General features: G+C 41.5%; 51 protein-coding genes (2 of these 51 cut by a window edge). 35 read left to right on the top strand and 16 right to left on the bottom strand.

Features of this window, described 5'->3' with window-relative positions; all coding sequences use genetic code 11:
* The 11 genes in view from G6W43_RS03185 to murJ are tightly spaced (at most 52 nt apart) and all read right to left on the bottom strand, a layout consistent with a single transcriptional unit that may run on beyond the window.
* A protein-coding gene (locus G6W43_RS03185) for a YggS family pyridoxal phosphate-dependent enzyme (RefSeq protein WP_194169127.1) crosses the window boundary here: on the bottom strand, positions 1-582 show its 5' portion. The gene continues 54 nt to the left of window position 1, outside the view; the window shows 582 of its 636 coding nt (coding positions 1-582); the start codon lies at positions 580-582; its stop codon lies off the left edge, out of view.
* Entirely contained in the window at positions 582-1,691 is a 1,110-nt protein-coding gene (gene rseP / locus G6W43_RS03180) for an RIP metalloprotease RseP (protein WP_194169126.1), read from the bottom strand. Before rseP ends, G6W43_RS03185 begins: the two co-directional genes overlap by 1 nt.
* Before the next feature lie 21 nt (positions 1,692-1,712).
* Positions 1,713-2,708 (bottom strand): AI-2E family transporter, encoded by a 996-nt coding sequence (locus G6W43_RS03175; protein WP_410369131.1) that lies wholly within the window; start codon positions 2,706-2,708, stop codon positions 1,713-1,715.
* A gap of 23 nt (positions 2,709-2,731) precedes the next feature.
* Entirely contained in the window at positions 2,732-3,277 is a 546-nt protein-coding gene (gene pgsA / locus G6W43_RS03170; RefSeq protein ID WP_035143555.1) for a CDP-diacylglycerol--glycerol-3-phosphate 3-phosphatidyltransferase, read from the bottom strand.
* Positions 3,278-3,308: 31 nt separating this feature from the next.
* Entirely contained in the window at positions 3,309-4,097 is a 789-nt protein-coding gene (locus G6W43_RS03165; RefSeq protein ID WP_194169125.1) for an enoyl-ACP reductase, read from the bottom strand.
* On the bottom strand, positions 4,097-4,966 hold the full coding sequence (gene dapA, locus G6W43_RS03160) for a 4-hydroxy-tetrahydrodipicolinate synthase (RefSeq protein ID WP_196779711.1): 870 nt from the start codon (positions 4,964-4,966) through the stop codon (positions 4,097-4,099). Before dapA ends, G6W43_RS03165 begins: the two co-directional genes overlap by 1 nt.
* Before the next feature lie 26 nt (positions 4,967-4,992).
* A complete protein-coding gene (locus tag G6W43_RS03155) occupies positions 4,993-6,234 on the bottom strand; it encodes a M16 family metallopeptidase (protein ID WP_103644871.1) in 1,242 nt (413 codons plus the stop codon).
* Between the two features lie 11 nt (positions 6,235-6,245).
* Positions 6,246-7,319 carry a quinone-dependent dihydroorotate dehydrogenase gene (locus G6W43_RS03150; protein ID WP_194169124.1) on the bottom strand — a complete coding sequence of 358 codons (1,074 nt, stop codon included), beginning with the start codon at positions 7,317-7,319 and terminating at the stop codon, positions 6,246-6,248.
* Positions 7,320-7,371: 52 nt separating this feature from the next.
* Entirely contained in the window at positions 7,372-9,096 is a 1,725-nt protein-coding gene (locus tag G6W43_RS03145; RefSeq protein ID WP_103617735.1) for an ABC transporter ATP-binding protein, read from the bottom strand.
* Positions 9,089-10,483: a cysteine--tRNA ligase gene (gene cysS / locus G6W43_RS03140; protein WP_103617734.1), complete on the bottom strand. Its 1,395-nt coding sequence runs from the start codon at positions 10,481-10,483 to the stop codon at positions 9,089-9,091. Before cysS ends, G6W43_RS03145 begins: the two co-directional genes overlap by 8 nt.
* Complete coding sequence (gene murJ, locus G6W43_RS03135) at positions 10,470-11,870, bottom strand: murein biosynthesis integral membrane protein MurJ (RefSeq protein ID WP_103617733.1); 1,401 nt, start codon at positions 11,868-11,870, stop codon at positions 10,470-10,472. Before murJ ends, cysS begins: the two co-directional genes overlap by 14 nt.
* Before the next feature lie 122 nt (positions 11,871-11,992).
* Here murJ and G6W43_RS03130 point away from each other — a divergent pair, with 122 nt between their 5' ends.
* The 7 genes from G6W43_RS03130 to G6W43_RS03100 all read left to right on the top strand — a co-directional run bounded on the left by G6W43_RS03130 (position 11,993) and on the right by G6W43_RS03100 (position 18,465).
* Positions 11,993-13,924 carry a flagellar assembly protein A gene (locus G6W43_RS03130; protein WP_194169123.1) on the top strand — a complete coding sequence of 644 codons (1,932 nt, stop codon included), beginning with the start codon at positions 11,993-11,995 and terminating at the stop codon, positions 13,922-13,924.
* Positions 13,924-14,478: a Holliday junction branch migration protein RuvA gene (gene ruvA / locus G6W43_RS03125; protein WP_194169122.1), complete on the top strand. Its 555-nt coding sequence runs from the start codon at positions 13,924-13,926 to the stop codon at positions 14,476-14,478. Before G6W43_RS03130 ends, ruvA begins: the two co-directional genes overlap by 1 nt.
* Before the next feature lie 11 nt (positions 14,479-14,489).
* Positions 14,490-15,530 (top strand): D-alanine--D-alanine ligase, encoded by a 1,041-nt coding sequence (locus G6W43_RS03120; protein ID WP_193798050.1) that lies wholly within the window; start codon positions 14,490-14,492, stop codon positions 15,528-15,530.
* 62 nt (positions 15,531-15,592) lie between these two features.
* The gene (locus G6W43_RS03115) at positions 15,593-15,823 is read left to right on the top strand and encodes a type II toxin-antitoxin system Phd/YefM family antitoxin (RefSeq protein WP_002942153.1); all 231 of its coding nucleotides are present in this window, start codon (positions 15,593-15,595) and stop codon (positions 15,821-15,823) included.
* Positions 15,813-16,598, top strand: coding sequence for an alpha/beta fold hydrolase (locus tag G6W43_RS03110; RefSeq protein WP_194169121.1), 786 nt, complete (start codon positions 15,813-15,815; stop codon positions 16,596-16,598). Before G6W43_RS03115 ends, G6W43_RS03110 begins: the two co-directional genes overlap by 11 nt.
* Positions 16,595-18,019, top strand: coding sequence for a UDP-N-acetylmuramoyl-tripeptide--D-alanyl-D-alanine ligase (locus G6W43_RS03105; RefSeq protein ID WP_194169120.1), 1,425 nt, complete (start codon positions 16,595-16,597; stop codon positions 18,017-18,019). The genes G6W43_RS03110 and G6W43_RS03105 overlap by 4 nt, the downstream gene beginning before the upstream one ends.
* Positions 18,016-18,465, top strand: coding sequence for a hypothetical protein (locus tag G6W43_RS03100; protein ID WP_194169119.1), 450 nt, complete (start codon positions 18,016-18,018; stop codon positions 18,463-18,465). The genes G6W43_RS03105 and G6W43_RS03100 overlap by 4 nt, the downstream gene beginning before the upstream one ends.
* 211 nt (positions 18,466-18,676) lie before the next feature.
* Here the strand turns inward: G6W43_RS03100 and G6W43_RS03095 are convergent, their stop codons facing one another.
* On the bottom strand, positions 18,677-18,904 hold the full coding sequence (locus G6W43_RS03095; RefSeq protein ID WP_103617727.1) for a hypothetical protein: 228 nt from the start codon (positions 18,902-18,904) through the stop codon (positions 18,677-18,679).
* A gap of 77 nt (positions 18,905-18,981) precedes the next feature.
* Between G6W43_RS03095 and G6W43_RS03090 the strand changes: the two genes are divergently transcribed.
* On the top strand, positions 18,982-19,176 hold the full coding sequence (locus tag G6W43_RS03090; protein WP_103617726.1) for a hypothetical protein: 195 nt from the start codon (positions 18,982-18,984) through the stop codon (positions 19,174-19,176).
* A 14-nt stretch (positions 19,177-19,190) separates the two neighbouring features.
* Here the strand turns inward: G6W43_RS03090 and G6W43_RS03085 are convergent, their stop codons facing one another.
* From G6W43_RS03085 to pta, 3 genes are read right to left on the bottom strand one after another with little or no spacing between them, the layout of a single operon-like run.
* On the bottom strand, positions 19,191-20,255 hold the full coding sequence (locus G6W43_RS03085; protein ID WP_194169118.1) for a tyrosine-type recombinase/integrase: 1,065 nt from the start codon (positions 20,253-20,255) through the stop codon (positions 19,191-19,193).
* Between the two features lie 2 nt (positions 20,256-20,257).
* Positions 20,258-21,451: an acetate kinase gene (locus G6W43_RS03080; protein WP_194169117.1), complete on the bottom strand. Its 1,194-nt coding sequence runs from the start codon at positions 21,449-21,451 to the stop codon at positions 20,258-20,260.
* Position 21,452: 1 nt separating this feature from the next.
* Positions 21,453-22,820, bottom strand: a complete 1,368-nt coding sequence (pta, locus tag G6W43_RS03075) for a phosphate acetyltransferase (RefSeq protein ID WP_103598965.1) — start codon at positions 22,818-22,820, stop codon at positions 21,453-21,455.
* 66 nt (positions 22,821-22,886) lie between these two features.
* Here pta and flgH point away from each other — a divergent pair, with 66 nt between their 5' ends.
* The 15 genes from flgH (at position 22,887) to hypA (ending at position 38,035) form a co-directional block, all read left to right on the top strand.
* Positions 22,887-23,594 carry a flagellar basal body L-ring protein FlgH gene (flgH, locus tag G6W43_RS03070; RefSeq protein ID WP_002940928.1) on the top strand — a complete coding sequence of 236 codons (708 nt, stop codon included), beginning with the start codon at positions 22,887-22,889 and terminating at the stop codon, positions 23,592-23,594.
* 339 nt (positions 23,595-23,933) lie between these two features.
* Complete coding sequence (locus G6W43_RS03065; protein WP_021085837.1) at positions 23,934-25,079, top strand: hydrogenase small subunit; 1,146 nt, start codon at positions 23,934-23,936, stop codon at positions 25,077-25,079.
* Positions 25,080-25,088: 9 nt separating this feature from the next.
* On the top strand, positions 25,089-26,807 hold the full coding sequence (locus G6W43_RS03060; RefSeq protein ID WP_103617219.1) for a nickel-dependent hydrogenase large subunit: 1,719 nt from the start codon (positions 25,089-25,091) through the stop codon (positions 26,805-26,807).
* A gap of 9 nt (positions 26,808-26,816) precedes the next feature.
* Positions 26,817-27,497: a Ni/Fe-hydrogenase, b-type cytochrome subunit gene (gene cybH / locus G6W43_RS03055; RefSeq protein ID WP_194169116.1), complete on the top strand. Its 681-nt coding sequence runs from the start codon at positions 26,817-26,819 to the stop codon at positions 27,495-27,497.
* Positions 27,497-28,039, top strand: a complete 543-nt coding sequence (locus G6W43_RS03050; RefSeq protein ID WP_194169115.1) for a HyaD/HybD family hydrogenase maturation endopeptidase — start codon at positions 27,497-27,499, stop codon at positions 28,037-28,039. The genes cybH and G6W43_RS03050 overlap by 1 nt, the downstream gene beginning before the upstream one ends.
* Entirely contained in the window at positions 28,036-29,508 is a 1,473-nt protein-coding gene (locus G6W43_RS03045; protein WP_194169114.1) for a hypothetical protein, read from the top strand. Before G6W43_RS03050 ends, G6W43_RS03045 begins: the two co-directional genes overlap by 4 nt.
* Positions 29,492-31,717: a carbamoyltransferase HypF gene (gene hypF, locus G6W43_RS03040; protein ID WP_194169113.1), complete on the top strand. Its 2,226-nt coding sequence runs from the start codon at positions 29,492-29,494 to the stop codon at positions 31,715-31,717. Before G6W43_RS03045 ends, hypF begins: the two co-directional genes overlap by 17 nt.
* Positions 31,718-31,762: 45 nt before the next feature.
* Complete coding sequence (nikR, locus tag G6W43_RS03035) at positions 31,763-32,176, top strand: nickel-responsive transcriptional regulator NikR (RefSeq protein ID WP_009293882.1); 414 nt, start codon at positions 31,763-31,765, stop codon at positions 32,174-32,176.
* Positions 32,177-32,537: 361 nt separating this feature from the next.
* On the top strand, positions 32,538-33,800 hold the full coding sequence (locus tag G6W43_RS03030; protein ID WP_194169112.1) for a DUF2157 domain-containing protein: 1,263 nt from the start codon (positions 32,538-32,540) through the stop codon (positions 33,798-33,800).
* On the top strand, positions 33,797-34,429 hold the full coding sequence (locus G6W43_RS03025) for a GDYXXLXY domain-containing protein (RefSeq protein ID WP_194169111.1): 633 nt from the start codon (positions 33,797-33,799) through the stop codon (positions 34,427-34,429). The genes G6W43_RS03030 and G6W43_RS03025 overlap by 4 nt, the downstream gene beginning before the upstream one ends.
* Positions 34,430-34,553: 124 nt before the next feature.
* Positions 34,554-35,366: a hydrogenase nickel incorporation protein HypB gene (gene hypB, locus G6W43_RS03020; protein WP_194169110.1), complete on the top strand. Its 813-nt coding sequence runs from the start codon at positions 34,554-34,556 to the stop codon at positions 35,364-35,366.
* Entirely contained in the window at positions 35,366-35,605 is a 240-nt protein-coding gene (locus G6W43_RS03015; RefSeq protein ID WP_009293878.1) for a HypC/HybG/HupF family hydrogenase formation chaperone, read from the top strand. Before hypB ends, G6W43_RS03015 begins: the two co-directional genes overlap by 1 nt.
* Positions 35,605-36,693: a hydrogenase formation protein HypD gene (gene hypD / locus G6W43_RS03010; protein WP_194169109.1), complete on the top strand. Its 1,089-nt coding sequence runs from the start codon at positions 35,605-35,607 to the stop codon at positions 36,691-36,693. Before G6W43_RS03015 ends, hypD begins: the two co-directional genes overlap by 1 nt.
* A gap of 8 nt (positions 36,694-36,701) precedes the next feature.
* The gene (gene hypE, locus G6W43_RS03005) at positions 36,702-37,694 is read left to right on the top strand and encodes a hydrogenase expression/formation protein HypE (RefSeq protein WP_103646904.1); all 993 of its coding nucleotides are present in this window, start codon (positions 36,702-36,704) and stop codon (positions 37,692-37,694) included.
* A complete protein-coding gene (gene hypA, locus G6W43_RS03000; protein ID WP_021085088.1) occupies positions 37,694-38,035 on the top strand; it encodes a hydrogenase maturation nickel metallochaperone HypA in 342 nt (113 codons plus the stop codon). The genes hypE and hypA overlap by 1 nt, the downstream gene beginning before the upstream one ends.
* Positions 38,036-38,709: 674 nt before the next feature.
* Here the strand turns inward: hypA and G6W43_RS02995 are convergent.
* Entirely contained in the window at positions 38,710-41,181 is a 2,472-nt protein-coding gene (locus tag G6W43_RS02995) for an AsmA-like C-terminal domain-containing protein (protein ID WP_194169108.1), read from the bottom strand.
* A 73-nt stretch (positions 41,182-41,254) separates the two neighbouring features.
* On the opposite strand from G6W43_RS02995, the gene mltG reads away from it, so the two are divergent.
* From mltG to G6W43_RS02935, 12 genes are all read left to right on the top strand, one after another.
* Positions 41,255-42,199 (top strand): endolytic transglycosylase MltG, encoded by a 945-nt coding sequence (mltG, locus tag G6W43_RS02990; protein ID WP_194169107.1) that lies wholly within the window; start codon positions 41,255-41,257, stop codon positions 42,197-42,199.
* A 63-nt stretch (positions 42,200-42,262) separates the two neighbouring features.
* Complete coding sequence (locus G6W43_RS02985; protein WP_194169106.1) at positions 42,263-44,437, top strand: NADP-dependent isocitrate dehydrogenase; 2,175 nt, start codon at positions 42,263-42,265, stop codon at positions 44,435-44,437.
* A gap of 3 nt (positions 44,438-44,440) precedes the next feature.
* Positions 44,441-45,334, top strand: coding sequence for a lactate/malate family dehydrogenase (locus tag G6W43_RS02980; protein WP_149712285.1), 894 nt, complete (start codon positions 44,441-44,443; stop codon positions 45,332-45,334).
* 8 nt (positions 45,335-45,342) lie between these two features.
* Positions 45,343-45,654: a 4Fe-4S dicluster domain-containing protein gene (locus G6W43_RS02975; protein WP_009293870.1), complete on the top strand. Its 312-nt coding sequence runs from the start codon at positions 45,343-45,345 to the stop codon at positions 45,652-45,654.
* Entirely contained in the window at positions 45,651-46,781 is a 1,131-nt protein-coding gene (locus G6W43_RS02970; protein WP_194169105.1) for a 2-oxoglutarate synthase subunit alpha, read from the top strand. The genes G6W43_RS02975 and G6W43_RS02970 overlap by 4 nt, the downstream gene beginning before the upstream one ends.
* The gene (locus tag G6W43_RS02965; protein ID WP_103617205.1) at positions 46,771-47,616 is read left to right on the top strand and encodes a 2-oxoglutarate ferredoxin oxidoreductase subunit beta; all 846 of its coding nucleotides are present in this window, start codon (positions 46,771-46,773) and stop codon (positions 47,614-47,616) included. The genes G6W43_RS02970 and G6W43_RS02965 overlap by 11 nt, the downstream gene beginning before the upstream one ends.
* Positions 47,613-48,164 (top strand): 2-oxoacid:acceptor oxidoreductase family protein, encoded by a 552-nt coding sequence (locus G6W43_RS02960; protein WP_021087611.1) that lies wholly within the window; start codon positions 47,613-47,615, stop codon positions 48,162-48,164. Before G6W43_RS02965 ends, G6W43_RS02960 begins: the two co-directional genes overlap by 4 nt.
* Positions 48,165-48,203: 39 nt before the next feature.
* Positions 48,204-48,626, top strand: a complete 423-nt coding sequence (locus G6W43_RS02955) for a heat-shock protein (protein ID WP_194169104.1) — start codon at positions 48,204-48,206, stop codon at positions 48,624-48,626.
* A 431-nt stretch (positions 48,627-49,057) separates the two neighbouring features.
* A complete protein-coding gene (gene sdhA / locus G6W43_RS02950) occupies positions 49,058-50,896 on the top strand; it encodes an 8-methylmenaquinol:fumarate reductase flavoprotein subunit (RefSeq protein ID WP_194169103.1) in 1,839 nt (612 codons plus the stop codon).
* 9 nt (positions 50,897-50,905) lie between these two features.
* Entirely contained in the window at positions 50,906-51,871 is a 966-nt protein-coding gene (gene sdhB, locus G6W43_RS02945; protein WP_194169102.1) for an 8-methylmenaquinol:fumarate reductase iron-sulfur subunit, read from the top strand.
* 2 nt (positions 51,872-51,873) lie between these two features.
* Entirely contained in the window at positions 51,874-52,731 is an 858-nt protein-coding gene (sdhE, locus tag G6W43_RS02940; protein ID WP_194169101.1) for an 8-methylmenaquinol:fumarate reductase membrane anchor subunit, read from the top strand.
* Between the two features lie 321 nt (positions 52,732-53,052).
* Positions 53,053-57,671: the 5' portion of a hypothetical protein gene (locus G6W43_RS02935; protein WP_194169100.1), read on the top strand. It continues 55 nt past the right edge of the window; 4,619 of the gene's 4,674 nt are visible here — the first part of the coding sequence; it begins with the start codon at positions 53,053-53,055; the stop codon falls past the right edge of the window.

The following is a 57,671-nucleotide window of genomic DNA, read 5'->3' as shown; positions in this document are numbered from 1 at the left end:
CAGCTCGTAATCACTACTCATGCCCATCGAGCAGATAGTTGCGCCTTTTGGCTTTAGGCTCTCATAAATTTTATATGTTAGCTCAAAGCTCTTTTGAACCTCTTTTGGCTCATCCACATGCGCTCCGATGCTCATCACACCTTTTAAATTTATATTTTTGCACTCGCTTTGGATGCGTTCATAAATTTCAGCTGCATTTGCGACGCTCACACCTTGCTTTGTATCTTCATCGGCCGAGTTTATCTGAAGAAGGGTGTCTAGCTTGTAGCTAAGCCTTTTATCGACCTCTAGGGCTCTTTCGAAGCTATCACAGCTTTGCCAAAGCACTGGTTTTAGGCTTATCATTTGATTGATTTTATTGTTTTGCAGGCGCCCTATCATATGCCATTTGATGTCAGTGAAATCTTGCAGCTCTAGCTCTTTTTTGGCTAGCTCTTGGACTCTATTTTCGCCAAAATTTCTCTGCCCTTGTTCGTAAAGCTCCCTTACTTCATTGCATGTCACATTTTTGCTAACGGCTATTAGTGTCACGTCTTTGCTTAAATTTTCGATCTTTTCAAGCAGCTCTTTTAAAACTATCATTATAAACCTCCGCTTAATCTCATAATGTCGTTAAAGGTTGCGAGCACCATTATGCCAAGCAGTAGCGCCCAGCCGCAGTAGGTGAGTAGGGCAAGCACCCGCTCATTTACCTCGCGTCTAAAAATTAGTTCATAAATGTGAAATAAAATATGCCCACCATCAAGCGCTGGGATCGGAAAGAGGTTTAGCACGCCTAAATTCACAGAGATGAGCGCTACGATGGTTAAGAGCACACTAAGGCTGATCTTAGCGGCCTTTGATGTGACATCGGCGATCTGCACGATGCCTCCCACCTCTTTTAGTGGCACAGCTCCAACGACTAGCTTTTCAAAGCTTTTAAAGATGAGCTTTGAAGCCTCGATCGTCTCGCCAAAGGCAAATTTTAGGCTCTCTAAACCTGTGTGATAAATTTTCACCACTTCGCCATTTGGATAAATTCCGATCAATGGTCGCTGGATCTTTTCATTAAAAGGATTTATCGTCTCACCTATCTTTGGTGTTAAATTTATAGTTAGTGACGAGCCGTTGCGGTCTATCAAAATGACGCTAGGTTCAAGCTTTACGTTTTTGCTGATCTCGTCCCACTCGTTTATTTTTACGCCATTTATCTCTAAAATTTTATCGTTTATTGCTATGCCAGCGCTCTCAGCTGCCGAGCCCTCAGCTATGTGACCGACACTTGGAGCAAGCCTCTCAACGCCGATAAATCCAAGCAAAATGTATATGAAAAATGCCAAGATAAAGTTAAAAAATGGCCCTGCAAAGAGGATGTAGATCCGCTTTATCGGGCTTAGCACGTTGTAGCTGTCCGCGTCGTAGTTTTTGGCTTTTGGGTCGGTGTCGTCTTGCCCTTTTAGCTGCACGTATCCGCCAAGCGGGATCGCGCTTAGGCAGTAGTCGGTGCCGCCAACATTTTTGGTGTAAATTTTCTCGCCAAAGCCGATGCTAAAGGTATTTACTTTGACGCCGAGCATTCTTGCTGCTAAAAAGTGGCCAAGCTCGTGGAAAAATATGAGAAAACTAATGGCTAAAACGGTCACTAAAAAATAAAACGAATACGCATAAAGCCCAAGGCAAAGCAGGGCTAGCGTGAAGAGAATGCCTTTCAAAACTTACCTTTAAATTTGATTTTACCGCTCTAGTTTATCGCTGAGCAAAACAGCGATAAATTTCGTGCTCGGGTTTGCGTCAAGCGCGATCTTTAGGCTCATGGTAAGCGGTACTGCTAAAAACATACCGCCGATGCCGAACAAAAATCCCCAAAAAAGTAGGCTCAAAAGCACCACAAGCGTGCTTATACCAAGGCCTTTGCCTAGAAATTTCGGCTCGATAAAGTTGCCGATGACGGTATTTACGGCTAGATATAGTGCCGCAGTCCAAGCACAAGAGGCTGCGTCGTTTAGCAAAAGCGCCACCAAAAGCGCCGGGACGGCCGCGATAATAGAGCCGATCGTCGGGATAAAATTTAGCACGAAAGCTAAAATACCCCAAAGCGGCGCGTAGGGCACGCCGATGAAATTTAGCCCGATAAATATAAAAACGCCCGTCGCAAACGACGCTGCGGACTTGATCGCGAGATAGCGCTTGAGATTTGATATAAACGTATCTACGATCTGGTTCGTTTGCGGATTTTTGCTCGCAAAATACTCGACTTTTTGAGAAAATACCTGCACTTCAAAAAGCATAAAAGTAACGAGCAAAAAGACGAAAAAGCTCTTTGAAACGAGCTCGGTGCCGCTCCTTAAAAATCCGCCCAGCACGGCAAAAATTTTATTTATATCAAAGTCTGCGGGCGCGGCGATGCTCTCGGGATCGATTAGGCCGCGGCTCGCTAGCATCTGGTGGTAATGATCGGCGAGGGCTTTAAATTTGCTCTGAAGCTCTGGCATGTAGCTAACTAGCCCGTTTATCGTCTTTATCACGGTGTTTGCGATAAATCCCAGCGACAAAAACACCACCGCCGTAATTAGCGCGAAGGCTAAAACGCGCGGAAATTTGAGCTTTTCGAGCGCATTTATCGCAGGCGTCGCCACGATAGCGATAAAAACCGCCATCAAAAACGGTAGCACGACGACGCTAGCAGTCTTTAGTCCCGCCGCGACCACGACGAAGCTAGCTAGATAGATTATAGCGTTTCCGGTTCTCAAATTTAACTCTTTTTCATCGCTTTTACGTAGGCAAAGATGTATTCAAACCCAGAATAAAGCGTAAGCGCAACAGCTATCCATAACAAAAGCTCGCCACCAGGCCAGCTCATTAGTAAAAATCCAACCGCAAACATCTGCGAAACGGTTTTAACCTTGCCAGCCATCGAAGCAGCAACCTCTACGCCGTCACTTGCCATCACGACACGAAAGCCAGTTATGAAAAACTCTCTTACCAAGATAAGATAAACAGCCCAGGCACTCGCTCTGCCAAGCATCATAAGGCCTAAAAATGCAGCAAGAATTAGCATCTTATCAGCTAGTGGGTCAAGTATAGCGCCAAGCTTGGTCTTTTGATCCCAGCTTCTAGCGATGTAGCCGTCAAAAAAGTCAGTCACTGAGGCGATCACAAAGATAAGAGCTGCGAAGTAGTTTATCCAGCTTATATGAATTTGCGTAAAAATTTCTGGCGCATTTACGAGCATAAAAAACATAAGCGGAGCTAGCAATATCCTAAAAAATGCCAGTGAATTTGGTAAATTTAAGCTCACAAATATGCCTTTATGCTTAGAAATTTTACTCTCATTTAAAAGTCGTGCCACCATCTATTATAAATGTATGTCCAGTCACCCAGCTAGCCTTAGATGAGCATAAAAATAGACATGCTCCAGCTAGGTCGGTCGGCTGTCCCATGCGATTTAGCGGGCTAAGCTTTGCCGTCATATCGCGCACCTCTTCGTAGTTGGTAAAGGCTCTTAACGCGTCTGTCTCGATAGGGCCACCGCTTACGACGTTTACGCGGATATTTTTATCACCAAGCTCGGTTGCAGCGTATCTTGCCATCGCCTCAACGGCTGCTTTTGCTGTGCCGTGACCTGCATAGTTTTCGATATAGACTAAATTTCCAGTTGAGCTTAGGCTAATGATACTGCCGCCACCCACTTTTTCCATGCGTTTTGCAGCCTCTTGTGCGCCCACGACAAAGGCATTTACAGTTGCTGTGAAGATATTATTTATACCTCTTGGTTTTAGCTTCATAAATTTAGTGTATCCGCCAGCCACTGCACGACCCGAGATGATAGCATTTGAGATGAAAAAATCAACCCTGTCAAACTCCTCATCTATCTTTAAAAATAGCTCCTTATAAGTCTCTGGCTCAAGGATATTTAGCGCGTAGGCTCTGGCTTTTATCTTGTAGGTAGTCTCAAGCTCTTTTGCCTGCTCCTTTGCAAGCTCCTCGTTTGAGTTATAAGTAAAAGCGATATTTACGCCAGCTTTTGCAAATTCTTCGACTATGGCTCTGCCGATGCCTCTAGTGCCGCCACTGATGACTAGCGTTTTACCTTTAAATTCGTTTAGTGTGTCCTTCATTAAAATCCCTTTATTTCGTAATTTTTAATAACTTCTTCGATCTTTTTGAAATTTTCTTTGCTCGGTTTGCAAAGTGGCAAGCGGTACTCCAAAGTGTCGATCAGTCCAGCTAGATACATCGCCGCTTTGATCGGTATCGGGTTGCTTTCGCAAAAGAGCGTTTTGTTTATCGTATAGAGGTTGTCATTTATCAGTTTTGCTTTTTTGTACTCTTCATTCATCGCAAGGTGCGTGAGCTGTGAAATTTGATCTGGTAAGAGGTTTGCAGTGACAGAGATGACGCCCTTGCCACCGTATGATAGGATAGGGTAGTTTATCGCATCTTCACCGCTAATAACCACTAAATCAGGCTCGTGAGCTAGCAGATCGACACATCTATCGATGCTGCCTGTTGCTTCTTTGATGCCAAAAATATTTTTACAATCTTTAAAAAGTCTAAAAACGGTCGCTGGCAAGATATCTACGCCAACCCTGCCTGGGACGTTGTAAAGAAGCACTGGAATTTCTATGCTGTTTGCTATAGCCTTGTAGTGCTCGTAGAGCCCTTCTTGCGTTGGTTTGTTGTAGTAAGGAGCGACTGATAGGATGCCGTGAGCGCCGTGAGCTTGGGCAAATTTAGCGATATCGATGGCCTCGTGAGTGGCGTTGCTGCCAGCTCCAGCTAGCACCTTGACATTTGTGCCTTTACATGCATCTACTGCTATCTCGATACAAATTCTATGCTCATCATGCGTTAAAGTCGCACTCTCGCCTGTTGTTCCAACTGGCACAACGACGTCTATACCGTTTTTTATCTGCCTTTTTATCAGTTTTTCAAAACTGACTTCGTCTATTTTTTGGTTTTTAAATGGCGTAACTAGTGCTGTCATCGCACCTTGAAGCGAATTTTTCACGTCTATTCCTTTTTTAAGATTATTGTCGTGCTAGTTTTTTCGTTGAAATATCTATTTGCTATCTCTTTTAAAAGCTTGGCATCTATCTTATCTATATTTTTTTCAAGCTCGTAAAGTGGCTTTATATCGCCTCTAGCAAGGTATGAGCCATATAAATTTGCCACCTTGCTCGCGCTCTCAAATGAGTAGATAAAATCAGTTTTTATCAAATTTTTAACTCTTAAAACACCATCTTTATCGATTGGCTTTCTTTTTAGATCATCTATGATCTTTAAAATTTCAGCCTCAACCGCGCTAGCCTCGACATCTGGGTTGCAAACTGCTAAAAATATAAATAAATTTTCATCAACGCAGCTCATATTGTAAGCATAAATTTGATTTACAAGCATTAGCTCATCGACTAAGCGTTGCTGCAAGATAGAACTTTTGCCAGTGGCTAAATACTCGCTTATCGCGTTTAGCCCCACTTGATCAGCATGTCTGAAGTCTGGGATCTTATAAGCGATAGCTAGCATTTGCGTTTGGCTATCTTTGTAGATGATAGCTCTTTTTGCGCCGTCTTGCTCAGGCTCTTTGCAGTGTAGTTTTGGTATGGCTCTTTTATTTTTTATGCTGCTAAAGTTTTTCTTAGCCAGCTTAAATGCCTCGTCCTTGCTGATGTCGCCACTTATCATCAAAATGGCGTTTTTTGGCTGATAATACGTAGCGTGAAATTCTTTTATATCAGCGATCTTCCAGTTTTCGATATCTTTTATGAAGCCTATTGGCGTCCAGTGGTATGAGTGGTAGATAAATGCGTGGTTGTAGAGCCTAAAGTAGAGGTATCCCATGGGGTTGTTGTCTGTTCGCCACCTGCGCTCTTCGTGCACCACCTCGCGCTCTGGCTGAAATTCTTTATCTTTTAGGCTTAAATTTTTCATAAGCTCAGCAAAAAGACCAAGCGTTTTGTCTAAATTTTCATTTGAGGCTTTTATGAAGTAGTGAGTGTAGTCAAAGCCCGTACTTGCGTTATTTACGCCGCCAAAACCCTTTACGATCTCATCAAACTCCCCAGCGCGTAAATTTTTGGTTGATTTGAAATTTAGATGCTCTAGCATGTGAGCGATGCCGCTTTTGCCCATCACTTCGTTTCTGGAGCCAACTTTATAAAAGACATCGACACTTATCACTTTTGAGCCAGGATTTACTGGCACGTGATAAATTTCAAGTCCGTTTTCTAGCTTAAATTTATTAAATTTTATCAATCTCTTGCCCTCTATTTTTTAACATTTGCGCCGACTGCTTCGCTGATAGAGGCAAAGCCATCTCTTTTTAAAAGCTCTAAAATTTCTAAATTTATATCTCTTGCGATCATCGGCCCTTTAAAGATAAAGCTTGTAAAAATTTGAACTAAATTTGCTCCCATTTTTATGCGCTCATAGGCCTCAGCACCGCTATCTATGCCGCCACACGCGATAAGCGTTGTCTTGCCATAAAGCTCATCAGCTACGGCTTTAAAAATATCTTTTGACTTTTTGGCGATCACCTTACCGCTTAGTCCGCCAAAATCCTTTAAATTTGACGAGTGAGAGAGCGAATAATCAACGCTTGTATTTGAAACAAGCACGCCACTAGCGCCGTTTTCTACCGCGCAGCTACAAAGTTTGATCGCATCTTCGTGGCTCATGTCAGGAGCTATCTTAAAGATGATCGGCTTTTTAGTAAGTGGCAAAATGACGCTAAAAAGCTCTTTTATGAAGCTCTCATCTTGAAGCGCTCTTAAATTTGGCGTGTTTGGCGATGAGACGTTTATGACAAATGTATCGCAAATTTCACTAAATTCTTTTACTAAAATTTCATAGTCTTTTATCGCATCTTCGTTTGGCGTAACCTTGTTTTTACCGATGTTTGCCCAGATCGGTATGGTGAAAGGATAGATCTTTTTTACTCTATTTTTGATAGCCTCACAGCCTTCGTTGTTAAAGCCCATCGCATTTTGGATGCTCTCTTCGTCTATGAGCCTAAAAAGCCTTGGTTTTGCGTTGCCAGGTTGTGGTTTTGGTGTAAATGTGCCAAATTCTAAGTGTCCAAATCCAAGAGCCGTTAGCGCTTCAAACATCGTGGCGTTTTTATCAAAGCCACCAGCTATGCCAACTGGGTTGTGGTAGGTGCTTGAGAATAAATTTTGTTTTAGCGCATTGTCATCGACCACGCATTTGTGCGCTAAAAAGCTTAGCGAGCCAGGGAATATTTTGTTTGCCCCAACCATCGCGACTTCAGCGATCTTGTGGGCGGTTTCAGGATCAAATTTAAAAAATATAGATTTTAAAGTATCGTAGTTTAAGCTCATTTTAACCTCTTTAAAATGCCTAAAATTTCTGCAAATCTTAGCAAAAATCGCCTTAAACTAAGGCTTTGCCCTTAAGCCTTGCATAAATTTCATTTCTCTTGCTAAGCTCCTCGTCGCTTCCACTATCAATGATCTTGCCATCACTCAAAACTGCGATCTTATCGGCATTTTCAACCGTGCTTAAGCGGTGAGCGATGACAAAGATGATCTTTTTGCTTCTTAGATTATTTATCGCTTTTGTGATCTCTTTCTCGCTCTCGTTATCAAGTGCTGAAGTAGCCTCGTCAAAGATGAGGATTTGTGGGTTTTGATAAAGCGCTCTAGCTATGGCGATGCGCTGTCTTTGACCGCCTGAGAGGTTGGTGCCAAATTCATTTAAGATAGTGTTTATGCCGTTATCTAGCTTGCTTACAAACTCATAGGCATTGGCTAGTTTTAGTGCGTTTATCACGGCATCTTCGTTAAATTCTCTGCCGTAAGCTACGTTTTTAGCAACTGTGTCGTTAAATATATAGACGCGCTGGGTTACAAGTCCGATATTTTGGCGAAGTGAGTGAATTTTGATATCTTTTAAATTTATGCCGTTTATCAAAATTTCTCCGCCATTTACATCGTAAAATCTCATAAGCAAATTCATAAGCGAGCTTTTTCCGCCACCACTTGAGCCAACAAGGGCTATAAATTCTGACTTATTTGCCTCTAAATTTATCCCTTTTAAGACCTCTTTGTCGCCGTAGCTTAGGCGGACACCCTTAAATTTGATCAAATTTATCTCTTCGTTTAGCTCTTTTTGGCCATCTTTTATCTGGCTTACTTTATCCATCAAGAAAAAGGTCCTCTCGCTTGCTGCGATGGCGTCTTGCATCTTATTATAGATATTTACGATGCGTTTTAGCGGGGTGTAGAGCATGAAAAGCGCTGTTAAAAATGAAAAGAATGCGCCCATATTTATATGCCCGTCGATGACGTCTTTGCCGCCTATGATGATGACCGCTGCCACGCCTATCGAGCCTATGGTCTCCATTAGCGGGCTTACTAGTTGCTCTATCTTGACGCTTTTTAAATTTAGCCTAAAAAATTTATTATTTTCATCAACAAAGCGTGAATGCTCGTATTCTTGTGCGTTATTTGCTTTGATGATCTCGATATTTGTAAAAATTTCACTAAGCGCAGAGGTGATGTCAGATGTTTTTTCTTGCGACTGCTTTGAAATTTTTTTCATCCTTTTTGCAAGGCGTGAGATCGGATAGATCGCTACTGGCATGACTACAAGGGCGAAAAATGCCAGCTTTGGACTTTGATAGACAACGACACAAAGAAGTCCTATAATGGTGACTGACTCTCTTGTTAGCTCAGGTATGATGCTTGAGACTATCGATCTTATGCGGTCGATGTCGTTTGTTGTTCTGCTGATTAGCTCGCCGGTTCTAAATTCATTGAAAAAATCCATATCTAAATTTAAAAGGTTTGCAACCATCTTTTCGCGAAATCTCCTAATCGTATCTTGTCCGATATATGCCGTAAAATAGGCCTGCATGAAGGTTCCGATGTTTTTTATCACATAAATCGCGATGATGGCGCAAGGCAAGATGTAGAGCAGCTTTTCGTTTTTCTCAACGAAAATTTTATTTAGCACAGGCTCTACCAGATAGGCACTTACCGCCGTTCCACCACTGGCAAGCCCCATGCCGATGATGGCAAAGATGAAGTGTGGGATATAGTCTTTAAAATATGGACCAAAGCGTTTTAGCACATCTTTTAAGCCAAAATTATTCATTATTTCTCTCCCAAACTGCGCCATTTGGCGTATCCATGATAGAGATATTCATCTTTGCTAGCTCATCTCTTATCTCATCAGCCCTTGCGAAATTTCTCTCTTTTTTAGCTACCGCGCGCTCATCAAGAAGCCTTTTTATCTGCTCTTTTTGCTCATCGCTTACACCAAACTGAAAATACTCCACATAGTTTGTGATAGCAATGCCTAAAATTTCGCCTATGAGCTCTAAATTTGCCACCACTTCAGCCTTGTATGCTTTATCTTTTGGATTATTATCAAGTCTTTCATTTGCCGTTTTTACAAACTCATCGACGCTTGCAAGCGCCTTTGAGGCGTTTAGATCATCGCTTAGTGCGTCAAGTAGCTCGCTTTTAAGGCTCTCATTTGCCATGCCAGCTTGCACGCCATCAACCCTTTTTTTGAGGCGATAAATTTTGTCAAGTCTCTTTTTTGAAGCTACTAGATCTTCATCTGAATAGTTAAAATGAGCTCTGTAATGGCTCGTAAGCAAATAATATCTAAGCACTTCTCCATGAACGTTTTTTAGGGCGTCTTTTACAAAAAAGCTGTTATTTAGGCTCTTGCTCATCTTTTCGTTATTTACCTTTATAAAGCCATTGTGCATCCAGTATTTGCTCAAATTTTTATGATAGGCACATCTGCACTGGCTTGCCTCGTTTTCGTGGTGTGGAAAGAGCAGATCGATGCCGCCAGCGTGGATGTCGATCTCAAATTTATCATTTTCTTTGTCGCTTAAAAACTCCCTTATCATCGCTACGCACTCGGTGTGCCAGCCAGGGCGACCCTTGCCAAATGGGCTCTCATACCATTTCTCGTCAAATTTCCAAAGCACAAAGTCTTTTTCATCTCTTTTCTCGCAAAAACATACTACGCGTGCGATTAGATCGGTGTTGTTATCCTTGCCGCTAATGCTAAAATAGCCACTATCCTTGCTCGTATCAAAGTAAATTCCTTCACTCGTCTTATACGCCACACCTCTATCCATAAGCACCTTGATGTAGCTAATGATCGCCTCCAAGCACTGCGTAGCCTTTGGCTTAAAGTCTGGATCAAGCACGTTTAAAGCGCCCATGTCGCTCTCGTAGTGCGCTATATATTTGTTTGTGATCTCCTCTAGGCTTTGACCAGTTTGCGCCATTTTATTTAAAATTTTATCGTCGATGTCGGTATAGTTTCTTGCAAATTTGACCTTGTAGCCAAGCGCTTTTAAGACCCTTCTTAAAAGATCAAAGCTAACGGCTGACTTTGCATGCCCCAAATGCGCGTCGTCATAGACCGTTGGACCGCATAGATAGATGCTTACCTCGCCATCTTTAATAGGGCTAAACTCAACCTTTTCTCTTTTAGAAGTATTAAAAATTCGCATTAAATATATCCTTTAAAAATATTAAACCAAAATAGAGCAAAACCGCCAAAATAGCGATGGCAGCTATAAATTTAGGCTCGATTATAGCTAAAAATCGCTTAGCTCCAAAGGCTCTAATGTATAAAATAAGCTGCAAAAATCCCCCGAGCGAGCTTGCAAATGCAAGGCCAGCAGCTCCAAATTTCTGCATCAAAATGACTGCCAGGATCAAATTTATCACAAGGCAGATGATAGAAATTTTAGCTGCCTCTTTTTGCTTCATATTTGCGTAGAGCCAAAGTGAGAAAATTTTAGCTAGTCCAAATGGCGTAAGCCCCACCAAATAGGCACTTAGCACCTTGGCGCACTCAAGCGTGTTTGCCCTTACGAAATTCCCTCTCTCAAACAAGAGCCAGATGATAAACTCACTTAGCACTACGCCTGTGATCGTGGCTGCAAGTAGGGCGCAAAGAAGCAAGTAAAAGCTCTTTTTTGTCCAAACTAGGGCGTTTGCCTCATCTTTTTGTTTTAAAAGTCTAGTGATCTTTGGAAAGAGTGCCTGAGATAGCGCAATCGCAAAGATGGCAAGTGGGAGCTGAAAAATTCTATTTGCATAAAAGAGATAGCTTATCGAGCCGCTTACTAAAAAGCTAGCTAGCCAAGTATCCATAAATGCGCTTATCTGCATAGCACTTGAGCCAAGTAAGCCGTGATAAAAATTTATAAAAAAGCCTTTGCTCTGCGCTCTTTTGCCCTTAAAATATCCGCTTAGACCGCCCCAAAAAATTTTATTTAAGGCGTTAAATTTCATAGCGATTAGATGCACCAAAACCTGCAAAATGCCGCCTGCAACGACACCAAAGCTAAGATAAAGTGCGACCACGCTCTCGCTCTTGCCACGAGCCAAAAGTAGCGAAGCGATCATGGCTAAATTTAGTAGCGCAGTAGAAAATGCAGTCGTTGCAAAGTGCCCTTTATACTGAAGCAGCGCACCCATGAAAGTGACGATATAAACAAGAGCTAGATAGTAGAAATTTATACGCACAAGTGGCACTGCGTCTGTGATATTTTGCTCGCTCAAGCCGCTTGCGATGATCTTTATAAAGTATGGCGTAAATAAATTTACAAGAAGCGTCAAAACACCTATAAAAAGTAGAAATTTGATGAAAATTTCAGCTTGAAAGATCGCTTTTTTCTTGCTATTTACAAAATTTGGCAAAAATGCCTGCGTAAAAGCCCCTTCGCCAAAGATGCGGCGAAATAAATTTGGTATCTTAAAAGCTATAAAAAAGAGGTCGCTAAATATGCCAGCACCAAGGATAGAGGCCGTTAAAAGGTCTCTTATAAGTCCTAAAATCCTTGAAGTCATGATGCCAACTGAGTTTGAAAAAAAGCCTTTTATAAACATCGCCCACCTAGTAAATTTAAAAACGCAATAGTAACAAAAGATGCTTTAAAGCTTACATAACCCAAATTTAATAAAGTTTTAGAGATAATAAGAGCCAAAATTTTATGTGAAATGGATCAAATTTGAGCGAGAACGTGCAAGAAAACGAGAGATTTTTACCGCCAACGCAAATTCAAACTTCAACACCTTATCTATCGCTTAAAGAGCTAAGCAAACAATATAGCGTGCCGGTAGAATTTATAGATTTTAAACTCTCAAATATCTTAACCTACTACAAAAATAAAGACAACGTCGAGCCAGTTTATGTTCCTGAAGAAAATTTAAGCTTTTTTGATGACAACACATTTTATCTCGACGAGACGCTAGAGATCGAGCAGGTCTATGACGTGGAGTTTTTTGACGTTAGGCTAAATGCCACGCCAAAGCTACCAAAGATCGACATCGGCGTAAATTCAACCATCACAAAGGTCATCGCAAAGGTTAGAGCGAGCAAAGAGTGTGAATACGAGCAGCACTACGAAGATAAGCTTTATGAATACATCGCAAAGCAGCTCATGAAGGCTCAAATTTTAATAGGCATAAGGATCGGCAAGCTAAAAGAGGAGCTAAAGCAAATCGCCTCGATAATCCACGTAAAAGGCGAGCTTGACAAGGACTACACGCTAAATTTAACCCAGGGCATCAACCCTAAAAAAGCGATCGACGCAAAGATCATATACTATTATAAAGATAAGCTTGATGGGTTAAAAGACGAGGATAAGGTTGATTACGCTGATAGGGGCTTTGTCTTTGGCGTGGCAAAAGATGAAGTGATAATGGAGGAGAAAAAGTCACACGAGGGCGCAAATGGACGCGATGTAAGAGGTAAGCTTATAGAGGTTGCAAAGCCAAAAGAAGAGAGCGAAAAAGAGATAAGCATAAGCGAAAATATCGAGCGCGTAGAAAACGACGAAAGCGTGAAATATATCGCTAAAAAAGCAGGCTACGTGGTCGAGAAAAACGGCTCTTTTGACATAGAAGAGCGCATAGAGATAAATGAAGCAAATTTTAAAACAACTGGCTCTATCCAAGCAGGCACCGACACAAACGTCACATTAGTAGTTCGTGAGACTGATACGATCAAAGATGCTATCGGCACTGGCATCATCGTGGAGGCTGATGAGATCGAGGTAAAAGGAAACGTCGGTGCAAACGCGATGGTCAAGGCAAATGATGTAAATATCGGCGGTCAAACTCACCAAAAGGCTAAAATTTACGCCAAACACGCCAAAATTTCTATCCACATCGGCAAGGTAGAGGCTGAAAGCGTCGAGATAGATAGGCTTGAAGGTGGCACTGTCATAGCAAAAAGAGTAAAAATTAATAGCGTAGTTGGTGGCTCGATAACGGCTCAAAATATCCAGATAGACACGCTTGGCTCAAACTGCACCATCACAGCCTCACATCTAATCGACGTTAGATATCTAAGAGGCACTGATAATAAATTTATAATTGACGCCAGCAAGATGCCTGAGAGTGCGGAGGCTACGCAAGACCAGCTAAGCAAGATCGAAAGCACCAAGTCTGAGCTAGCTACGCTTCTAAAAAACATAGAGAGCAAGAAAAATGTCATCAACGAGAACAAAGACTCGATCTACACTATAAAAGCTAAGATCGAAGAGCTCTCAAAGGCAAAGGTGATACCCCCAGTTACATTTATGAAAAAGCTAAAAGAGTATCAAGGGCTAGTTAATGAATATAACACCTTGCTTAGGATATTTAAAGAGAAAAAGGAGCTTTTGGCTGATCTAAAAGATGAGCTTGAGATCATGCAAAATGGCATTTTTTCAGCCAAAGTGATAAACAGAGGCAACTGGATCGAGCTAAATGAGATAAGATTTGTCATCGTCGATCCTCCGCAAAATGTCACCTACGTCTCAAAACAAAACGAGACCGCTCACGTCATCACGCTAGATAAATTTGATAACGGTGGCGAGGTCGAATACAAGATCAAAAAGTCAAACAAACTCGAAGACTACGCGGATATAAATTTCATGGAACAAAAGGTTAAATGATGATAAAAGCAATCGAAGGCGTCGTTACAAAAAAAGAGCCTGCATTTGCCATACTTAAGACAAATAGCGGCGTAAGTTATGGAATTTTCATCTCGCTTTTTTGCTCAGCAAAACTTAGCAAAGGCGAAAAAACCGAGCTTGCTATAACGCAGATCATAAGAGAGGACGCAAATTTACTCTACGGCTTTTTAGATGCAAACGAGCAAAAGATGTTTGAGATGCTTATCAAGCTAAATGGCATAGGCGCTAGCACAGCGATGGCGGTTTGCTCAAGCCTTAGCTCGCAAGCATTTACAAACGCCATAATAAGCGGCGACGCAGACACCTTTAAAAGCGTACCAGGCATCGGACCAAAGACAGCTAGGCGAATAATAGCCGAGCTAAGTGACGCTAAACTTATAAGCGACGAGAGCGTGCCAAGCTACCAAAATGAGGCGCTTTTGGCACTTGAGGCGCTTGGCTTTAAGCGTGAGAAGATAGTGAAAATTTTGCCTGAATGTAAGAGTGAAAACACGAGCGATCTTATAAAAGAGGCACTTAAAAAACTAGGATAAGGATAAAAAAGATGAATTTAGGCGTGATATTTGGGGCAAAGAGTTTTGAGCATGAGATAAGCATAGTAAGCGCGATAGTTTTAAAAAACGTCCTAAAACAGGAGCTAAAATTTATATTTTGCGATACAAATAGGGACTTTTACTTGATCGAGCAAAAAGATATGAGGGCAAATTTCTTTAGCTCTGGCAAATACAAAAACTCAAAGAAGCTATCTTTAGCAAAAGGTGGCTTTTATGCGCACTCGCTTTTTGGCGCAAACAAAGTTGAATGTGACGTCGTTATAAATTTGATCCACGGCATGGACGGCGAAGATGGCAAGATAGCGGCACTTTTTGACTTTTACGGAGTCAAATACATAGGTCCAAGACTTGAAGCAAGCGCGCTTAGCTACAACAAAGAGCTTACTAAATTTCTAGCGCAAAAAGCTGGCGTAAAGGCGCTTGATTACGAGATGCTAACTCGTCAAAGTGAGCCAAAATTTCACTATCCTATTATATTAAAGCCAGCAAGGCTAGGCAGCAGCATCGGCGTGAGCGTCGTGCATGATGATAGCGAGCTTGCCTACGCAAAAGACATGGCGTTTGAATTTGACAAAGATGTTTTGGTAGAGCCCTTTATAAAAGGCGTCAAAGAGTACAACTTAGCTGGCTGCAAGATCGATGGAAAGATAAAATTTTCTATCGTCGAAGAGCCAAAAAAGAAAGAATTTTTAGACTACGAGCAAAAATATCTTAGTTTTTCAAATGAAAACAAGGTAAAAGAGGCGGAAATTTCTGAAGAGCTAAAGCAAAAGCTTAAATTTAACTTTTCTAAAATTTATGATTGTGGATTTGACGGAGCGATCATTAGATGCGACTTTTTCGTGATAGATGACGAGGTTTATCTAAACGAGATCAATCCAAACCCAGGCAGCCTTGCAAACTATCTATTTGAGGACTTTGAGAGCACGCTAAATGCCCTTGCAAACTCACTCCCAAAAGAGCGTGAGATAAAGATTGATTATAAATTTATAAACTCGATCACTTCGGTAAAAGGTAGCGGCAAGCTCTAGTATTTAGCGATATATAAAGTAGTTTGTGATATTTTACATAAAATTTTACATAAAGAGCGACAATGGTAACTTTTACAAAAGATGAAATTTATACAGCAACCGAGGTGGTTAGAAATTTTAGCTCAGTGCTTTCTCGTGTGGGAGCTAGCGAGCTAAAGCGCGCTGTCATCGTTAAAAACAATAAATTTGAAGCAGTCCTTTTAAATATGGAGGAGTACGAGCGCCTTTGCGAGGCAGTAAGCGTGCTTGAGAGCATTTACGCTGCTAAAAAGAGAGAAAACGATGGCGAGTAGGGCGGTAAAATACGACTCAGACGAGTACGAGATCAGCTACGAAGTAGTAAATCCAAAATGCAAAAAGGTAGTGCTTTTCTTGCACGGCTGGGGCGCAAACAAAGAGATAATGAAAAAGGCTTTTGGGCACTATTTAAGCGAGTTTTGTCACCTCTATATCGATATGCCAGGCTTTGGTAAAAGCTCCATTTTTAAGCCTTTAAAAACAAGTGACTACGCAAAAATCGTTGCAAATTTCTGTGACGAGCTACAAATAAAACCAGACATCATCGCAGGACATAGCTTTGGCGGCAAGGTCGCAACACTTCTAAAACCGCCATATCTAGTGCTTTTAAGCTCTGCTGGTATAGTCGTCAAAAAGCCATTTATCGTGCGAGCAAAGATAGCGATATTTAAAATTTTAAAGATATTTGGCTTTGGTAAATTTTACAAACTCTTTGCCACAAAAGATGTGAGCGGCATGAGCAGAGTGATGTATGAAACCCTAAAAAACGTCGTTGATGATGATTTTACAAAGCATTTTGCTGACTTTGGCGGCAGGGCTTTTATATTTTGGGGAGAAAATGACAAGGCAACGCCTGTAACAAGCGGCGAGAGCATAGATAGGCTTATCAAAAATAGCTCATTTTTCCCGCTTAGTGGCGATCACTTTTTCTTTTTGCTCCACGCTAAATTTATAAGTGACGAGATAGAAAAAGGGATAAATTTTGAGCCAAATGAAGCAAAAAATGTCGTGCTAGATGACGATGAGAGCGGGATCGAGGAGATAAGATGAGTATATTTTTAAGCATAAGCACAGTTTTATTTATCTTTGCGCTTGCTTTTTATGTGATCACTTGCTTTCAGTGGTTTTCATATAGGCCTGAGCGCGTGCTCTTTCACTTCACAAAGCCCGCTTGGCACGTCTTTTTCTTCATCGTGCCTTTGGTGCTATTTTACACGACTGGCAAGTGGTTTTTTATCTACTTTTACTTTGCGCTTTTGCCAGCTCTTTATCTTTGGCATAAAAAGCTTGATAAAAAGCTAGTCTTTACTGGCAGGATCAAGCACTTTTTTGCCATCCTTGTTTGCGCTATCATCTTAAACTACGCTTTAAATTTCATCATCCACAAGGCGTTTTTGGCTCCTATGCCACTTTTTGTCTTGGTCGTGAGCCTATTTTTTAGTGAAATTTTAGAAAAGATCAAATTTCAAGGCTTTAAAAACAGGGCGCTTAAAAAACTTGGCGCAAACAAAGAGCTAAATATCATTTTAATCACCGCAAGCTACGGCAAAACGAGCATCAAAAATTTTCTCTTTGAAATTTTAAAAGATAGCTTTGTCTGCTACAAAACGCCTCGCAGCGTAAATACAATGGCTGGCATCATCAAAGATATAAACGAAAATTTAAGCGAGCAAACGCAAATTTACATCGCAGAAGCAGGCGCTAGGCTAAAGGGCGACATCCTAGAGATCACTAAATTTCTAAATCCACAAATCGTAATCGTTGGCGAGATCGGCGCGCAACACATTGAGTACTTTAAAACGCTTGATAACATCCGCGCGACAAAGCTCGAGGCGCTTCAAAGCGCTCGCTTGCAAATGGCATTTTTACATAGCTCGACAAAAAAAGAGCCAAGCCAAAATTTAGAAATTTACGATGAGAACCTAAAAGATATAAACGCAAATTTAGATGGAATTTCATTTACGCTTGATGGCAAAAACTACGCCTCGCCGCTACTTGGCAAATTTAACGCTACAAATTTAGCCGTTTGCATAAAGGTGGCAAGATACCTAAAAATGAGCGATGAAGCGATAGACAGTGCGCTATCTAAGATGAAAAACGTCGAGCACCGTCTAAGCAAGATCGAGGCTGGTGGCAAGCTGATAATCGATGATAGCTTCAATGGAAATTTCTCAGGCATGAGCGCAAGCTACGAGCTAGTAAGCACCTACGCTGGTAGAAAAGTGCTGCTAACACCTGGCATCGTTGAGAGCGATGCCGAGCAAAATGCAAATTTAGCCAAGGTGATAAATGAAATTTTTGATCTCGTCATCATCACAAGCTCGCTAAACGCCCAAACTCTGCTAAAACACATCGTAAAGCCAAAGATCATCATCCTAAAGGACAAGAACAAAATGCAAGAAATTTTAGCCCAAAACACGCATGCTGGCGATCTTATACTATTTTCAAACGACGCACCGAGTTTTATATGAAAAAGATAGTTTTTTTAGCTCTAATCTTAAGCTTAGCCTCGGGCTTTGACATCGATGACTATGACAGGGGCAATGAGGCTAGAAGCGCCGGAGACTACGCAACTGCGTATGAAATTTTTTACGATGGTTGCGAGCAAAAAGATGTGCTTTCGTGCGAAGCTTTAGGCGATATGTTTGTAAATGAAGAGATAAACGAGCAGATGGATAGTGATCTAAAAAAGCACTCAAATATCGAGCTTGGCGTGAGTTATTTTATGAAAAGCTGCGACCTTGGCTATCAAAACGCCTGCGATGACATCATAAGCCTAAAGGACGATCTAAACATCACTCTGCCTTCTGGCGTCTACGAAAACGCAAAGGCCAGATATGATGAGCTTTTTGAAGAGTTTAAAGAGCAAGAGGCAAATAAAACGGTAGAAGATGAAGAGCCAAAGGCTAAAAAGTAGTCAAATTTGACTTTGCAAGCAAGCCAAATTTCTCATCAAATTTCAAAATTAAAACCCTAGTATTTTGCTACCTTTATGAAGGTGGCTCATTTAAAAGAGTTGTAAAGACAAGCCGTATCTTGCGTTATAAAACTACGCACTTTTTATATAAGCAGGGTTAAATTTATACCGCGAGGCAAAGTAGTTTTTGGGCTTGCTTCGCCTGTGGATTTTAAAATTTTTCTAAATTTTGCTTTCCCACGGCGCTACTGGTTATGATAACGCCAAAAATGCCAACCATAAAGCTATTTACTCCGATTAGTCTAATGGCATTTTGCAGATCTTTGGTAGTGGTGTTTGTAACTGCGTCAAGTGTCGCACCGGCTATGACTATAAAAAGGACGGTGTGGGCTAGAAAAATGGCTAGTTTTAGCGCTCCAAGCCAAATTTGCCTCGTCATAAAATTGAGAGTGTATAGGCGTTTGCCTTTGGATTGCTTGGGCTTTAAGCCAAATTTGTCCCGTCATAAAGTGGTTTATGTCAAGCGCAGCAAAGATGAAGTTACCCACCCAAAAGACTAATATAGATGACTTTAAATTTAAGATAGCTATCCACCAGCTTATCAAGCTTTTTAGCATCAAATTTCTAGCATTTTTGAGAGAAGCAAAGTCCCTTGGCAACTTGCTTTGCAATAAAATGATAAATTTGAGTTTTTTCGCTATTAATGCATAAAATTTGATTTAAATTTACTCATTTGCCAAGTCCTCAGCCACTTTTGCAGCGAGTTTTAGCTTGTTGCTATCAAAGTGTGTGTAAATTCGTGAGGTATTTAAGCTTGCATGCCCAAGAGCTTCTTGCACTAGTACAAGGTCTTTTTGTTTTTTATAAAGCATAGTTGCAAATGTGTGGCGTAGCATGTGAGCGCCGTTTTTCTCTTTTCTGATGCCAGCTTTAAATAAAATTTGCTCCACGATACGGCTAACATAAGCTTGCGTGAGCCTCGTGCCTTTTTTGTTTATAAAAAGATAGCCCTCTTTGTTTATGTAGTTTATGGCGATTGCGTTTAGATGAGCTTCGATTAGGTGGCGCTTTATCATTACTATGCGGTATTTGTTGCCTTTGCCACGGATCCTAATGATAAAAAGATCGCCATCTTCGGTGATATCTTTTCTCTTTAAATTTAGCGCCTCGCTCACACGAATTCCAGTAAAGATAATGACCTTGATGATGAGCTTATTGCGGTTTGAGTTTTGCTTAAAGTCGCTCTGCTCGATCGCATCAAGAAATTTCTTGACCTCCTCTTCGCCCATAAACTCAGGCAGCTTTTGCCCTTTGTTGCCACTAACGCCGCCCCAGTTTTTTAAATTTATATCAAAAACATGGGCCTTGCCGTCTTCTTCATTTTGCTTGTCTAAAAAGGCAAAGAAATTTATCACTGAAATTCTGTAGTTTTTCTTGCTCGCATCACTTAGTCCGCCAGTTGTGCTTGCTAAAATTTCACTTAACAGCTCTTCATCTATCTGCTTTAGACTGCTAAGCTCATAAAATTTCATCGTCTCATATATCTTTTTAAGCGGATTAAAGTAGGTATTTATGCCAGTTAGCCCCGCATTTCTAGCGCTTTTTACCAGCCCATCAAGCTGCTCTATGTTTTTTATCTCACGACTTAGGGCGAAATTTACACTTGCAAGCGCCTTTGGGTCTCTTAGCTCCTTGTTTGAAAGTGAGCTAAGTTTAAATTTGACATAGCGAGTTAGCCAAAATATAAATGAGTTTTCAAAACTATCTTTGCAGTCAAGCGGAAATTTCATACTTAAAGCGTTCTCTCTTTTATCACTCTGGCTGTCTCTATGGCGATCTCAAGCTCTTCGTTGGTTGGTATGATGAGCGTTTTTATTTTAGCGCCTTCTTCATCTATGCACCTCTCGCCTCGCTCGTTTGAGAAATTTAGCTCGTGGTTGACGTGGATGCCAAGATGTTTTAGATCATCACAAATTTTTTGCCTTGTATTTGGCGCATTTTCGCCGATGCCACCGGTAAAGATGAGCGCATCAACACGCCCTAAAATGGCGTAGTATGAGCCGATATACTTTTTCACTCGGTAGCAAAACATATCAAATGCAAGCTTTGCGCGCTCGTCGTTTTGCATCTTAGCTACGACCTCTCTCATGTCGCTTGAGCCACAAATTCCAAAAAGTCCGCTCTTTTTATTTAAGAAGTTATCGATCTCGTTCCACTTTAAAACGCCGATATTTAGTAGGTATATGACTACGGCCGGGTCCATATCGCCGCTTCTTGTGCCCATTATGAGACCTTCAAGCGGACTAAGACCCATCGAGGTGTCGATGCTTTTGCCATTTTGCACAGCACAAGCTGAGGCGCCGTTGCCTAAGTGAAGCGAGATGGCGTTAAATTTATCAAACTCAATGCCAAGCATTTTGGCTGCTTGCTTACAGACATATCTGTGCGATGTGCCGTGAAAGCCGTATTTTCTGATGTGATGAGCCTTGCAAACGTCGTAGGGTAGGGCGTAGCGGTAGGCGTACTCTGGCATGCTTTGATGAAAAACCGTATCAAAAACGACCACATGAGGGACATTTTTGCTCTCTTTCATCGCATTTTTGATGCCAGCAAGGTGCCCTGGGTTGTGAAGTGGGGCAAGTGGGCTTATCTCCTCGATCTTTTTAATGACGCTCTCATCAACGATCATCGAGCTAAAAAAGCTCTCTCCGCCATGCACTATCCTGTGTCCGATGCCGTCAAGCTCGCTTAGATCGTGCAGCGTATGCGAGGTGGTAAAGAGCTCGTTCATCGCCTCAAGTCCGTCGTGGTGGTCTTTTATGAAGCGTTTTATCTCATAAACTTCGCCATTTGCCTTTAACACCGCCCTTGAGCTGGAGCTACCGATTTGCTCGACTAGACCGCTTGCTAGGCTCGTTTTTGTCTGCATATCAAAAAGTTGAAATTTTATCGAGCTGCTACCTGAGTTTAAAACTAAAATTCTCATATCACTCTCCTGCTTGTATCGCGCTTATTAAGATGGTATTTACGACGTCCTCGACGAGGCAGCCGCGGCTTAGGTCATTTACTGGCTTTTTTAGCCCTTGAAGTATCGGACCCACAGCTAGGGCATTTGCGCTTCGCTGAACTGCCTTGTAGCAGATGTTTCCGCAGTTTAAATTTGGAAATATAAATACATTTGCCTGCCCAGCGACATCTGAATTTGGCATCTTTTTGCTAGCCACGCTTAGATCAACTGCCGCGTCAAACTGAATTGGCGCAGCTATTTTTAAATTTGCATCAAGCTCGCTTGCTTTTTTGGCAGCCTCTTTTACAAACTCCACGTCAGCCCCGCTGCCACTATCAGCTGTTGAGTAGCTTAGCATGGCGATCTTTGGGCTAAGTCCAAAGGCACTTGCTGTTTGAGCGCTACTTAGTGTGATGCTAGCTAGCTCGTCTGTGCTTGGGTTTGGCGTGACGGCGCAGTCTGCAAAGAGTAAAATTTCCTCTTCAAGCGCCATGAAAAATGCCCCGCTTACCACACTTACATTTGGCTTTGTTTTTATGATCTGAAGGGCTGGGCGGATCGTATCAGCCGTGCTCATCGTAGCGCCACTTACCAAAGCATCAGCTATGCCTTCATGTATTAGCATCGTGGCAAAGTAAATTTTATCTTTTGCAAGCGCATTTGCCTTGGCTTCATCCACGCCTTTATGCTTTCTAAGCTCATAAATTTTCTTTGCAAATTCATCTGTTAGCTCATTTTGTGCTGGGTTTAGCACCTTTGCTTTGCTTAAATTTAGCCCCAAAGTGGCTGCCTTTTTTGAAATTTCGCTCTTAAGTCCTAGCAAGATGATATTTGCCGCACCTTTTTCTAGCACGATGTGAGCTGCTTTTAAAATTCTTTCATCATCACTTTCAGGCAAAACGACTGTCTTGTTTGCCGCTTTGGCTCTTTTTAGAAGCAAGCTTTGAAATTTAAATGGCGTGATGATCTCGGCTTGGTAGCTTAAAATTTCATCAAATTTATCAGTTATTAGAAGCTTTGAGTTTAAATTTAGCGCCCTTAGCTCGCTTGCGTTTTCGTCAAAAACAGGCGCGTTTAAATTTCTAGCTAGCTTTAAATTTAGTTCGCTCTTGCCAAAGACGCTAAAGCCCTCACAGCCAACGACTATGACGAAGTCGCTTCTCTCCTTTAGCTCTTCAAATTTATCTATAAATTTTAAAAAAAACTCCTTTTCATTTAAATTTATTAGATTTTTTTTGTCATTTTCTTTTGGAGTTATCTTAAAGATCTCAACTTTTTTGAATTTTGTAGCTATAATTTCCTGCAAATATGCTAGATTTTTGTCTGAAAAAATGTAACAACTTTTCATTTGTGACCTTTTTGGGAACTTAAATTGCTTAATCTTAGCACAAAGATACTTATTTTAAGGCATTTTATGAACTATAAAAAGATTTGGCTCGTCACATTTGCGGGCATTTTTTACACAGGTTGCACCCCAAGTGCAGATCCTCACATCAATATGAAACCTCCAGTTTATGTCGAGCAACTCCCTTCAAAAGATAGTGGCAGCGGTCAAAGCAACGCCGGCAGCCTCTTTGGCAAGGGCGAAAATCCGCTATTTTCAGACAGAAAGGCGATGAATGTAAATGACATCGTAACCATCGTCATCTCAGAAAATGCAAGTCAAATTTCAAGCGGCAGCAAAAGCACCAACAAAGATAGCACCATTTCGCTTGGCGGAGGCGTTTTCACAGCTGGAGCTGCGCCGCTTTCAACCGTGGCTGATAATCTAAACAAATACGGCGACATCGGCTTTAAAGCAGGTGGTGGCAATAAATTTACAGGTAGTGGCACTAGCAACAGAAGCGAGAAATTTACCGCGACCATCTCAGCTAGGATCATCAAGATCCTAAACAACGGCAACTACTTCATCGAGGGCAGCCGCGAGCTACTTATAAATGGCGAAAAGCAGATCATGCAAGTAAGTGGCGTCATCAGACCTTACGACATCTCGCAAAACAACGAAATCGACTCAAAATACATAGCTGATGCCAAAATTTTGTATAAAACTGAGGGCGAGCTAGACAAATCAACCAAAAAACCTTGGGGTACAAGACTTATGGAGGCTATCTGGCCATTTTAATGTAAATTTAAAAGCCTAAATTTAACCCGTTTAGGCTTTTGTAATTTTTACCTTAAATTTCACTCTTCTTAAAAATACTAAATTATTTTTAAAATTATTAAAAATTTAATTGATATTTACTTTCAGAAAAACAGAATTTTTGCCATATCATTTCTCAAAATAGGATAAATTCTCACAAAATATTATTTTTTAGCATATTTTAAGATTATTGATATCAAGGCATTTAAAATTTTATTTTAAAATTTATTTAAATATAATTATTAATAGAATAAAATAATATTTGTCTTTTTTAAAAAAGATAAGATACAAAATAAACAAATTTCAAATGAAGGAGCTTATATGAATAATGACTTGCGTCAAAAGATAAATAGACGCTTAAGCGAACTTAGTGCATTGCCTAAGATGAAAAATGACACTAGTATTGCGCAGCTTTTAAAAGATAAGGGCTTTACTAGGCGTGATTTTATGAAGTGGGCTGGTGCGATGACAGCTTTTATGGCATTGCCAAGTGCGATGACACCGATGGTTGCTCGTGCTGCTGAGCTAAGTGATAGGCTCCCTGTGATATGGCTTCACATGGCAGAATGCACTGGCTGTAGCGAGGGCTTGCTAAGAACTGACGCTCCAAGCATAGATAGCCTTATATTTGACTACATAAGCCTTGAATACCACGAAACTATCATGGCAGCTGCTGGCTGGCAGGCTGAAGAAAATTTAGAGCATGCGATAGAAAAATATAAAGGCAGATACATCTTGCTAGTTGAAGGTGGCGTTCCAACTGGAGCTACTGAGCACTTTTTAACAGTCGGACCTCATGGCACAAGCGGCAAAACTCACGCCGTAAATGCCTCTGCTAACGCGGCTGCTATCTTTGCCATTGGCACCTGTTCTAGCTTTGGCGGTATCCAAGCAGCTAAGCCAAATCCAACAAATTCAGTCGGCCTTTCAAAGGTGACTGATAAGCCAGTCATAAACGTGCCAGGCTGTCCTCCAAGCGAGAAGAACATCGTTGGCAACGTGCTTCACTACTTACTATTTGGCACTTTGCCTGCACTTGATGTTTATAACAGACCAAAATGGGCTTATGGCTTAAGAATTCACGATCTTTGTGAAAGACGTGGTCACTTTGATGCAGGCGAGTTTGTCCAAAGCTTTGGCGACGAAGGTGCAAAAAATGGCTACTGCTTATACAAAGTAGGTTGCAAAGGTCCATATACATTTAACAACTGCTCACGCGAGAGATTTAATCAACACACATCATGGCCAGTTCAAGCAGGTCACGGCTGTATAGGCTGCTCAGAGCCAGACTTCTGGGATACGATGGGGCCGTTTGAAGAGCCGATGGCTGATAGGCTATTTGACACTGTTTTGGGGCTTGGCGCTGATAATGTAAGTGATAAGATCGGCATTGGAATTTTAGCACTTGCTGGTGTTGGCATAGCGGCTCACGCTGCACTAGCTTGCATGAGTAAAGATAAAGAATAAGGCAAAAAAATGAGTGAAAAAAGAATAGTAATAGACCCTATAACACGTATCGAAGGGCACTTAAGAATAGAAGTCGTAGTTGATGAAAACAACGTTGTCAAAGAGGCTTACTCTGGCTCAACTCTTTGGAGAGGCTTAGAGCAGATAGTAAAAAACAGAGACCCAAGAGATGCTGGCTTTTTCATGCAAAGAATTTGCGGTGTTTGCACATACTCGCACTACCGAGCAGGCATAGTCGCAGTTGAGGACGCCCTTGGCATCAAGCCTCCGCTAAATGCAGAGCTAACTAGAACGCTCATGAACGCAGCTTTATATCTTCACGACCACATCGTGCACTTTTATCAGCTCCACGGCATGGACTGGGCGGATGTCGTCTCTGCGCTAAGTGCTGATGTACATAAAGCTAGCGAGGAGGCGTTTAAATACACAAGCACGCCATTTGCCACGGGAGCAGATAAGCTAAAAGAGGTAAAAGAGAGGGTTGAAGCCTTTGTTAAAAAGGGCAACCTTGGACCATTTGCCAACGCATACTGGGGACATAGCACATATAAATTTACTCCAGAGCAAAATTTAATCGTCCTCTCTCACTACCTTGAGTGCCTTAGGATCCAAAGAACAGCAGCTCAGATGATGGCTATCTTTGGCGCGAAAAACCCACACCCACAAAGCCTAACAGTTGGCGGCGTGACCTGCGTGATGGATCTTATGGACCCAGCTAGAATGGGCGAATATATGAGCAAATTTGCTGAGATCAAAGAATTTGTAGATAGAGCTTACTATCCAGATATTTTGATGGCGGCTAAGGCTTATGCAAACGAGCCAAGCGTTTTAAACGACGTTGGCGTATCAAATTTATTCTGCTACGATGAGTTTTTGATCGGCAAAAATGACCATCTATTTAAAGGTGGCATTATTTTAAATGGTGATATTAGCAAGGTCTATGATATCGACGAAAATAAAATTACAGAAGAGGCTACAAGATCTTGGTATAAAAATGACAAAGCGCTTCACCCTTATGACGGCGAGACAGAGGCAAACTACACAGGCCTTGTTGATGGCGAGAGCATAGACGGCGAGGGCAAGCTAGCTCACAGCAAGCTTTTTGACACAAAGGGTAAATATAGCTGGATCAAAGCACCAAGATATGATGGCTTGCCTATGCAAGTGGGTCCAATAGCAAGCATCGTCATAAACTACGCTAAAGGCAACGAGAGAGTTAAAAAGATAGTTGATGAGTTCTTGTCAAAGAGTGGCTTGCCACTAAGTGCAGTCTTTTCAACTCTAGGCAGAACCGCTGCTCGTATGCTTGAGGCAAAAGTGGTCGCGGAGCACACAATGGACGCATTTAATGCCTTGATCGAAAATTTAAAGACAGATCAAGAGACTTGCACAAAATATGTAATAGATAACAAAAAAGAATATAAAGGAAATTTTCAAGGTAACGCTCCAAGAGGTGCGCTTAGCCACTGGTGCCGTATAAAAGATGGCGTCATCTCAAACTGGCAAGCAGTCGTGCCAAGCACATGGAACGCCTCTCCAAAAGACGCCAAAGGTCAAATGGGAAGTTACGAGGCGTGCTTAGTTGGTTTAAAGATCGCCGATCTTTCAAAACCACTCGAGATAATACGAAAAATTCACTCTTACGATCCTTGCATCGCGTGTGCCGTGCATGTTATGGATACGAAGGGAAATGATTTGAGTACTTATAAGATAAATCCAAATTTGTAAGGAGAAAAGATGTCACATAAAAATCCTGACAGGATCAGCGAATACGAATTCTCCATCGGCGTTAGGCTGACACACTGGATTAGATTTGTAGCTATCACGCTTTTGGTTGTGAGCGGCTACTACATCTCTTATGTCTTTATGAGTCCAGAGGTCACGAGCGAGCCTACAAATTTCATGCAAGCAAAGTGGCGTTTGGCGCACCAGGTCGCTGGCTTTGTGCTAATAGCGGTATTTATCTTTAAATTTTATCTATTTGTCTTTGATAAACACAGCAAAAAAGAGTGGATGAGCGTGCTTGACTTTTTAAGTCCAAAAGTTTGGATAGCGCAGATAAAGTACTACATCTTTATGGGACCGCACCCGCACTTAAGGGGTGTTTATAACCCATTGCAGTTTGCCTCATACTTTTTCTTTTACGTCATCTTGGCACTCATCTGCCTAACTGGCCTAGTGCTTTACGCTCACGTTTATCACAATGGACTTGGCGGAGCGATCTACGAGCCAGCGAGATACTTTGAAGAGCTTATGGGCGGACTAGCAAATGTTAGAACGATACATAGAATTTGCATGTGGATCATCATGATATTTGTGCCAATTCACGTTTATATGGCGATATTTAACGCCGTTAAAGGCAAAAATGGAGCGATGGACGCCATCATTAGTGGCTATAAATTTGTAAAAGAACACTGATGAGAGTGCTAGTTCTTGGCATTGGCAACGTTATGTTTGCTGATGAGGGCATAGGTGTTCATTTTGTAAATTTGATGGCTAAAAACTATAAATTTACAAGCTCTAAAAACGAGCTTACTCTAATGGACGGGGGCACTTTAGCCCTCGCTCTAACTCACATTATAAGCGAATTTGACTATCTCATCGTCGTTGATTGCATTAGCGCAAATGGCGCAAGCGTGGGCGATGTTTATTTTTTCGACTTTCTAAACGTACCAAATTTTATCAGCTGGGACGGCTCGGCTCACGAGATCGAGATGCTTCAAACCCTTCATCTAATGGAGCTTGCAGGCGACAGGCCGACAACCAAAATCTTAGGCATCGTGCCTAGCCGCATAGAATCATCAAATTTTAGCCTCTCAGATGAAGTGATAAAAGCTTCTAACATCCTAGAAAAAACGCTACTTGATCACTTAAAAGAGCTTGATTTTAAGTGCGAAAAGATGGCAAATTTCACCTTAAACGACACCCTCGATGACTACGCCAAAAAAGGTTTAAAATGATACTTGCTTTTAAATTTGACTGCTTTAAAGAGGCAGCCTTTTTGGCGCCATTTTTACGCTCATTAGCTGGGGAGCTTAAGCACTCTATAAGCTGTAAAAATGATCAAATTTGCCTAAAAGTAAGTGGCTCTGTTGAGGAGCTTAGCGCCCTAGCAGACAGGGCAAGCGCCATTTTACCTTATAGCCTTTTTATAAAGCATAGCGAGGTTGATGTGGCAGATGAGCTTGACGTGGCAGGTGAGATTAAAAAGATAAAATTTGGCACGCTTAGCCCATCTCAAGCAGCGGTATTTTTGGCTAATGGCAAGGCTATTTTAAATGAAAGCGGCGTGCTCTCTTTGAGTAAATTTGATGGCGAGATAACGCTTGATAATTTTAATGAAAAGCTAAAAACCTGCCTAAATTTATTAAAAAGCGGCAAGGGCGTTTGCGTAGAGCAAGATGAAAATTTATATGAAATTTCTCTTGGGGTGAAATTTGATGCAAATTTCTTGATACCTGTAAATTTAAAGCAGCTACCAAAAATTTTTATCGCCGATGATAGGTCGCAGATCGCGCTTGCTAGCTTTGAAAAGCCACTTTTGGCACTAAAAACGACAGCCATTTATAGGCAAAATCACGAGGATGCACCGCTTTTTTTTGACGTGATGGCGCCAAATGATCTTTTTCTTTACGCCCTTTGCGAGCAGCTAAACAAAGAGGACTTTAGCTTTTTAAGCGTTTCTGTAAAGGAGCAAAAAAGCGCTCTTTCAAGGCTTGCTTTGCTTGAAAACAGCGCAGTTTTAAGCCCATTTTTTTATACAAAAGATGAGGAATTTGAGCTTAGCTATTTGGGCGAAGTGGCTTTGGGACTTAAATTTAGCAAATTTAGCGATGATGAAATTTGCCTGCTTTCAAAAACAAGTAAAACGCAGCTTCTGTTTTTACCAAAATTTAGCAGCTTTGAAGAAATTTATGAGCTTATAAGAGCTGATGAGAGCGGCGAAAGACTACTTGAAAACTTTAGCAAAGAGCGCGTCTTGCCAAGTGGTAAATTTAGCTCAAACACTAGCTTTTTCTCACTATTTTGCATAGCTGGACGCTTGCTTGGCTTAAGTGATGAGTTTAAAAAAGCAGGGGAGAATTTGCTTCTTATGGCAGCTGATTTTAGCGGCCAAAAGGGCGTTAGGATCGATTATAAGATGAAAGATGACTTTGGTTTAGACGGGGTTAAGTTTGTAAAAAGTATTATTTCGTTTATCCTTGCTGGCGCTGGAGAGAAGAACATCAGCTTTGGTTGCACCGAGTCTTTGGCGCATTTTTTGAGCGATTTTAGCTATGAAAAACGAGATAAATTTAACATTAAAAATGTTACTTTAAGCGGGGATTTATTTTATAATAAGGTAGTTAGCAACTTGATAAAAAAGCACCTAAACCCAAATATAAAAACAAATTTTGACCCCGGATTTGGCATTGAGATCAAGCTTTAGATATGAGATCAAAGGCTTAGTTCAAGGCGTTGGTTTTAGACCTTTTGTCTATACTTTAGCGGACAAATTTAAGCTAGTTGGCGAAATTTACAACGATGATGAGGGCGTGAAGCTAAATTTTAGCGGCGAAGAGGCTAGCTTTTTGGCTTTTGAAAAAGAGCTTTATGAGAAGCTACCAGCCCTTGCTAGGATCGATGAACTGCATAAATTTAAGATAGATAAAATTTATAAAAAGCTTGAGATCGTAGCCTCAAAGTCGGCTACCAAGCAAGCGCCTATCTTGCCTGATTACGCGCTTTGCGATGACTGCTTGCGTGAGTTTTATGACCCCACAAATCCACGCTACAAATACCCATTTATAAACTGCACCAACTGCGGACCGAGATTTTCCATCATCAAAGCATTGCCTTATGACAGGGTAAATACGACGATGAGCGAGTTTAAGATGTGCGAGTTTTGTGAGAGCGAATACAAAGACCCGCTTAATCGCCGCTACCACGCAGAGCCGATCTCTTGCCCAAACTGCGGGCCAAAACTCTATCTAAAAGATAAATTTGGCAAAGTCTTAGCTAGCGAGAACGAAGCAGCCAAAGAGGCGGCTAGGCTCATAAACGAGGGCAAAATTTTAGCCATTAAAGGGCTTGGTGGCTTTCATCTAGTTTGCGACGCGACAAATGAAGCCGCAGTTTGCGAGCTAAGAGCTAGAAAGCACCGCCCAAGCAAGCCATTTGCTCTGATGAGTAAAAATTTACAAAACGCCAGAAAAATAGCGCAAATTTCAGATGCAGAGGCGAAGCTTCTTACTTCAAATTTAAAGCCCATCGTCTTGCTTGAAGCAAAAAATGGCTCAAATATCGCAAAAAGCGTCGCGCCAAATTTAAATAAGCTTGGCGTCATGCTCGCATTTAGCGGCATACATCTTTTGCTATTTGACTATTTGGAACACGACATCATCGCAACTAGCGCAAACATCTCAGGCGAAGTCGTCATAAAAGATGAGAGTGAGCTAAGAGAAAAACTAGGTGAGATTATAGACTTTTATCTTGATCACGACCGAGAAATTTACTCACCAAGTGACGATAGTATCGCATTTTGCGTTGGTGAAGAAGTGATTTTTACAAGAACGAGCCGCGGCTTAAATCCAAATTTCATCCATACAAATTTTAAGCAAAAAGGGACATTTTTAGCCCTTGGAGCGGAGCTAAAGAGCTCATTTTGTATCTACAAAGACGGCCTTTTGATGGTTAGCCCATATATCGGCGATCTAAAAAACGTGGCGACTTTTGATAGGTTTAAGGACATTTTCACCCTTTTTGAAACAACTTATGATCTAAAAATAGACAAGGTCATAGCCGATCTGCATCCAAATTTTTTAAATACAAAATGGGCGAAGGATCAGGGCTTTGAGCTAATTCATCTGCAGCATCACTACGCGCATTTGCTAAGTGTAATCTTTGAAAATGATTTGCCATATAAAGAGTATCTTGGCTTTTGTTTTGACGGCACTGGATACGGAGAGGATGGCAAAATTTGGGGTGGCGAGGTCTTTAGGCTAGATAAAAATAGCTACAAGAGAGCTTATCACTTTGATGAATTTAGCTTATTTGGCGGCGAAAATAGCATAAAAAATATCTATCTCATCGCTTATTCTATTATTTTGAAGTACGAGCTTGAGGATGAAGGGCGTAAGTTTTTAGTAAATTTTGATGAAAAAGTGCTTAGAAATTTCAAGATGATGGAGCAAAAGGGGCTAAATTTAGTAAAAACTAGCTCTGTTGGTAGGATATTTGACGCATTTGGTGCGATAATATGTGGCATATCTCGCTCTAGTTTTGAGGGCGAGAGTGGCATGAGGCTTGAGGCACTTTATGATAAAAATTTAGATGCGTATTACAAATTTAGTCTAAATGACGGAGTTATCGGCTTTAAAGATGCCTTTAAAAGTGCGCTAAAAGATGAGCCAAGAGTGGCGGCAACGGCATTTATAAATGGCATGGCTGATATTATTTTTGAAATTTCTAAAAGTGAGAAAAAAGAGATTTTGCTAAGCGGTGGAGTTTTTCAAAATAAGACTTTGCTTGAGCTTATTTACAAAAAATTTACTAAAGCAAATTTGAAATTTTATATCAATAAGAAATTCTGCAGTAACGATTCTAACGTAAATTTAGGGCAAATTTATTATTATTTATCCACATTTTCTAATAAGTGATGTATAATTATTTTAAACGGTAATCAAACGAGAAAGGAGCAAAAAATGGATAGTGTTATACGTTTTAGTGTTTCTTTGCCTAGTCAATTACTAGACGAACTGGATAGAAAAGTTAGCGAACAAGGCTACGCTTCTAGGAGTGAATTTACAAGGGATTTGATCCGTGAAAAGATCGTAAGCGACAGCTGGAAGGACGCTAACGAGGAGTTGATCGGGGTTTTGACGCTCATTTATGTGCATCATCACAACGATTTGGTGAATAAAAAAATGGATATCGAGCATGACTCTGATGTGAAGATCATCTGCACAAATCACGTTCATGTCGATCACCACAACTGCTTAGAAACGATCTCGATAAGAGGTGAGGCTAGCAAGATAGAGCGCTTTGCTGATAGGATTGCTGGCTTAAAGGGTGTTAAGTTTTCTAAACTTACAAAGGCCGCTGTGCCTAAATTTTAAGCTAAAAGCTTTTTTGGCTCTTAAATTTAGGTTTTTTGTAAATAGCTAGCAGCGCTTTCTTGGCTGCAGAGCTTGTCTTATTTTGTCTTTTTGGTAGTTTTTAGCAGTTTTTGTGATCCATTTTTGCAAATTGTTATTGGGTTTTGCTATTTCTTGCTTGCCTGATATCTTTTTTGTGGCGAAAGTTTGATGACCGTTTCTTTTTGCTTGGGCTTTGGCTAAAGCTAAATTTGCAAAAGCCCGCCCAAGTTTTTTGGCTTTGTAAATTTCTCCCTTTTTTTACTTTATTTTTGTTCTAGCATTTTTGGCGCTTGTATGCTATCATTAGCCACAAAAAAATGTCATTTAAAGAGAATGAAAGATGAATTTTTACAATAGAAATTTTCTAGCCAAAGAGCTAGATCGCTGGCAAAAAGAGGATGTGGTCGATAAGGCCACCGCTTTAAAGATAGCAAATTTATATGATATAGATATAAACGCTCATAGCGAAAAGACTAGTTTTATATTAAAGTTGGTTGCCTATCTCTTTTTCGCGCTGGCATTTTTTACCCTTGTTGGAGCCTACTGGGAGGAGATACCAAGGATGGGGCGCCTTGTTATCATCTTTGGAGTGCTTACTCTTTTAAATTTTGGCGGAGTTTATTATCTCAAAAAGGGCAAAGATAAGCTTGGCACAGCCACGCTCTTTTTGGGAAATTTCTGCTACGGAGCAGCCATAGCGCTTATCGCTCAAATTTATAACATTAGCGACGAGCCAAGCGGTGGAGTTTTGCTCTGGAGCGTTGGAGCTATGGCGCTCTCTTTTGCTAGCAAAAAGGCCTTGCTGGTGGCTCAAAGCCTTGTTTTTGCGACGATCTGGTTTGTTTTAAAGGGCATGGGTGGCGAGTTTGCTTATGAATTTATCGTCTTTATAGCCCTTGGCGCCTACATGCTTTATAAAAGTGACTCTATTTTTCTTGCCATCATGCTTCTAGCGGATATATTTTTCTACATCGTTTCACTTTGCGCTAGGATCAGTGGGTTTAACGAATTTTATGACTATGATCTTATGTTTAGAGCGCCGATGGCTGCTACTTTATCGCTCTCATACGCGCTTTTACTTGTCGCGCTCTTTAGCGTGTTAGCTGGCTTTAGAGATAGACTGGCGCACCTTGTAAAAGGCTTTGGCAAGTATCTTGGCATCATTATCTTGATCGTTTGCCTGATAGCTTATGCAAATGGCGACATCTACGAGCTAGAAGAAGATAAATTTTGGTTTGCAAAAGCATTTTTTTATAGCAGTTTTGGCAAGGTTTTTGCCGTATTTAGCATCGCTAGCATTGCGCTATTTTTCAAAGAGAAAAACAAAAGCGGCTTGCTTCTTGGCCTGATACTCTTTGCGTTGCCATTTGTCTTTAGCTTAGGCGTGGGATATGCAAATATCTTCTTCTCGCTAGCAAACATCATCGTCGCAGCCGTGCTTATCAAAAATGGCGAGCTAACGCTAGGACTATGCATGATATTCTTAGTTGCGGTGGTTAGATACTTTGAGCTAATAGGCGATTATTTGGGGGCTACGGCGCTATTTATCATCTTTGCCTTCGTCGTGCTCGCAGTTGCTGCTAAAAAAGGACGTACAAAATGAAGATAAGATCACTAATACTAGCCATAATCTTTCAAATTTTACTAATAATTGCGATGCTTGCATACGCGCTCATGCCACTTTATCTTGGAAAAGAGATAAAAGTGAGGGTAAATCTCTACGATCCAAGGGATCTCTTTCGCGGAAACTACGTGAGCTTGAGCTATGATTTTTCAAATTTGCAGCAGTATAAATTTGATGAAAAAACTGGCGTTGAGATAGATATATATGATAGAAATATCTCAAAAAATGATGAAATTTACGCCATTTTAAAGCAAGATGCTAATGCCACTTACGCTTTTGATAAATTTAGCTTTACTAAGCCAAAAGGCGCTCTTTTCTTAGCTGGCAAATTTGATGGATATTCATTTGTAAAATATGGCATCGAAGAGTTTTATATGCCAACTAAAAAGGCAAAGCAAACCGAGCGAGAGATGATGGATCAAGACGTGGATGCTGTTGCTGTTTTGATGGTGATGGATGATGGCAGAGCAAGGCTAAAAGATATCATCATCACGCCAAATGGCAAAAAAAGAAGCAATGATGAAAATTTTGATGAAAATGGCTACACAGATGATAACGAGAGCTTTGAAGAGCCAGATAAAAACATTCGCTTGCAAGATCAAAGGTAAATTTAAAGGGATGATTAAAAAACGGGTTAATTTATCTCATTTGCATAAAATGCCCTTAAATTTTAATTTTATTTTTAAATTTAAGCGTTAAAATCTCTGAAAATTAATAAAAAAGGATAATAAAATGTGTAAAGATTGCGGTTGTTCAATGGGAAATCACGCCCACACTCACACTCATGCTGACGGCACCACTCACTCACACCCACACACTCACGATGGGCATACAGATCACGCTCATGACGCTCACGAGCATAGCCACGAGGCTCACGCACACCCTGTGCTAAACGAGAGCAAAACGATAGATGTGATAGAGAAAATCCTCTCAGAAAACGACAAAGAGGCCGCTCACAACAGAGCGCATTTTGATGAGAAAAAGATACTTTGTGTAAATTTGATGAGTAGCCCAGGTGCTGGCAAGACCACACTTTTAGAGGCTACGATAAAGGCTGGTAAATTTAAGATAGGCGTTGTCGAGGGCGATTTAGAAACAAATCAAGATGCCGACCGCATAGTAAAAGCTGGCGCAAAAGCTCATCAGATAAGCACAGGTCAGACCTGCCACTTGGACGCATTTATGGTGCATGAGGGGCTTCATCACCTGCCACTAAATGAGCTTGATCTAGTCTTTATAGAAAATGTTGGAAATTTAGTCTGTCCTGCAAGCTACGACGTTGGCTCACACTTTAACGCTGTGCTTCTTTCAGTGCCAGAGGGCGATGATAAGGTGAGTAAATATCCAGTGATGTTTAGGGCTGCTGACGTGCTTTTAATCACTAAAGCTTCGCTTGCACCGCACTTTGACTTTGACATCGAGCGAGTGAAAAACGACGCTAGAAAGCTAAATCCAAAGGTCGATATCTTTGTGATAGATAGCAAAACAGGCGAGGGCATCGATAAATGGATAAGTTATTTGGAATTTAAAAAAGAGCTAAGATAATGTGTCTTTCGATCCCTTCAAAAGTAATAGAAATAGATGAAAACAACGTTGCTACCGTCGAGACTCTGGGCGTTACTAGAAAGGTAAGCCTAGATCTCATCTCTGAAGAGGTAAAGGTTGGCGAATACGTGCTAATCCACGTTGGATACGCTATGCAAAAGATCGATACGCAGTTTGCGCTTGAGAGCTTGGAGGTCTATCAAAAGATCGCTGAGGATATGGACGCGGGGAAAATTTGATGGATCTTATCAATGACTTTCGCGATAAAAATTTAATCCTTGCCCTTTCAAAACTCATACAAAAAGAGAGCGTAAAACCGCTAAATATCATGGAAATTTGCGGTGGTCACACGCATAGCATTATGAAATTTGCACTGCCAAGCTTAGTTGGAGAGCATATAAATTTCGTCCACGGCCCAGGCTGTCCAGTCTGCGTGATGCCAAAAAGCCGCATAGACGAGGCCTGTAAGCTTGCTAGTATGGATGATGTGATCTTTTGCACGTTAGCTGACATGCTAAGAGTGCCTGGCTCAAAGACAAGCTTGCAAAAGCTTCGCGGCGAAGGGCATGATATAAGGGCGCTTTACACGCCACTTGATGCACTAAATATCGCTAAGCAAAATCCAGACAAAAAGGTCATATTTTTTGCGATCGGCTTTGAGACGACGACACCGATGAGTGCAAATTTAGTTGAAAAAGTGGTACAAGAGGACATTAAAAATTTATACTTTCACATAAATCACGTAACTGTTCCAGCTCCAGTTAGAGCTATAATGAGCGATGAAAACGTGAGGATAGACGCATTTTTAGGACCAAGTCACGTAAGCGTCATCACGGGTAGTAAAATTTACAAAGAGCTAGCGAGCGAATTTAAAAGACCCATCGCCATTAGCGGCTTTGAGCCACTTGACATCATGGCAAGTGTATTAAATTTAGTTCGTCAACAAAACGCAGGCACTTATGAAGTCTATAACGAGTACGCAAGGGCGGTCAAAGAAGAGGGCAACGTAAAGGCAAAAGAGCTCATCGCTAAGTACTTTGAGCCGTGCGACTTTGTCTGGAGAGGCCTTGGCGAGATAGCGCAAAGCGGCATGAAGCTAAAAGATGAGTTTGCCTATCTTGACGCTAGAGTGCAGTTTGACTGCAGCGTAGAGAGCGCTGGCGAGAGCAAGGCTTGCATTTGTGGGCAAATTTTAAGAGGGCTAGCAAAGCCGACTGACTGCAAGGTCTTTGGCAAGGTCTGTAACCCGCAAAACCCGCTAGGATCGTGCATGGTCTCAAGCGAGGGCGCTTGTGCGGCATATTTTAAATACGCAAGAGTTGGTTAAGGAATTTAATGAAAAAGATAATGCTAAGCCACGGCGGCGGCGGCGAGGAGATGAACTCGCTTATAAACGAGACGATATTTAAAATTTTTGATAATGAAATTTTAAGGCAGAGCAACGACTCAGCGATACTAAATTTAAACGGCAAGATCGCATTTAGCTCCGATAGCTTTGTGGTAACTCCCATTTTTTTTAATGGCGGCGACATCGGCAAGATCGCGGCTTGTGGCACGATAAACGACCTTGCGATGGTTGGAGCAAGCGCAAAATACCTAAGCTGCTCGCTCATCATCGAAGAGGGGCTAAGTATAGAAGAGCTTGAAAAGGTGCTTGGCTCGCTTGCAAAAACTTGCAAAGAGAGCGGCGTGAGCGTGGTTTGCGGCGATACGAAGGTCGTGCCAAAGGGCAAATGCGATAAAATTTTCATAAACACAGCAGGTATCGGCGAGATAGTTTGCGAGGGCGTAGAGCTTAAAAATTTAAAAGCAGGGGCAAAAATCTTAATCTCTGGAGATGTTGGTAGACACGGCGGTGTGGTGCTAGCTGCAAGAGAAGAATTTGAGCTTGGACTTGATCTAAAAAGTGACTGCAAGAGCCTAAAAGAGATTGTCTTAAAGCTATTTAGCGCTGGCATAAAACCACAAACTATGCGTGATGCGACAAGAGGCGGACTAAGTGCGGTGCTAAATGAGTGGGCTAAATTTAGTAAATTTGATATCTTAGTTTTTGAAGAAAATATCAAGGTTGCAGACGAAGTGATGGGCGTTTGTGAGCTCTTTGGTTTTGAGCCTTATGAGCTTGCAAATGAGGGCACTTTTGTGATGGCTGTTGATGAGAGCCAGGCCGAGGACGCGCTTAAAATTTTAAGAGAATTTGATCAAAATGCGATGATAATAGGCGAGGTTTTGCAGGCCAAAAACGAGCGCGTCATCATCGAAAACGCCTATAAATCAAGAAGATTTCTCGAGCCGCCAAAGGGCGAGCTACTACCAAGGATCTGCTAATGCACGAGCTTAGTATCGTTCAAAATTTAGTCAGCCTTTGCGAGAAAAATGCCGCCAAAGAAAATGCAAAAGAGATAAGCAAGATCGAGATAAAAGTTGGTCGTTTAAGCGGAGTGGAGCCACACTATCTAGAGAGTGCCTTTGATGTTTATAAGGCTGGCACGATCTGCGAAAACGCCGAGCTTGTGATAAATCTGCAAGGCATTGTTGTAGAGTGTTTGGATTGTGGATTTGGCGGGGAGCTTAGCGAAAATGACTTTACATGTCCAAAGTGTAAAAGTCAAAATTTAAAGGTGACTGACGGCGAAGATATGTATCTTATGCGCCTTGAGATGAAGTAAAATTTTACGTATTATAATGCGTAAAATTTTATGAATTTATTGATTTTTATGGATAGTGTTAAATTTTTCTCAATCAAACGCCTAAAGAGCTATAAAAACGAGCAAGAGCATAAAAGAAATTTTGCTAGTGCAGGCTAGCTTAAAATCTTGATATTTTAGAAATTTCCGCTAGAAATTTAGCTTTTAAGGCTTTGGTGGATAATACAAGGTAGATATTTTAAGCTCTTTTGGCGGCTACTTTGAGCTAGATGATCTCTTTGTCTCAAAGCAAACTTTTGGATTTTGGGCGAAAATCATCGATGAAGCCAAAATCCACAACGATATCGTCAATCTTGATAAGCTTGATTTTAAAAAGTATTCTAAATTTAACCGCAAAAATAAACTTTTAAACTATCAAAAAGTAAAGATTTTATATGACCTTGCTGTTAAAATTCGAAACCGAGCATTTCATTTTGAAAATCTTTATAAGCTAAATGACGATCAAACGCCGAGAATTTCAACTCGTGTTGGTAAAACTTTAGTAGGCATTGATCCACAAATGTTAGAAAATTTCATTAATGACGTACTTTTTGTTTTGACGAAGTGCCTGCAAGACACACAAGCAAGTGTCGGATAGGCTCCTCCGCAAACTTCGTCAAGGTTACGCTAAACAATAATTTTTTTTGCGTAATACTTTACTCAAATATCAAAAACGGAGCTTGCAAGACGTTTCTTATTATCTTTAGTGGCGATAGTAGGGCATCTTGCAAGATCTGCGTCGAGTACTCGGGCTTTTCAGTCGTGCCGCGTATGGCAATGACGGTTGAGAGCGAGCGGTCTTTGCCAAGGATGATTTGGTTGATGAGTGGGATCTTGTCGATGATGCCGCTTGCGTCTTTTAGTATCTTTAGCTCAAGATCGATATTTATCTTTTTGCTCTTTAGATCGATCGTACCGCGTCCGCCGATATCTGCGCTCGTGCCTATCATCTCAATGGCTAAAAACTCGATCACATCACCCTTTCTAGTAAGTAAAATTTTGCCGTTTTTAACGGTAAAACCCTTGTCGTTAAAGTCAGGTGTTTTAAAGCTAAGAAGCGACGGCACCGAGTTTAGAAAGCTTAGCAGTTTTTGATAAAAGATGTAGTCTTTTAGATACGTGCCAAAAAATCTCACCTCCGCCTTAAACTCTTTTGTGCTCTCTCCAAGCAGTTTTAGGCGAAATTTACCGCCCTCAAAGCTCTTGAGACCAAAAAGGTCGTTGATAAACTCGCCGCTTATATCAGTTGCGTCTAAATTTATGCTTTTCTCATCGCTAAAATATCCAACTCTGCCTTGTTTTGCCAGTCCATTTAGCGAGACGCTCTTGCCCTTTTTTTCGGCGCTAAAGCTAGTAAATGGCAAGGTTTTGTTTAGGTCTTGCAAGATGATGTCGCCATTTTTTGCAGATAGCTCTATGGGCGTGCTTTGCGTTTGGTTACTGCTCTCATTGTTGTCAAGAACGACTAAATTTAGATCCTGTGTATTTACACCAACGCCTTTTTCTTTTATCTCAAGAGCCAGCTTCTTACTAGCGCTATTTACCTTTACTACGCCGTTTTGAACTAAGATATTAACGTCATCTCTATCATATTTTGAGCCATTTTTATCCAAAAACGGCAGGTCAAATTTAAGCCCTTTTGCCAAAATTTCAAGATTAGTAAAGTCCCTACTCTTTATGCTCACGTCTTCAAAGCCAAGCACGCCATTTTGCTTTAAAACTGGGGAGTTTTGCATGATGAAGTTGCTGTTTTTTGTAGTTATCACGCTCTCATCGCCAAAGCTTAAATTTAGCCCAAAAGGCTCAATACTAAGCGTGGTCTCATTTGGCTTACTAAAGTCAAGAAATGCAGTAAATGGCTCATTTTTAAAGGCTAAAATTTCATCATTTTTCTCTTTTAGATCAAAGCTTTCTATGACGCCCTTTATCTCGCCGCTACTCTTTTGCAGGTCGATATTTGCCACGGCGTTTGCTCTAAAGAAGTCAAGCCCAAAACCAGTCGCATCAACGCTTAAATTTGCCGTGTTTATGAGCTTTACAAGGGCACTTTTAGCGTTAAATTTACTCCCAGCGATATCCAAAACTGCGTCACTTATCTTAAACTCACCATTTGCGATGACGCTTTTTTCATCAAAATTCTCTAAGCTTTTCTCGTCAAGTTTTATTAAAATTTTAAGTCCAGCGTCCATTTTGCCGCTTAGTTGTTTGACTGGCACGATGATCTTATAAGCTCTTAATATATCATTTATCGCCTCATCGTAAATAGAATTTGTCTTTATAAATAGCTCTAAATTTGCACTTTTTTCGTCAAAGATGTTGTTTATCGCGACGTTTGAGCCATCAAGCTTTTTGCCTTTATAAACAGGCGCTATGAGGTCAAATTTAAGCTTTGAGTTTTTAAGCGTGATATTTGCCTCAGCGACATTTACAGCGGGCAGGTCTTTTTCAAATTTAACTAGCAGATTTTTCGCATAGGCGGTCGCATTTAGGTCGTTTAGATAAAAGTCGTTTTTGGCTAGATCGACCTTGCCGTTTATCTCGTTTAGGTGGTAGTCGTTTGCCACGACATAGCCATATATCCAGCTTTTTACCTCGCTGTTTAGCTCTATGCGCCTATCAAGCTCGTCTATAAAGTCCTTGATATTGCGAGCATTTACGTCATATGCTTTGTAGGTTAAAAATGTATCTTTTAAAGCAAAGCTAAGCTTGCCATTTAGCTCGTGCGAAGTGAAATTTCCGTCAAATTTATAGTCATCTTTGTCAAAATTTGCGCTGCCTTCGCCGCTAATGCTGACGTTAAAATCTTTAAAGCTCAAATTTCTCACGCTAAAGCGGTCTACGCCATCTTGCTGCTCGTTTTGAAATTTGATATCGATGTTTAGATAAGGGCTATCGACGAAAAATATATCATCTAAAAATAAAATTTTGATCTTAAAGTCATCGCCGATCTGCACGCTCTCAAGCGAAATTTCTTGAAAAAATGTGTCAAGATAATCCACACCCTGGCTAAGGTTTAAAAGCTGCTTGTCGCTGGCCTTTTGCTTGGGCTCTTGTTTAAATTTAGGAAGCTTTATCTGCTTTGCTCTTACAATTATTTTTTTATCTAACTTTATATATAATTGCTCCAATTTTACGCCGTAAAACTCGAAATCGTTAATTTTTATGCCGTATTTTAAAAGCAAAACAAGCGAAAGTATCAAGATGATAAAAAATTTTATAAAAAAACCATACCTAGATATTTTTTTTGATATCGTACTCATCGTCGTCCTAAGTCTTTTTGTATATTTAGCACGCCCTATAAACACAAGCAAGGTCGTTTTTATACCAAAGGGGAGTGTGGGCGAGATTATATCTTATTTAGCTAATCGCAACTTTAACTTAAGCGCGATCGACAAGTACGCCATGCGCTTTATCGGCTCGCCTCAGTCAGGCTGGATCGAGATAGGCAAAGATAAAATTTCAAGGGTTGATTTTTTAAAAAAACTTGCCAAAGCAAAGGCTGCGATGACGGAGATCACGCTAATACCTGGCGAAACTACGATCGTTTTTTTAAACCAGATAGCAGCCCAGCTAGGACTTGACGCAGTTAAACTAAATAGCGAGTATAACGCCCTTGCGCCAGTCGCTGATGGCTTTTTGATGCCAAATACTTATAAAATTCCAGTTGGCATCAGCGAAAGACATCTGGCCTATTACCTTGTAAATTCATCTAAAAAGGCGCAAAGCGAGATCAGCAGGAAAATTTTTGGCGAGTACAACGAGAAAAAATGGTTTAAAATTCTAACCATCGCCTCTATCATCCAAAAAGAGGCCGCAAATGACGCTGAGATGCCACTTGTCGCCTCAGTCATCTACAACCGCCTAGATAAGGGCATGAGGCTGCAGATGGATGGCACGCTAAATTACGGCATCTACTCGCACGATGTGATCACGGCTGAGCGCATAAGAAGCGACATGAGCGAGTTTAACACCTATCTAAACGACGGCATACCGCCAAGTCCAGTCTGCTGCGTCTCTATAAGTGCGATAAAAGCGGCGATAAACCCTGCAAAGAGCGATTATCTATACTTTGTGCTTGATAAAAAGGCAAAAAAACACATTTTTTCAAAAACCTTAAGCGAGCACAATCAAAATATCGCAAAATAGGGCTAAAATACAACTAGCTTTAATAAAAAACGTGATAAATTTCAAAAAATCAAAAGGGCTAAAATGAGTGACATTATCTGGACTAAAACCGACGAAGCACCGCTATTTGCAAGCTACTCTCTCTTTCCTATCGTTAAGAGCTTTTTATCACGTGCTGGCATTAGCATAACTAGGGCTGACATAAGCCTTGCTGGGCGAATTTTATCTCTTTTTAGCAAAGAGCTTGGACTAAACAAGGCCGATGAGCTAGAGCTTTTGGGCGAGCTAACCGCGCACAAAGAGGCAAATATCATAAAACTGCCAAACATCTCAGCCACGCTCGTTCAGCTAAAAGCAGCTATTGAGGAGCTTAGAAGCAAGGGCATAAACGTGCCATTTTATCCAGACGAGATCATCACAGACTACGACGAAGAGGTCGCTAAAAAATATGCAAAAGTGCTTGGTAGCGCTGTTAATCCAGTGCTAAGACAGGGAAACTCAGACAGAAGAGTTTTGCCACCGGTTAAAGAATTTGCCAAAAAGCACCCACATAGCAACGGCAGCTGGGATAAGGCGAATAAAACTAAAATTTGCTACATGCAAAAGGGCGATTTTTACGAAAATGAGCGCTCAATCATCGCTAGCAAAGATGAGAAATTTTATATAAATTTTATAAGTTTAGATGGCAAAAAAGAGCTTTTAAAAGAGCTTGCCGTCCAAAGTGGCGAGATAGTTGATGCTACATATTTAAGCGCAGATGAGCTGGATAAATTTTATGAAAGCTGTTTTGAGAGTGCGCTAAAAGAGAATTTGACCCTTAGCCTTCATCTAAAATGCACGATGATGAAGGTTAGCGACCCAGTCATCTTTGCTCACGCGATAAAGAGCTATTTTAAAGAGGTTTTTGAGCTATTTGGCGATGAATTTAAGGCTCACGGAGTTGAGGCAAAAAACGGCTTAAAAGATATGTTTGCTAAAATTTCAACTCTTAAAAATAAAGATGAAATTTTGGCTAAATTTGATGAAATTTTGAGCAAAAAGGCAAAAATTTGGGCACTAAATGAAAGTGCCAGCAACTTTGACGTGCCAAATGACGTCATCATCGATGCCTCTGTGCCTGCACTCATTAGAAACTCTGGCAAGGTAAAAGATAAGGACGGAGAGCTAAATTTCTCGCTTTGCATGATCCCAGACAGGACTTACGCTAGGGTTTATGAGGCCTGCGTGGCGGACTTTAAGGAGCATGGCGCACTTGATGTGAGCAACATTGGCAGCGTGGCAAACGTTGGGCTAATGGCTAAAAAGGCCGAGGAGTATGGCAGCCACGATAAGACCTTCATCGCAAAAGAGGACGGAGAATTTGTTGTTTTTGATGAAGCGGGCAAGAGCGTCTTTAAATTTAGCGTCAAAAGTGGCGACATTTTTAGGATGACGCAGGTTAAAGAAGATGCGATAAATGCGTGGTTTGAGCTTGCTTTAAAAAGAGGCGAAATTTCAAAAGATGAGCTTATATTTTGGCTAGATAGCAGCCGCGCTCATGATAGAAATTTGATAGCTAAATTTGAAAAATTTAGAGATAAATTTACTAATGCTGGCGTGAAATTTGAAATTTTAAACTACGAGCAAGCAACTAAAAAATCGCTTGAAGCGATAAGAGCTGGCAAAGACGTCATAGGCGTAACTGGCAACGTTTTAAGAGACTATCTAACCGATCTTTTCCCGATATTTGAGCTAGGTGGCAGCTCAAAAATGCTCTCAGTAGTGCCACTACTTGCTGGTGGAGCGATGTTTGAGACTGGTGCTGGTGGGACGGCTCCGACGCTTGTAAAAGAGCTAAAGGAGAAAAATCACCTGCTTTGGGATAGTCTGGGCGAGTTTTTGGCGCTTAGTGCATCGCTTGAACATCTAGCTTTTTTTAGGCAAAAAAAAGAGGCAAAAGAGCTAAGTGATGCGCTAAATAGAGCAGTTGCTAGCTATTTGGATGAAAACAAAACGCCAAATGCTACTCTTGATACTAGAGAGTCGCACTTTTATCTAGCGCTTTTTTGGGCGAGAGAGATGGTAAAAAGTGGCGGGATTTTAAGCAAAATTTTCGCAAATTTAGCAGACGAGCTAGAGAAAAATGAGAGTGAAATTTTAAAGCAGATCAGAGAAAATGATGGTGCAAGCGCGGAATTTGACGGATACTACCTGCCAGACGAAGCAAAGGCAAATGAGGTCATGAGACCAAGTGAAATTTTAAATAAAATAATAGGATAGAAGATGAAAATAAGTGTAGTTGGAGCTGGAAACGTCGGTGCTAGCATAGCTTATGCGCTTTGCATGAGAGAGCTTTGCGATGAGATCGTGCTTGTGGATATATTTGGCGATGTGGCGCGTGCAAAGGCGATCGACCTAGCTCAGTCAAGCTGTGTCTTTAACGCTAAAACTAGCGTTTGTGGTGGCGATGATTTTGTGCTAATTGAAGGCAGTGACATCGTCATAGTCACAGCTGGAAGCCCAAGAAAAGAGGGTCAAACCAGAGAAGATCTGCTGCTTAAAAACGCCGTTGTCGTAAAACAAACTGCGCAAAAGATAGCTGAATTTGCCAAAAACGCAGTGATAATAGTTGTCACAAATCCGCTTGATGTGATGGTCTGGACGGCTCATAAATTTAGTGGTTTTAGCAAAAACAAAGTGATCGGCATGGCTGGCGAGCTAGATAGCGCAAGGTGCAGATATGAGCTAGCGCTTTTAAAAGACAAAGACGCCAGCAAGCTAAGAGCAAAGATCGTCGGCGCTCACAATGACGAGATGATCGTATCAGCTAGCAATATAAGCGAAAAATTAAATGAAAATGAGCTAAAAGTGCTCAAAAAAGAGACAAGCACCGGTGGCGCAAAGATAGTTAAGCTTCTTGGCACTTCAGCTTACTACGCACCAGCGGCTGCAGCTGTGAAGATGTGCGAGATGATCGTCGGTAAGAGCGATGAGATAATAAGCGCTAGCGTGCTAATCGATGATGAACTAAGTTGTGGCAGGCTAGTAAGGCTTGGACGTGATGGCTTGAAAGAAATTTTAGAGCTAAATTTAGACGAAGACGAGCAAGAGCAACTAAACAAAAGTGAAGCTGAAATTAGAAAAAATATCAAATTTTTAAAAGAAAACTTAGAGTAGGAAGATATATGATCGTAAAAGAAAATGTCCCAGTTTGGGTCGATGAGAGCAGGTGTAAGGCCTGTGATGTCTGCGTGAGCTACTGCCCGGCAGGCGTGCTAGGTATGAGGCTTGAGCCAAAGGCGGTGCTTGGCAAGATGATAGAGGTGGTCTATGCTGATTCATGCATAGGATGTCGTGACTGTGAGCTTCACTGTCCTGATTTTGCCATTTATGTGGCTGATAAAGGCTTTAAATTTGCAAAGCTAACACCTGAAAGCAAAGAGCGAGCTGCGGCTGTAAAGGCAAATAAATTTGCAAAACTTGGAGAGAGCGCATGAGAGAGGTAGTATCAACTGGAAATGCCCTAGTAGCAAGGGCTGCGGTCGAGTGCGGCTGTAACTTCTTTGGCGGATATCCTATCACTCCAAGCAGTGAGATCGCCCATGAGCTAAGCGTGCTTTTGCCAAAACATGGCGGCACTTTTATACAAATGGAAGATGAGATAGCTGGGATTTCAGTGGCTCTTGGCGCAAGTGCGAGCGGTGCTAAGGCGATGACTGCTAGCTCTGGACCTGGGATTTCGCTAAAGGCTGAGCAAATAGGCCTTGGCTTTATCGCTGAGATACCGCTCGTCATCGTAAATGTCATGCGCGGTGGCCCTTCAACTGGTCTGCCTACCCGCGTCGCACAAGGCGATATCTTGCAGGCTAAAAACCCAACTCACGGCGATGTAAATATGATAGTGCTAGCGCCTAGTAGCCTAGAGGAGTGCTATACGCAGACGGTGCGTGCATTTAATCTCGCAGCTAGATTTATGACGCCAGTTATGCTGCTGCTTGATGAGACGATAGGCCACATGCAAGCTAGAGTGCGCCTGCCTGAAATTGGCGAGCTTGAAATTTATAAAAGAAGAGAATTTAGTGGCGAGCCAAAAGAGTATAAGCCATACGAGGCAGCACCAGACGCGCCAGCTACGCTAAATCCTTTCTTTAAAGGCTATCACTACCACATAACTGGGCTTCATCACGGAGCGACTGGCTTTCCAACAGAAGATGGCAAGATCGTTGAAAACTCGATGAATAGGCTATTTGATAAGATAAATTTACACACTGATGAGTGCGAAGAATTTGAAGAGTTTATGCTTGATGACGCTGAAATTTGCATCATCGCCTTTGGCAGCGTGGCTCTCTCAGCCAAGCAAGCGATATTAAATTTACGTGAAAAAGGGCTAAAAGTAGGGCTATTTAAGCCACTCACACTTTTCCCAGCTCCAGCTAAAAAGCTAAAAGAGATATCAAATAAATTTAAGAAAATTTTAGTCTGCGAGCTAAATTTAGGTCAATATAGTGGCGAAATTTCAAAGATCATCTTAAGAGATGACTTTGCAAAACTGCTAAAAGCAAACGGCAGACCGATAAGCCCAAGCGAGATCGAGGCGAAGATAGGAGAAATTTATGGCTTTTAATTACGATAAATATTTACGAACAGACAAAATGCCTACTCTTTGGTGCTGGGGCTGTGGCGACGGCGTCATACTAAAGGCGCTCATCCGCGCTATCGACGCCATGGGCTGGGACATGAACGACGTTTGCGTAGTTTCAGGTATAGGCTGCTCTGGACGCTTTAGCGGATATCTAGACTGCAACACCATCCACACAACTCACGGCAGAGCCGTAGCATATGCTACTGGCGTAAAGATGGCAAACCCAGACAAGCACGTCATCGTAGTAACTGGCGACGGCGACGGACTAGCGATCGGAGGTAATCACACGATACATGGATGTCGCCGAAATATCGGGCTAAATCACATCTTAATCAACAACTTCATCTACGCGCTAACAAACTCGCAAACCAGCCCAACCACGCCAAAGGGCATGTGGACGGTCACAGCGCAGTATGGCAACATCGATCCTAGCTTTGACGCCTGTAAGCTCGCAACTGCCGCAGGTGCTAGCTTTGTCGCACGTGGTAGTGTCATCGAGCCAGAGAAGCTTACAAAGCTCTTTGTAGAGGGCTTTAGTCACGATGGATATAGCTTTTTTGATGTATTTTCAAACTGCCACATAAATTTAGGCCGCAAGAACAAAATGGGCGAGGCGGTGAAAAATTTAGAGTGGATAAAAGGCCGCACGACTAGCAAGGTCAAATTTGACATGCTAAGTGACGAGGAGAAAAAGGGCATTTTCCCACTTGGCGTGCTTCATAAAGATGAAGAAAAGATCGAATACACCAAGGCTTACGACAAGGTAAGAAAGGCTGCTATGAGCGGCGAAGCGATAGATTTTAAGGAGCTAGCATGAAGTCACAGCTAAGATTTGTCGGCGTTGGCGGACAGGGCGTCATACTAGCAGGCGAGATCCTCTCAGCCGCCAAGATAAAAGCAGGTGGATATGGCGTCAAGGCCTCTACCTACACGTCTCAGGTGCGTGGCGGTCCAACGAAGGTCGATATCATACTTGATGAGAAAGAAATTTTATACCCTTACGCAAACGAGGGCGAGATAGACTTCATGCTTGCCACTGCGCAGATAAGCTACAACGCCTTTAAAAGCGGCGTGAAAGAGGGCGGTGCGATCGTTGTTGAGCCAAATTTGGTAAAAGTAAGCGATGAAGACAAAAAGCGCTGGAAAATTTATGAAATCCCTATCATCTCTATCGCAAAAGACGAGGTTGGTAATGTCATCACTCAAAGCGTCGTGGCTCTTGGTGTGGCTGTGGCGATGAGTAGGTGCATGGATGAAAATTTAGTGCGTGAAGAGATGCTAGCAAGCGTGCCAGCTAAGGTCAAAGAGGCAAATGCCAAAGCTTACGAGCTAGGCCTAAAATACGCAAAAGAGCTTTTGAAATAAATTTTTGGCTAAATTTAAATTTAGCCAAAATCTCCCAAAATGGATCAGATAAAACTAGAAAATTTCTGCAAAGAATATGGCTTTGAGATGCCGATCATTAGGAGCTTGTCAAACGATGAGTGCTTAAAGATAAGAGAGAATTTACTTCATAAATTTAGCCTAGATGATATAGATGAGTTTTTTAAGATAGATAAATTTAGCAAGCTTGATGGCTTTAATGCGGACGAAGAAAATTTTGACCTCAAGGCTCTTTTTAGTAAGCTTAACATCGCTACGCCAAATGAAATTTGCATAAATTTTAATAAATTTGAGAGCATTGATATTTTGCGCTTTGATGATTTAGATAAATTCTTTAGCGATATCTGGTATCCGTCACTTGATGACATTGAGATATTTGATATAAATTTAAGTTTTATTATTTCAGTCAGACACTATGGGGCTATCTATTATTTTACTTTCTAGCTATCAAAAATTTACAAATTTATATGATTTTTGATAATCATACGATTTTTATCCCATTTAAATTTATTAGTTTTAATTATTTATTTATATTTAAGTAATATCCTCAAATATACGTAGAATTAGCGATTTTATAACATTTTATCTATTTTTATTAGTATATATTGCGTGGTAATATCATTTTTATCTTTATCAAAATAATAAATTTATAAGTAGTTGCTACAAATACGATAAAATGGTCTTTTACTAAATGGTTTTAGCTATCAAATCTCACTATATAACCTAAAATAAATTCTTATGTTTCTTTTAAGTAAATTTTATGTAAAGTTTCATCATTAATTTTTTTATTAATATAGTTGTTTTAAAAAATGTTAAGAAATGAACTGGCGGTGCGTTTTAAACGCTAATAAACTTATTAAAATAGGAAGTTATCAATGAGTGAAAAATTTACCAGAAGAGAATTTCTACAAAGCGCCTGTATCAGCGTAGGTGCGCTAGCTACAACAGCTGGTGCGACCAATGTTTTTGCTGGTGAGTTGCCAAAGGGCAATGAAAATGGCTTGCCATCTGTTGATGTGCTAATAATCGGCTCTGGCGGTGCTGGACTTCGTGCAGCAACAGCCGTTCGCAAGCAATATCCAAACTCAACCGTCGTTGTCGCTACAAAGATGATGCCATCACGTAACGCAACCTGTATGGCAGAGGGTGGCATAAACGGCGTTACAGACTTTAGTAACGGTGACAGCTTCAAGCTTCACGCGTATGACACAGTTAAAGGTGCGGCTTATCTTGCTGATCAAGATGCAGTTGTGAAATTTTGCGAGGCAGCAGGCGCAGTCATCCACGAGCTAGATTACAACGGCATGCTCTTTTCTCGTATAGACAATGGCGACGTAGCGTTTCGTTTCATGGGTGGCGCTAGCAAAAAACGCTGTAACTACGCAGCTGATAAAACCGGTCACGTTTTGATGCACGCCTGTCTTGACGACGCTATCACAGCTGGCGTTAAATTTCTAATGGATCACGAGCTACTTGAGATCGGTCTTGAGGACGGCAAGGTCGAAGGCGTCGTTCTTCGCAACATTCAAGATGGTCAAATTTACCCAGTTCTTTGCAAATCTCTAGTCATTGCAACTGGCGGATACACTAGAATTTTCTATAACCGCACATCAGTTCCATTTATAGCAACAGGCGATGGCATCGCTGCTGCGCTTAAAGTAGGTCTTGGTTTTGAAGACCCTGAGATGCTTCAGTTTCACCCAACTGGCGTTCAAAATGGTGGCACGCTAATCACAGAAGCAGCTCGTGGCGAGGGTGGTTACTTGCTAAACAACAAGGGCGAGCGCTTTATGAAAAACTATCACGAAAAGATGGAGCTAGCTCCTCGTGACGTCGTCGCTCGTGCTATCGAGACAGAAATCCGCGAGGGTAGAGGCTTTGGCGAGGGCATGAGCGCTTATGTGCTTTGCGATGTTCGTCACCTTGGCAAAGATACTATCATGAAAAAGCTTCCTAAAATTCGCCACACAGCGATGCTTTTCCAAGACATCGACCTTATCGAGCAACCAGTTCCTATCCGCCCAACAGCTCACTACTCAATGGGTGGTATAGAGGTAGCTAAATTTGATGATATGAGCACAAAAATCCCTGGAATTTACGTAGGTGGCGAGGCCTCATGCGTATCTATCCACGGCGCAAACCGCCTTGGTGGAAACAGCCTAACTGACGCAGTTGTAACTGGTGATCTAGCAGGCAAAGGTGCTGGTGCTTACGCTCAAAATGCAAAATTTGCAAGCGGCAAAAAGACTTCTGAGCTTGCAAAAATGTGGCAAGATAAATTTAAAGCCATAGCAACAGGCGAGGGTGGCGTAAATGATATGTACGCACTTCGTGAAGAGCTTGGTAAAAACAACTGGGATCTAATGGGTATCTTTAGAACTGGTGCTAAACTAGACCAACTCTCTAAAAACCTAGAAGCTATCCAAGCAAAATATGACACCCTTAAAGTGCCAAATCAAAACCCAGTCATGAACACAGCATTTACTGACTATGTCGAGCTTGGCAACCTTATACTTCTTTCTCGTGCAGCATGTCTTGCAGCGCAAAATCGTCTTGAGAGCCGTGGCGCTCACACAAGAGAGGACTATCCAAAAAGAGATGATGTAAATTTCTTAAAACACAGCATAGTCACACTAAAAGACGGCAAGTTGGAGCTTGGCTACAAAGATGTTGTGACAGGCATATTTTCACTTGACGGCAAGAAGCCAGAGTAAGGAGCTAGGATGAAAATTATTATCGACCGTTTTGACGGAACTAAAAAATATGAATCAACTTATGAGCTAACAAATGAAGAGGTCAAAGGCAAAACTCTTTTAACAGTGCTTTTTGACATCAAACAAAAAAAGGATGCGACGTTAAATTTCACAGCATCTTGCCGCTCAGCGATATGCGGTGCGTGCGCTGTTAGAGTAAATGGTCACTCATATCTAGCTTGTGATACAAAGATGAACGAGCTTTTGGCTGAGTATGGCAACCCAGATACTATTAGAATTTCACCACTTGGAAATTTTAAGGTTATCTCAGATCTTATGGTGGATTGGGAGCCAAGTATCGAAAATTTACGCAAGATCAAACCAAGCATTACTGCTAAGCCAGAATTTAGCGCCGAAAAAGGCTGCAAGCAAAGTCAAAAAGAGTATGACAAAGTAGCGCTTGAATGGGACTGCATACTTTGTGGTGCGTGTGCTAGCGAATGCAATAAGCTTGAAGCAGATGCGAGTGATTATATGCAGCCGTTTGTATTTGTTCATGCTTATAGAGCCGCTTTTGACTCACGCAGCAAAGATCCTATGCCACACCTAAAACCAGCTATTGACAACGGACTTTGGATGTGTGTAAAGTGCCAAGAGTGTGCTGACCGCTGTCCAAAAGGCATAAGCGCATGCGCTGACATAACTGATCTTCGTATCATGGCTATACAAAAAGGCTTTAACGAGGGCATGGGACCAGATCACGCTGAGGCATTCTTAACTGATCTAGTTGATGGCTCAGGCAGACTAAATGAGGTTAGACTTGCACTTCGTTCAGAAGGCGTTATCAAAAATATGGGCAAAATGGATATCGCAGCAAATTTAATGCTCGCTGGTAAGATGAATCCACTTCATATTTTTGGTGAAGAGGATATTGAAGGACATGATGATCTAGTAAAAATGATAAACGCGGCTCGCAAAGCTGCTAGTAAGGAGTAACTATGCAAAATGAATTCGCTTTTTTCCCAGGATGCGTACTCACTCAAGCAGCTAAAGAGGCTAAGATGTCGCTTGAGGCCATCGCTCCATTACTTGGCTGGAAGCTTCACGAGATAAAGGGCTGGAGCTGCTGTGGGGCCCAACAAGCACAAGACGTCGATCCCATCGCTGCACTTGTGGCAAATGCTAGAAATATAGCGCTTGCAGAGCAGATGAATATGCCGATGCTTACGACATGTTCAACCTGTATGCTAACTCTAACAAGAGCAAAAAGCACGCTTGATAAGGGCGCAAAAGATCGTATCAATACCTTTTTGGCTGAAGGCAATATGAAATATAACGGCTCAACCGAGATCACAAGCCTTCTTTGGGAGCTTTACCAAAATGTCGATACGCTAAAAGCAAAGGTTGTTAAGCCACTTAGCGGCCTAAAAGTGGCACTATTTTACGGTTGTCACAGCCTAAGACCTGAAAAAGATCTGCACAATAGAGAAAGTTCAGTCAATCCAAAGAGTTTTGAAACCGTCGTAAGCGCACTTGGCGCTACTATCGTGCCATTTGAGAAAAGACTTGACTGCTGCGGCTTCCATGCTAGCTATCCAGCTGGAAAATCAGTAAGAAAAATGTCAAGCCAGATCGTAAATAACGCTGATCAAAATGGCGCAGACGTAGTTGTAACTCCGTGCCCACTTTGTCAAATGCAACTTGACATCTATCAAGAGAGATATCAAGATGAGAACCACTCAGATGTTAGAAAACCTATCATCCACCTCTCTCAGCTTGTAGGTCTCGCACTTGGTCTATCTGTTGAAGAACTAGGTCTTGATCTAAACATCATCGACGCTAGCAAGATAGCGTAAATTTTATCCCACGTCTTTTGGCGTGGGAGATTTCAAACATAAATTTTTCAAAATAAATAAAATTTGATAACAAAATAGTTTTAAAATTTACTTTGTGACATAGAAATTTACCTGCAACTAAAATTTATTTAAATTTTGCTCTTTTTTATCATCGCAAAAATAGCGTACCATCAGATAATAGCAATAAATTTTCGATATAAAAAAGAGTGGCAAAATGACAATTTTTTATATAAAATCACTTTATTTATTTTGTAATACTTTTGGCTATAATCGCGTGAAAATTTAAATGGATGTGTTAGTTTTAAATTTAAAGGAAGAAAGATGCAAAGCGTTGGTGTTGTTGCAAAGATAAGTGGAAAAGTTTTTGTAAAACGAAACGGAAAGTTGATCTTGCTAAAGCAAGGCGACGAGATATTTCTAGGCGATGAGATCATCACGCAAAGCAGCAACGACACTATCGTTATAAATTTTGACCACGCTGCACCTATCACGCTACTTGAACCACAAACCATCATCATCACAAAAGAGCTATCAAATGCAAAATTTGACACACAAGGCAATGAAGCGCAGGTAGAAGAGGATAAAAGGGCAAAGATCGTAGAGAACGAAGACTCAAATAGCAAAAACAGCGACGAAAACGCTCAAAACTCTAGCCACCACTCTCATGGCTCAAGCCATGGTAGCGACACAGCAAGCATAAATGGGTCAAATTTTGACACGCAAGGACACATCTCAAACGTAGTTTGGTTTGACGGCGGTACATTAGAACTACCAGCTATCATCTCAAGCGAGCCAGCAATGCCGGTTAGCTCTATTAGCGGTGCAGCGCCAGTGGTGGCAGAGCAAAAAGAGAGCGCTCCAGCTATCCTAGCGCCAAGCATCGCACTTTTAAAAGACCTTGATGGCGATGGTTATATCAATATCGCAGAAGCAGGCGGCGATCCTAACCACACAAGCATGGCAGTCGCTTTTAACAATGACTTCAAGCCAGGCGACAAAGTAACGCTAGAAGTTGTAAATAATGGCGTAAAGACCACGCTTTCTTATAAAGTAGACCCTGCAGGTACAAGCGTGATAAATGAAAACAATCCAAGTGAAATTTTGCCTATCACGCCAAATGCTACAAATCCAGACCAAAAAGAATTTATCATCCCAAGCGTTGCTATCACGCCAAATGCGCCGTTTAATGTAAGCTCTAGCATAACGCTAGCAAATGGCGCCAGCTCAGCTCCAACCAAAACGGCAGCCAGCGTTGATACCGTTACGCCAGCTCTTAGCTTTACAAAGGTCGTTTTAGGCAAAGACCTAAACGGCGACGGCGTGATAGACGCTAGTGAAAATGGCTTTAATCCAGCCAGCAGTACGCCAAGCGATGATGCGAAGATCGTTTTATCGCCAAATATGAAAATAGGCGACAAGATAAAGCTCACCACCACTGATCCTGACGGCACTTTACATGAAAAGACGCTTATTAAAACATCTAGTGGCACGCTTGTAGATAAAGATAGTGGCGAGAGCTATGCGCTTACGAGTGAAAGCGGCGGAAATGTCGGCTTTAACGTGGCAAGTGCTGTTAAAATTTCATCATCGACGCCAACAAATGTAAATATCCAAATGATAAGCAAATCAGGCAACCCAGGCGCTACAGATACGATAACTATCGCAAACAATAACGATCCGATCGCCGTTTTTACCCTTGATGAGAATAAAGATGGCATTATAAATGCAGCCGAACTAGCTAAAAGTGGTGGCACAGCGTCGCTTATCGATATCTACGTACCAAACAACGCCGCAGTTGGCGACAAGATCCGCATAAAGGTCGATGACCCAGCTAGCACACCAACAAGTGTCACAAAGACCTATACTATCGCACCTGACGGACTTACTGCTACGCTTGATGGCGGTAGCGAGACTATCTCTATCCAAAATGGCAAGATCACAGTCGCTGACCCTACAAGCTCAACCGATCCAAGTAGGAAAAAGCTAAGCACGACGATCATTGATGGCACGACTGGCACCCCGAAAGCTTCAAGTGTGAGTGAAATTTCAAGCGATACGGTTGCTCCTGTTAGGTCTCCGCACGTGCAGTTTGCAAAAGATAGCGATAAAGACGGCGTGCTAACTAGTAAAGAGAGTGGCTTTAGCCCTGATGGTGCGAAAACCTCTATAAAGATGAAAATTCCAAACGATGCAAGAGATGGCGATAAATTTGAGATAGATATCGCAGGAAGCGACGGCAAAACAGATAAGATAACCATTAAAATTTCTCAAAACGCATCCGGCGCATATAGTGCCACAAGAGATGATGGTGTAGCTATTAGTGTAAATAATGGCACCATAGAGACCACGACAAAACTTTATGGCGTTACGACAAATTTCACGACCACATTTACCGATAAAGCTGGTAACAAAGCAGACCCGGTCACAGACGAGATCACCGTAGATAACAGCATAAAGGTGCAGTTTGCAAGAGATAATGACGGAGATGGGCTAATAGATAGCATCACCACGCCTTCTGGCTCACCATCAACCCAAAGCGACCTTGATATCTACGTACCTAGCAACGCAAAACCAGGAAGCAATGTAAGCGTCACTATCTCAACTCCGACCATACCAGCTATAACCACAACGGTCAAATACACAATAAGCGACGACGGACTAACCGCCTTGCCAAGTGACGGCTCAGCACCACTTCCTATCGTGGATGGCAAATTTAGCATACCAAATGTCCCTATCTCGGTCGATCACTCTACGCCTGTTAGAGCTACTATCACGACACCAAACGAGGTCACTACGACAGATGGCGTTCGCGGTAGGCTCTTTGACTTTGGAATTTTAGAGTACATAGATGACGTCAAGCTTGCCACGCAGATAGATGGCGGAGCAGTAAATATCGCTAAATATCTTAGAGTAGAGGACTATGAGAAGGTTATCCAGAAAAATAACTTTGACGATGAGACCAAAACTATAAAAGAGTACAACATCTCGCTTACTAATGACGAACAGCCAAACATTGTATTTGGCGTGGACCGCGACCCTGGCACCAAGCTTCGTTTGGCGCTTGAGGATGATCATGGTAATGCCAAAATTTTACCAAGCGGGCAAACATATATAGATCTAGTTGTCGGCGCAGATAAGCGTGTAAATATGGACTTTGAGACCCTTGGTATAAAGCTAGATGAGAGATACTCAAACATAAGAGCAACCGTTTTAAAGAGTGATGGTACAAAGGATGATGATCTAATGGTTCATATAGACCTAGACGCCACCCCTGATGCTATCGGCACTCCAACGGCAACTTCGCATGTAACTAGTGTAGATATCTCAGGTAGTGTTGGCACCGATGCTAGCGGCAACAACACGCTAAATAAAAACACCATAAACAAAGTAGATCTTTACGATCTGCTAAATTCCGTGCATAAAAGCTCAGCTCTTGATGATACGCACAGCTACTCTGAAAATTTTGCTCTGCCAGCAAACAGCACTGGAGCAAATTTCATGATAAAAAATGCCGACACCGCAGGAAACGTCTCTGTTAGCACGGTAACTTTTATCGGCAACAGCGGCCTTGATGCTGATATGTGGTTTTATAACTATGTAGATCCGTCATGGACGGCTAGAGTTGGTGGCGACTCTGGCGTTTATACGCAGCGAGGGGGCAAATCCATCTACAAAGACTATATCAAAATTTACTCTCCAAGCGCCTCTACCACATATGACGTTGTGCAGTTTGCCTCTGGAACGCGCTATAAGACCTTACGTGATCAAGGCAATATGCATGCAGAGGATTTGGCTAGAGTCGGTAGGCATGGAGATAGCTTTCTATATGACGCTTCAAATCAGTACGCTCCAAAGAAATTTGGAACAAATGAAAATATAAGCTTTGCAAATGGCATACTAAAAGGCAAGCCTGGCAACTATACGCTTGGAGAGTCAAACCCTGTTGGCTCTGACCTTGTCATGAAAATGGATGGTTGGATATATGTAAATGCTCCTGGAAAATACTCTATAAGAGCAGCAGATCTACATAACTACGCAGAGCTAACCATAAATGGCAATACGCTAAAATTTGGAAGTGCAACAACATTTATACAACCATCCACAGAGGTATCATATGGCAAAAATGGTCAATGGTATAGCACTGATTATACTTTTAATAAGGCGGGTTTTTATAAATTTGATTTAGAGTATATGGACGGAACTGGCGAGATGAATTTATCTTTGTATATAATGCCAAAAGCTAGTGCGCCAAATGGACCATACCCGCTAGATGCTTTAGTGGGTTCAGAGCATAGCGGAACTCGCCTTTTTAGCAACAACTACGTTGAAGCGCTCATTCAAAATGACTTTATTAAAAAGATAGGCAATACAAATTCTTACGAGATAAATACAAGCAAATATAGCGAGGCAAATTTTGGAGACCCAATCTATCTAAAACAAGAAGGCGACGTAAAAGGCGGTAACCTAGATGACGCTTTTGTTTATAGTAAGGGCAGGGCGATAGACGGCAAAGGTGGCGTAGATACGCTTATAGTAGTTGATGATGTGGATTTTTCAAATTTAGACAATGTTAAAAAGATAAATAACTTTGAAAAAGTGCAACTTGGCAGCGCAGATCAAGCTGTTTCTATAAAATTTAGTCCAAATGGCATCTTTGACATCATAGATAGTAGAAATACAAGAGATGCGAGCAATAGTCCAGCCAGCGAGAGCGTAAATACCGTGCTAAAGGTTATAGGCGATAGTAAAGACCTGGTGCAGCTTACACATGATTTTGTAAAAGCCACAAAAGCAGATATCACCACGCTAAATAATAAACATAGCGTCGTTGGCGATACGTACAACAAAGTAGATGTCACAAGTGATGGTGACGCGGTAAATCAAGTCTATAAAGCGACCTTTGATCGCTATGAAACTATCAATGGAAGACTGATAAAATC

The sequence above is a fragment of the Campylobacter concisus genome (genome assembly GCF_015229965.1).
GTDB lineage: Bacteria > Campylobacterota > Campylobacteria > Campylobacterales > Campylobacteraceae > Campylobacter_A > Campylobacter_A concisus_BD.
This window is presented reverse-complemented; position numbering and strand designations above follow the sequence as displayed.

What these genes read in the sequence shown, in the direction of transcription:
- G6W43_RS03165 (WP_194169125.1), bottom strand. Translation starts at nt 4,097, where the DNA reads ATGAAGGACACACTAAACGAATTTAAAGGTAAAACGCTAGTCATCAGT.
- dapA (WP_196779711.1), bottom strand. Translation starts at nt 4,966, where the DNA reads ATGACAGCACTAGTTACGCCATTTAAAAACCAAAAAATAGACGAAGTC.
- G6W43_RS03150 (WP_194169124.1), bottom strand. Translation starts at nt 7,319, where the DNA reads ATGAGCTTAAACTACGATACTTTAAAATCTATATTTTTTAAATTTGAT.
- G6W43_RS03145 (WP_103617735.1), bottom strand. Translation starts at nt 9,096, where the DNA reads ATGAATAATTTTGGCTTAAAAGATGTGCTAAAACGCTTTGGTCCATAT.
- cysS (WP_103617734.1), bottom strand. Translation starts at nt 10,483, where the DNA reads ATGCGAATTTTTAATACTTCTAAAAGAGAAAAGGTTGAGTTTAGCCCT.
- murJ (WP_103617733.1), bottom strand. Translation starts at nt 11,870, where the DNA reads ATGTTTATAAAAGGCTTTTTTTCAAACTCAGTTGGCATCATGACTTCA.
- ruvA (WP_194169122.1), top strand. Translation starts at nt 13,924, where the DNA reads ATGATAAAAGCAATCGAAGGCGTCGTTACAAAAAAAGAGCCTGCATTT.
- G6W43_RS03120 (WP_193798050.1), top strand. Translation starts at nt 14,490, where the DNA reads ATGAATTTAGGCGTGATATTTGGGGCAAAGAGTTTTGAGCATGAGATA.
- G6W43_RS03115 (WP_002942153.1), top strand. Translation starts at nt 15,593, where the DNA reads ATGGTAACTTTTACAAAAGATGAAATTTATACAGCAACCGAGGTGGTT.
- G6W43_RS03110 (WP_194169121.1), top strand. Translation starts at nt 15,813, where the DNA reads ATGGCGAGTAGGGCGGTAAAATACGACTCAGACGAGTACGAGATCAGC.
- G6W43_RS03105 (WP_194169120.1), top strand. Translation starts at nt 16,595, where the DNA reads ATGAGTATATTTTTAAGCATAAGCACAGTTTTATTTATCTTTGCGCTT.
- G6W43_RS03100 (WP_194169119.1), top strand. Translation starts at nt 18,016, where the DNA reads ATGAAAAAGATAGTTTTTTTAGCTCTAATCTTAAGCTTAGCCTCGGGC.
- G6W43_RS03095 (WP_103617727.1), bottom strand. Translation starts at nt 18,904, where the DNA reads ATGACGAGGCAAATTTGGCTTGGAGCGCTAAAACTAGCCATTTTTCTA.
- G6W43_RS03090 (WP_103617726.1), top strand. Translation starts at nt 18,982, where the DNA reads ATGTCAAGCGCAGCAAAGATGAAGTTACCCACCCAAAAGACTAATATA.
- G6W43_RS03085 (WP_194169118.1), bottom strand. Translation starts at nt 20,255, where the DNA reads ATGAAATTTCCGCTTGACTGCAAAGATAGTTTTGAAAACTCATTTATA.
- G6W43_RS03080 (WP_194169117.1), bottom strand. Translation starts at nt 21,451, where the DNA reads ATGAGAATTTTAGTTTTAAACTCAGGTAGCAGCTCGATAAAATTTCAA.
- pta (WP_103598965.1), bottom strand. Translation starts at nt 22,820, where the DNA reads ATGAAAAGTTGTTACATTTTTTCAGACAAAAATCTAGCATATTTGCAG.
- flgH (WP_002940928.1), top strand. Translation starts at nt 22,887, where the DNA reads ATGAACTATAAAAAGATTTGGCTCGTCACATTTGCGGGCATTTTTTAC.
- G6W43_RS03065 (WP_021085837.1), top strand. Translation starts at nt 23,934, where the DNA reads ATGAATAATGACTTGCGTCAAAAGATAAATAGACGCTTAAGCGAACTT.
- G6W43_RS03060 (WP_103617219.1), top strand. Translation starts at nt 25,089, where the DNA reads ATGAGTGAAAAAAGAATAGTAATAGACCCTATAACACGTATCGAAGGG.
- cybH (WP_194169116.1), top strand. Translation starts at nt 26,817, where the DNA reads ATGTCACATAAAAATCCTGACAGGATCAGCGAATACGAATTCTCCATC.
- G6W43_RS03050 (WP_194169115.1), top strand. Translation starts at nt 27,497, where the DNA reads ATGAGAGTGCTAGTTCTTGGCATTGGCAACGTTATGTTTGCTGATGAG.
- G6W43_RS03045 (WP_194169114.1), top strand. Translation starts at nt 28,036, where the DNA reads ATGATACTTGCTTTTAAATTTGACTGCTTTAAAGAGGCAGCCTTTTTG.
- nikR (WP_009293882.1), top strand. Translation starts at nt 31,763, where the DNA reads ATGGATAGTGTTATACGTTTTAGTGTTTCTTTGCCTAGTCAATTACTA.
- G6W43_RS03030 (WP_194169112.1), top strand. Translation starts at nt 32,538, where the DNA reads ATGAATTTTTACAATAGAAATTTTCTAGCCAAAGAGCTAGATCGCTGG.
- G6W43_RS03025 (WP_194169111.1), top strand. Translation starts at nt 33,797, where the DNA reads ATGAAGATAAGATCACTAATACTAGCCATAATCTTTCAAATTTTACTA.
- hypB (WP_194169110.1), top strand. Translation starts at nt 34,554, where the DNA reads ATGTGTAAAGATTGCGGTTGTTCAATGGGAAATCACGCCCACACTCAC.
- G6W43_RS03015 (WP_009293878.1), top strand. Translation starts at nt 35,366, where the DNA reads ATGTGTCTTTCGATCCCTTCAAAAGTAATAGAAATAGATGAAAACAAC.
- hypD (WP_194169109.1), top strand. Translation starts at nt 35,605, where the DNA reads ATGGATCTTATCAATGACTTTCGCGATAAAAATTTAATCCTTGCCCTT.
- hypE (WP_103646904.1), top strand. Translation starts at nt 36,702, where the DNA reads ATGAAAAAGATAATGCTAAGCCACGGCGGCGGCGGCGAGGAGATGAAC.
- hypA (WP_021085088.1), top strand. Translation starts at nt 37,694, where the DNA reads ATGCACGAGCTTAGTATCGTTCAAAATTTAGTCAGCCTTTGCGAGAAA.
- mltG (WP_194169107.1), top strand. Translation starts at nt 41,255, where the DNA reads ATGATAAAAAATTTTATAAAAAAACCATACCTAGATATTTTTTTTGAT.
- G6W43_RS02985 (WP_194169106.1), top strand. Translation starts at nt 42,263, where the DNA reads ATGAGTGACATTATCTGGACTAAAACCGACGAAGCACCGCTATTTGCA.
- G6W43_RS02980 (WP_149712285.1), top strand. Translation starts at nt 44,441, where the DNA reads ATGAAAATAAGTGTAGTTGGAGCTGGAAACGTCGGTGCTAGCATAGCT.
- G6W43_RS02975 (WP_009293870.1), top strand. Translation starts at nt 45,343, where the DNA reads ATGATCGTAAAAGAAAATGTCCCAGTTTGGGTCGATGAGAGCAGGTGT.
- G6W43_RS02970 (WP_194169105.1), top strand. Translation starts at nt 45,651, where the DNA reads ATGAGAGAGGTAGTATCAACTGGAAATGCCCTAGTAGCAAGGGCTGCG.
- G6W43_RS02965 (WP_103617205.1), top strand. Translation starts at nt 46,771, where the DNA reads ATGGCTTTTAATTACGATAAATATTTACGAACAGACAAAATGCCTACT.
- G6W43_RS02960 (WP_021087611.1), top strand. Translation starts at nt 47,613, where the DNA reads ATGAAGTCACAGCTAAGATTTGTCGGCGTTGGCGGACAGGGCGTCATA.
- G6W43_RS02955 (WP_194169104.1), top strand. Translation starts at nt 48,204, where the DNA reads ATGGATCAGATAAAACTAGAAAATTTCTGCAAAGAATATGGCTTTGAG.
- sdhA (WP_194169103.1), top strand. Translation starts at nt 49,058, where the DNA reads ATGAGTGAAAAATTTACCAGAAGAGAATTTCTACAAAGCGCCTGTATC.
- sdhB (WP_194169102.1), top strand. Translation starts at nt 50,906, where the DNA reads ATGAAAATTATTATCGACCGTTTTGACGGAACTAAAAAATATGAATCA.
- sdhE (WP_194169101.1), top strand. Translation starts at nt 51,874, where the DNA reads ATGCAAAATGAATTCGCTTTTTTCCCAGGATGCGTACTCACTCAAGCA.